Source organism: Embleya sp. AB8, assembly GCF_049739465.1.
Classification (GTDB): domain Bacteria; phylum Actinomycetota; class Actinomycetes; order Streptomycetales; family Streptomycetaceae; genus Embleya.
On record NZ_JBMHHY010000037.1, the window covers coordinates 1 to 57671 of the forward strand.

At 70.2% G+C, this 57671-nt stretch carries 49 protein-coding genes and 1 rRNA gene (1 of these 50 running past the window's edge); 37 read left to right on the plus strand and 13 right to left on the minus strand.

Annotated elements, in window-relative coordinates; translation table 11 throughout:
• Both rrf and ABIA38_RS39350 read left to right on the plus strand, forming a co-directional pair.
• A 5S ribosomal RNA gene (gene rrf, locus ABIA38_RS39345) occupies window positions 1-94 on the plus strand; the annotation flags it as partial.
• Between the two features lie 2070 nt (window positions 95-2164).
• Window positions 2165-3112 carry a hypothetical protein gene (locus ABIA38_RS39350; protein ID WP_424643841.1) on the plus strand — a complete coding sequence of 316 codons (948 nt, stop codon included), beginning with the start codon at window positions 2165-2167 and terminating at the stop codon, window positions 3110-3112.
• 95 nt (window positions 3113-3207) lie between these two features.
• Here the strand turns inward: ABIA38_RS39350 and ABIA38_RS39355 are convergent, their stop codons facing one another.
• Window positions 3208-4464, minus strand: a complete 1257-nt coding sequence (locus ABIA38_RS39355; protein WP_424643772.1) for a DUF1015 family protein — start codon at window positions 4462-4464, stop codon at window positions 3208-3210.
• A 124-nt stretch (window positions 4465-4588) separates the two neighbouring features.
• On the opposite strand from ABIA38_RS39355, the gene ABIA38_RS39360 reads away from it, so the two are divergent.
• Window positions 4589-5134 (plus strand): tetratricopeptide repeat protein, encoded by a 546-nt coding sequence (locus tag ABIA38_RS39360; protein WP_424643773.1) that lies wholly within the window; start codon window positions 4589-4591, stop codon window positions 5132-5134.
• Window positions 5131-6120 (plus strand): HAD-IIA family hydrolase, encoded by a 990-nt coding sequence (locus ABIA38_RS39365; protein WP_424643774.1) that lies wholly within the window; start codon window positions 5131-5133, stop codon window positions 6118-6120. The genes ABIA38_RS39360 and ABIA38_RS39365 overlap by 4 nt, the downstream gene beginning before the upstream one ends.
• Window positions 6121-6156: 36 nt before the next feature.
• On the opposite strand, the gene ABIA38_RS39370 is transcribed toward ABIA38_RS39365, so the two are convergent.
• Complete coding sequence (locus tag ABIA38_RS39370; RefSeq protein WP_424643775.1) at window positions 6157-6498, minus strand: alkyl sulfatase C-terminal domain-containing protein; 342 nt, start codon at window positions 6496-6498, stop codon at window positions 6157-6159.
• A 226-nt stretch (window positions 6499-6724) separates the two neighbouring features.
• On the opposite strand from ABIA38_RS39370, the gene ABIA38_RS39375 reads away from it, so the two are divergent.
• From ABIA38_RS39375 to recN, 5 genes are all read left to right on the plus strand, one after another.
• The gene (locus ABIA38_RS39375) at window positions 6725-7483 is read left to right on the plus strand and encodes a hypothetical protein (RefSeq protein ID WP_424643776.1); all 759 of its coding nucleotides are present in this window, start codon (window positions 6725-6727) and stop codon (window positions 7481-7483) included.
• The gene (locus ABIA38_RS39380) at window positions 7480-7851 is read left to right on the plus strand and encodes a hypothetical protein (protein ID WP_424643777.1); all 372 of its coding nucleotides are present in this window, start codon (window positions 7480-7482) and stop codon (window positions 7849-7851) included. The genes ABIA38_RS39375 and ABIA38_RS39380 overlap by 4 nt, the downstream gene beginning before the upstream one ends.
• 88 nt (window positions 7852-7939) lie before the next feature.
• Window positions 7940-8743: a TlyA family RNA methyltransferase gene (locus tag ABIA38_RS39385; RefSeq protein ID WP_424643778.1), complete on the plus strand. Its 804-nt coding sequence runs from the start codon at window positions 7940-7942 to the stop codon at window positions 8741-8743.
• 79 nt (window positions 8744-8822) lie between these two features.
• Entirely contained in the window at window positions 8823-9710 is an 888-nt protein-coding gene (locus ABIA38_RS39390; protein WP_424643779.1) for an NAD kinase, read from the plus strand.
• 91 nt (window positions 9711-9801) lie between these two features.
• The gene (gene recN / locus ABIA38_RS39395; protein ID WP_424643842.1) at window positions 9802-11532 is read left to right on the plus strand and encodes a DNA repair protein RecN; all 1731 of its coding nucleotides are present in this window, start codon (window positions 9802-9804) and stop codon (window positions 11530-11532) included.
• A 354-nt stretch (window positions 11533-11886) separates the two neighbouring features.
• On the opposite strand, the gene ABIA38_RS39400 is transcribed toward recN, so the two are convergent.
• On the minus strand, window positions 11887-14346 hold the full coding sequence (locus ABIA38_RS39400; RefSeq protein WP_424643780.1) for a hypothetical protein: 2460 nt from the start codon (window positions 14344-14346) through the stop codon (window positions 11887-11889).
• Between the two features lie 207 nt (window positions 14347-14553).
• On the opposite strand from ABIA38_RS39400, the gene ABIA38_RS39405 reads away from it, so the two are divergent.
• From ABIA38_RS39405 to ABIA38_RS39440, 8 genes are all read left to right on the plus strand, one after another.
• Window positions 14554-15981 (plus strand): extracellular solute-binding protein, encoded by a 1428-nt coding sequence (locus ABIA38_RS39405; protein WP_424643781.1) that lies wholly within the window; start codon window positions 14554-14556, stop codon window positions 15979-15981.
• The gene (locus ABIA38_RS39410) at window positions 15978-16232 is read left to right on the plus strand and encodes a hypothetical protein (RefSeq protein WP_424643782.1); all 255 of its coding nucleotides are present in this window, start codon (window positions 15978-15980) and stop codon (window positions 16230-16232) included. Before ABIA38_RS39405 ends, ABIA38_RS39410 begins: the two co-directional genes overlap by 4 nt.
• On the plus strand, window positions 16229-17173 hold the full coding sequence (locus ABIA38_RS39415; protein ID WP_424643783.1) for a carbohydrate ABC transporter permease: 945 nt from the start codon (window positions 16229-16231) through the stop codon (window positions 17171-17173). Before ABIA38_RS39410 ends, ABIA38_RS39415 begins: the two co-directional genes overlap by 4 nt.
• On the plus strand, window positions 17170-18048 hold the full coding sequence (locus tag ABIA38_RS39420; RefSeq protein WP_424643784.1) for a carbohydrate ABC transporter permease: 879 nt from the start codon (window positions 17170-17172) through the stop codon (window positions 18046-18048). The genes ABIA38_RS39415 and ABIA38_RS39420 overlap by 4 nt, the downstream gene beginning before the upstream one ends.
• A complete protein-coding gene (locus ABIA38_RS39425; protein ID WP_424643785.1) occupies window positions 18045-18923 on the plus strand; it encodes an NAD-dependent epimerase/dehydratase family protein in 879 nt (292 codons plus the stop codon). Before ABIA38_RS39420 ends, ABIA38_RS39425 begins: the two co-directional genes overlap by 4 nt.
• Before the next feature lie 82 nt (window positions 18924-19005).
• A complete protein-coding gene (locus ABIA38_RS39430; protein WP_424643786.1) occupies window positions 19006-20271 on the plus strand; it encodes an enolase C-terminal domain-like protein in 1266 nt (421 codons plus the stop codon).
• Between the two features lie 76 nt (window positions 20272-20347).
• On the plus strand, window positions 20348-21436 hold the full coding sequence (locus ABIA38_RS39435; protein WP_424643787.1) for a LacI family DNA-binding transcriptional regulator: 1089 nt from the start codon (window positions 20348-20350) through the stop codon (window positions 21434-21436).
• 225 nt (window positions 21437-21661) lie between these two features.
• A complete protein-coding gene (locus tag ABIA38_RS39440; RefSeq protein WP_424643788.1) occupies window positions 21662-23275 on the plus strand; it encodes an FAD-dependent oxidoreductase in 1614 nt (537 codons plus the stop codon).
• A gap of 314 nt (window positions 23276-23589) precedes the next feature.
• Here ABIA38_RS39440 and ABIA38_RS39445 read toward each other — a convergent pair whose 3' ends face one another.
• Both ABIA38_RS39445 and ABIA38_RS39450 read right to left on the minus strand, forming a co-directional pair.
• Entirely contained in the window at window positions 23590-24132 is a 543-nt protein-coding gene (locus tag ABIA38_RS39445) for an RICIN domain-containing protein (protein ID WP_424643789.1), read from the minus strand.
• A gap of 614 nt (window positions 24133-24746) precedes the next feature.
• Window positions 24747-25406 (minus strand): hypothetical protein, encoded by a 660-nt coding sequence (locus ABIA38_RS39450; protein ID WP_424643790.1) that lies wholly within the window; start codon window positions 25404-25406, stop codon window positions 24747-24749.
• Between the two features lie 353 nt (window positions 25407-25759).
• Here ABIA38_RS39450 and ABIA38_RS39455 point away from each other — a divergent pair, with 353 nt between their 5' ends.
• From ABIA38_RS39455 to ABIA38_RS39475, 5 genes are all read left to right on the plus strand, one after another.
• On the plus strand, window positions 25760-26245 hold the full coding sequence (locus tag ABIA38_RS39455; protein WP_424643791.1) for a hypothetical protein: 486 nt from the start codon (window positions 25760-25762) through the stop codon (window positions 26243-26245).
• A gap of 4 nt (window positions 26246-26249) precedes the next feature.
• Window positions 26250-26603 (plus strand): hypothetical protein, encoded by a 354-nt coding sequence (locus ABIA38_RS39460; protein ID WP_424643792.1) that lies wholly within the window; start codon window positions 26250-26252, stop codon window positions 26601-26603.
• Window positions 26604-27527: 924 nt separating this feature from the next.
• Window positions 27528-30155, plus strand: coding sequence for a polymorphic toxin-type HINT domain-containing protein (locus ABIA38_RS39465; RefSeq protein ID WP_424643793.1), 2628 nt, complete (start codon window positions 27528-27530; stop codon window positions 30153-30155).
• Window positions 30156-30696: 541 nt separating this feature from the next.
• On the plus strand, window positions 30697-31146 hold the full coding sequence (locus tag ABIA38_RS39470) for an SUKH-3 domain-containing protein (protein ID WP_424643794.1): 450 nt from the start codon (window positions 30697-30699) through the stop codon (window positions 31144-31146).
• Entirely contained in the window at window positions 31133-31426 is a 294-nt protein-coding gene (locus ABIA38_RS39475) for a hypothetical protein (protein WP_424643795.1), read from the plus strand. Before ABIA38_RS39470 ends, ABIA38_RS39475 begins: the two co-directional genes overlap by 14 nt.
• Before the next feature lie 157 nt (window positions 31427-31583).
• Here ABIA38_RS39475 and ABIA38_RS39480 read toward each other — a convergent pair whose 3' ends face one another.
• From ABIA38_RS39480 to ABIA38_RS39495, 4 genes are all read right to left on the minus strand, one after another.
• Window positions 31584-32378 carry a metal-dependent hydrolase gene (locus tag ABIA38_RS39480; protein ID WP_424643796.1) on the minus strand — a complete coding sequence of 265 codons (795 nt, stop codon included), beginning with the start codon at window positions 32376-32378 and terminating at the stop codon, window positions 31584-31586.
• Between the two features lie 735 nt (window positions 32379-33113).
• The gene (locus ABIA38_RS39485) at window positions 33114-34097 is read right to left on the minus strand and encodes a hypothetical protein (protein WP_424643797.1); all 984 of its coding nucleotides are present in this window, start codon (window positions 34095-34097) and stop codon (window positions 33114-33116) included.
• Window positions 34098-34448: 351 nt separating this feature from the next.
• Window positions 34449-34643: a DUF397 domain-containing protein gene (locus tag ABIA38_RS39490; protein ID WP_424643798.1), complete on the minus strand. Its 195-nt coding sequence runs from the start codon at window positions 34641-34643 to the stop codon at window positions 34449-34451.
• A 3-nt stretch (window positions 34644-34646) separates the two neighbouring features.
• Window positions 34647-35528, minus strand: coding sequence for a helix-turn-helix domain-containing protein (locus tag ABIA38_RS39495; RefSeq protein WP_424643799.1), 882 nt, complete (start codon window positions 35526-35528; stop codon window positions 34647-34649).
• Between the two features lie 807 nt (window positions 35529-36335).
• Here ABIA38_RS39495 and ABIA38_RS39500 point away from each other — a divergent pair.
• From ABIA38_RS39500 to ABIA38_RS39545, 10 genes are all read left to right on the plus strand, one after another.
• Window positions 36336-36605 carry a hypothetical protein gene (locus ABIA38_RS39500; protein ID WP_424643800.1) on the plus strand — a complete coding sequence of 90 codons (270 nt, stop codon included), beginning with the start codon at window positions 36336-36338 and terminating at the stop codon, window positions 36603-36605.
• Window positions 36606-36891: 286 nt separating this feature from the next.
• On the plus strand, window positions 36892-37272 hold the full coding sequence (locus tag ABIA38_RS39505; RefSeq protein WP_424643801.1) for a YciI family protein: 381 nt from the start codon (window positions 36892-36894) through the stop codon (window positions 37270-37272).
• The gene (locus tag ABIA38_RS39510; RefSeq protein ID WP_424643802.1) at window positions 37269-37601 is read left to right on the plus strand and encodes a YciI family protein; all 333 of its coding nucleotides are present in this window, start codon (window positions 37269-37271) and stop codon (window positions 37599-37601) included. The genes ABIA38_RS39505 and ABIA38_RS39510 overlap by 4 nt, the downstream gene beginning before the upstream one ends.
• Before the next feature lie 2 nt (window positions 37602-37603).
• Complete coding sequence (locus tag ABIA38_RS39515; protein ID WP_424643803.1) at window positions 37604-38854, plus strand: RNA polymerase sigma factor; 1251 nt, start codon at window positions 37604-37606, stop codon at window positions 38852-38854.
• 208 nt (window positions 38855-39062) lie between these two features.
• On the plus strand, window positions 39063-39833 hold the full coding sequence (locus ABIA38_RS39520; RefSeq protein WP_424643804.1) for a Stf0 family sulfotransferase: 771 nt from the start codon (window positions 39063-39065) through the stop codon (window positions 39831-39833).
• A gap of 63 nt (window positions 39834-39896) precedes the next feature.
• Window positions 39897-40064 (plus strand): hypothetical protein, encoded by a 168-nt coding sequence (locus ABIA38_RS39525; RefSeq protein WP_424643805.1) that lies wholly within the window; start codon window positions 39897-39899, stop codon window positions 40062-40064.
• Between the two features lie 24 nt (window positions 40065-40088).
• Entirely contained in the window at window positions 40089-42194 is a 2106-nt protein-coding gene (locus tag ABIA38_RS39530) for a B12-binding domain-containing radical SAM protein (protein ID WP_424643806.1), read from the plus strand.
• On the plus strand, window positions 42191-44077 hold the full coding sequence (locus ABIA38_RS39535; protein WP_424643807.1) for a DUF692 family multinuclear iron-containing protein: 1887 nt from the start codon (window positions 42191-42193) through the stop codon (window positions 44075-44077). Before ABIA38_RS39530 ends, ABIA38_RS39535 begins: the two co-directional genes overlap by 4 nt.
• Window positions 44078-44082: 5 nt before the next feature.
• Window positions 44083-46026, plus strand: coding sequence for a RiPP maturation radical SAM C-methyltransferase (locus ABIA38_RS39540; protein WP_424643808.1), 1944 nt, complete (start codon window positions 44083-44085; stop codon window positions 46024-46026).
• On the plus strand, window positions 46016-46681 hold the full coding sequence (locus tag ABIA38_RS39545; RefSeq protein WP_424643809.1) for a DUF5825 family protein: 666 nt from the start codon (window positions 46016-46018) through the stop codon (window positions 46679-46681). The genes ABIA38_RS39540 and ABIA38_RS39545 overlap by 11 nt, the downstream gene beginning before the upstream one ends.
• A gap of 402 nt (window positions 46682-47083) precedes the next feature.
• Here the strand turns inward: ABIA38_RS39545 and ABIA38_RS39550 are convergent, their stop codons facing one another.
• From ABIA38_RS39550 to ABIA38_RS39560, 3 genes are read right to left on the minus strand one after another with little or no spacing between them, the layout of a single operon-like run.
• Window positions 47084-47812 (minus strand): response regulator, encoded by a 729-nt coding sequence (locus ABIA38_RS39550; protein WP_424643810.1) that lies wholly within the window; start codon window positions 47810-47812, stop codon window positions 47084-47086.
• Window positions 47767-49011: a sensor histidine kinase gene (locus ABIA38_RS39555; protein ID WP_424643811.1), complete on the minus strand. Its 1245-nt coding sequence runs from the start codon at window positions 49009-49011 to the stop codon at window positions 47767-47769. Before ABIA38_RS39555 ends, ABIA38_RS39550 begins: the two co-directional genes overlap by 46 nt.
• The gene (locus ABIA38_RS39560) at window positions 49008-50060 is read right to left on the minus strand and encodes a hypothetical protein (protein WP_424643812.1); all 1053 of its coding nucleotides are present in this window, start codon (window positions 50058-50060) and stop codon (window positions 49008-49010) included. Before ABIA38_RS39560 ends, ABIA38_RS39555 begins: the two co-directional genes overlap by 4 nt.
• A gap of 598 nt (window positions 50061-50658) precedes the next feature.
• On the opposite strand from ABIA38_RS39560, the gene steA reads away from it, so the two are divergent.
• From steA to ABIA38_RS39585, 5 genes are read left to right on the plus strand one after another with little or no spacing between them, the layout of a single operon-like run.
• Window positions 50659-51834: a putative cytokinetic ring protein SteA gene (gene steA, locus ABIA38_RS39565; RefSeq protein WP_424643813.1), complete on the plus strand. Its 1176-nt coding sequence runs from the start codon at window positions 50659-50661 to the stop codon at window positions 51832-51834.
• A complete protein-coding gene (locus ABIA38_RS39570) occupies window positions 51831-52970 on the plus strand; it encodes a copper transporter (protein ID WP_424643814.1) in 1140 nt (379 codons plus the stop codon). Before steA ends, ABIA38_RS39570 begins: the two co-directional genes overlap by 4 nt.
• Complete coding sequence (locus ABIA38_RS39575) at window positions 52970-53899, plus strand: hypothetical protein (RefSeq protein ID WP_424643815.1); 930 nt, start codon at window positions 52970-52972, stop codon at window positions 53897-53899. Before ABIA38_RS39570 ends, ABIA38_RS39575 begins: the two co-directional genes overlap by 1 nt.
• Window positions 53896-55587: a murein biosynthesis integral membrane protein MurJ gene (murJ, locus tag ABIA38_RS39580; protein WP_424643816.1), complete on the plus strand. Its 1692-nt coding sequence runs from the start codon at window positions 53896-53898 to the stop codon at window positions 55585-55587. The genes ABIA38_RS39575 and murJ overlap by 4 nt, the downstream gene beginning before the upstream one ends.
• Window positions 55565-56713 carry a glycosyltransferase family 4 protein gene (locus ABIA38_RS39585; RefSeq protein WP_424643817.1) on the plus strand — a complete coding sequence of 383 codons (1149 nt, stop codon included), beginning with the start codon at window positions 55565-55567 and terminating at the stop codon, window positions 56711-56713. The genes murJ and ABIA38_RS39585 overlap by 23 nt, the downstream gene beginning before the upstream one ends.
• Window positions 56714-56749: 36 nt before the next feature.
• Here ABIA38_RS39585 and ABIA38_RS39590 read toward each other — a convergent pair whose 3' ends face one another.
• Window positions 56750-57671, minus strand: partial view of a DUF2254 domain-containing protein gene (locus ABIA38_RS39590; protein WP_424643818.1) — the 3' portion only. The gene runs 458 nt beyond the window's last position; only the last 922 of its 1380 coding nucleotides appear in the window; its start codon lies off the right edge, out of view; the stop codon is at window positions 56750-56752.

The following is a 57671-nucleotide window of genomic DNA, read 5'->3' on the forward strand; positions in this document are numbered from 1 at the left end:
AACGCCCGGTCTCATTCCGAACCCGGAAGCTAAGCTCTCCAGCGCCGATGGTACTGCACTCGAAGGGGTGTGGGAGAGTAGGACGCCGCCGGAATCAACGTGAGTAAGGGGCCCCACCCCGGTGGGGCCCCTTATTTTTTTATCAACTTCGATTTACCGTGGCGGCCCTTGCCTAAGGGGTCCATGGCCACTGTCGGGTGCGCCGACTTCGTTCGTCATACGGGACAATGGTGGTCGCGCCACAGGCGACTGCGTACCCGTACGACGATCACGAGGAGCAAATCCCATGTCCAATCCCCCCTCCGAGGGACGGCCGAGTCGCCGTCCCAGTGGATCGCAGTACTCGGGGGGCGGTGGCGGCGGTGATCGCCGGCCGTTCAACCGTGATGATCGCGGTGGCCGTCCGGCTTCCGGTGGTCGTGACCAGGGTGGCCGTGACGATCGGGGCGGTTCGCGTCCTCCGTTCAACCGTGATGACCGTGGTGGCAACCGCGGTGCGGGCGCAGGGCGTCCCCAGTCCGGTGGGCGTCCGCAGTCCGGCGGTCGGGACGACCGTGGTGGGGCCTCGCGTCCGCCGTTCAATCGGGATGATCGCTCCGCCGGTGGCGGTTCGCGTCCGCCGTATCGGTCGGATCGGCCCGAGCGTTCGGACCGGCCTGCCCGGGATGACCGTGGTGGGTCACGTCCGGCGTATGGCAATCGTGACGACCGTGGTGGTAGCCGGCCGTCGTACGGCAACCGGGACGACCGTGGTGGTGCGCGTCCGCCGTTCAACCGGGATGACCGTGGCGCCGGGCGCCCGCAGTCCGGTGGGCGGGACGATCGTGGTGGGGCCTCGCGTCCCTCGTTCAATCGTGATGACCGTTCCGGTGGCGGTTCGCGTCCGCCTTATCGGTCGGACCGGCCCGAGCGTTCGGACCGGCCTGCCCGGGACGACCGTTCCGGTGCGCGTCCGGCGTTCCGGGCGGATGGGCCGGAGCGGGATCGTGGGCAGTCGCGTACCTCGTACGGGGCCCGTGGGGATCACGCGATCTCGCGGCCGAGCCGTGAGGACCGCGAGGGTGGCTCGCGTCCCCCGTTCAACCGTGACGACCGTGGTGGTAGCCGGCCGTCGTACGGGAACCGGGACGACCGTGGTGGTTCGTCGCGTCCCTCATTCAACCGGGATGACCGTGGCGGGGATCGGCGTCCTGCGGGTGGGCGGGATGATCGGCCCGGGTTCCGCGAGGAGCGCGGTGGGGATCGGCGTCCTTCGTTCAATCGTGACGATCGTTCCGGTGGCGGTTCGCGTCCGCCGTATCGGTCGGACCGACCCGAGCGTTCGGACCGGCCTGCCCGGGACGACCGTGGTGGCTCGCGTCCGGCGTACGGCAATCGGGACGATCGTGGGGATCGTGGTGGCGCCGGTGGGCGGCTGCCGTTCCGGTCGGATCGGCCGGAGCGTTCGGATCGGCCTGCCCGGGATGACCGTGGTGGTGCGCGTCCGGCGTATGGCAATCGGGACGACCGTGGTGGGGCCTCGCGTCCTTCGTTCAATCGGGATGACCGTTCCGGTGGTGGCGCGCGTCCGCCGTATCGGTCGGATCGGCCCGAGCGTTCGGACCGGCCTGCCCGGGACGAGCGGGAGTTCGGGGATCGTGACTACAAGGACGGCGCCAGCAGCCGGCCGACCTACAACGGTCAGCCCGGCGCGCGGCAGCCGTTCCACGAGCGTCGGCCGGCTCCGCGTCGCGACGATCGGGGTTCGGGGCGTCCGGCGAGTGGCGGTCGGGACGAGCGGGGCGGTTCGCGGCCGTCGTTCGGTAATCGGGACGACCGTGGTGGGTCGGCTCGGCCCGCGTTCAATCGGGATGATCGCTCCGCCGGTGGCGGTTCGCGTCCGCCGTACCGGTCGGACCGGCCCGAGCGTTCGGACCGGCCTGCCCGGGACGACCGTGGTGGGTCGCGTGCGCCGTTCCGGTCGGATCGGCCCGCTCGGGACGAGCGTGGTGGGTCGCGGCCGTCGTTCGGCAATCGGGACGACCGCGGTGCTCGGCCCTCGTTCGGAGACCGGGACCGGGATCGCGGCAACGGGCGTCCTTCGTACGGGAATCGGGACGACCGCCGGGATGCGCGGCCGTCGTTCGACCGTCGGGACGAGCCGGGCTACGTGCCGGTCGAGCGGATGTACATCCCGGAGGACGTGCAGGCCGAGGAGCTCGGTGCGGAGGCGCGCCAGGAACTGCGCGGGTTGCCCAAGACCCTCGCGGACGAGGTCGCGCGCAACCTGGTGATGATCGGCCGGACGGTCGACGAGGACCCCGAACTGGCGTACAAGTACGCCAAGGTCGCACTGCGACTGGCGTCGCGGGTCGCGGCGGTGCGGGAGGCCGCGGGTATCGCGGCGTACATGGCCGGGGCGTACGCCGAGGCGCTGTCCGAGCTGCGGGCGGCGCGGCGGATGACCGGGTCGAGTGAGCACTGGGCCGTGATGGCCGACTGTGAGCGTGGCCTGGGTCGTCCCGAGCGGGCGCTGCAGATGGCCGGTGCGGACGAGGTCAAGGAACTGGACAAGGCCGCGCAGATCGAGCTGCGGATCGTCGCCGCCGGTGCGCGTCGCGACCTGGATCAGCTCGACGCCGCGGTGGTCACGCTGCAGGTACCGGAGCTGAACTCGGCTTCGACCAACCCGTGGGTGGCGCGGCTGCGGTTCGCGTACGCCGACGCGTTGGCGGCCGTGGGGCGCGACGACGAGGCGCGGGACTGGTTCGGTCGGGCCGCCGAGGCGGACGCGACCGGTGAGACCGGTGCGGCCGAGCGGGTCGCGGAGCTGGATGGCCTCGACTTCACGGACGCGCTCGACCCGGATGCCGAGGACGACGAGGACGACTTCGACGATGTTGCGGACGTCGCTGACGCGGATGACGTCGATGACGTCGATGACGCGGAGGACACGGAGGACGCGGAGGCCCTTGAGGGGGACGACGACGTTGCGGACGTCGAGGACGTCGAGGATTCGGCTGCGGTCGAGGACGACGTCGAGGTCGACGTGGTCGATCAGCCGGTTGCCGAGGCCGAGGCGGACGAGCCTGTGGCCGAGGTCAAGGTGAAGAAGCCGCGTAAGAAGGACTGATTCGGCGAGTGGGATTGGGAAGGGCCCGGCACGGTGTGCCGGGCCCTTTTCGTGTTTCGTGTTTCGTGTTCTCCGGCGTACCGCGGGTTGGCGGGTCAGTCGATGTCCAGGCTGCGCAGGACCAGGCCGGTGGCCGGCTTCGGGCCGAAGGAGGTGGACTTTCGGGGCATTCGGATGTCCTGTTCGGCCAGTTCGCGGACCACACGTTCGTCGGTGGGGCGGAGCAGGATCGCGGTGCCGCCGGTGTGGTTGGCCTGGCGGACGGCCGCGGCGGCGTCGTGGACGTAGGTGATGTTGTCCCAGTTGTCCGGTACGTGCCAAACCCGGTCGAGTAGGGCCGCGTGCAGCACGGTGGCGTCCAGGCGGCGCCAGGTGTGCGGGCGGTCGGCCCGGATCGCCAGGTCGAGCAGGTCCGGGTCGGGGCCGGTGAGCAGGTGGAAGCGGCGATCCCCGGCGAGCAGGAAGGCCGGCCCGGTGGCCTGGTCGAGAGCCCACAGGGCGGCCGGCAGCGTGCCGTCGAGCGGCCGGGCCAGGAACGCGCCGGCGCCCGCGTCGCCGTAGGTGGCCAGGGCGTCCAGGGCCTGGGCCGGGCGGAGCTTGGGCAGGACACGATGGATGGCGCCGACCCGCAGCGGATGTCGGACGGTGTCCACGAGCAGGACCAGCCCCCGGTCCCAGGGGCCTTCGCCGCGGCCGTCCGCGTGGGCTCGCTCGCGCATCCGTGCGTAGGCCGCCCAGCGGTGGTGGCCGTCGGCGATCAACGCCTTGCGTTGCGCGAGGTCCTCGCGGATCCCGGCGACCGCGTGCCGATCGGTGACGCCCCACAACCGGTGCCGTATGCCGTCCGGGGTACGCAGGCCGACGAGCGGCGGCTGATGGGTGGTCTGTTCGACTATGTCCGAGGCGCGTCCGCCGCCGGTGTACACCAGCAGGATCGGCTCCGGGTTGGCCGACAACTCGCTCATGATCGCGGCGCGGTCGGTGACCGGGCCCGGCATCACGTCCTCGTGCGGCAGGACCGCGGAGTCGAGGGACAGGGCGCCGATCAGCCCGCGCTGGATCGAGTTGTGGTCGCGCTGTTCGTATACGTACAGCGTGGGCAGCGGGTCGGGGCGCAGCACGCCCTCGGCCAGCCAGGTGCGCAACGTGCTGCCCGCGTGTACCGCGCTGCGCGGGAGGACCAGCCGCACGATGTTGTGCGGATCCGAGTCCTCCAACGCGGGTACGCCGCCGGGCTCGACCACGTCGTACGGTGGCGAGGTCACCGACGCGACGTCCCCGACGCGTTCCGGGTCGTAGCGAAGCCCGCGGAAGGGGGCCAGATCGAGCCCGTTCGGCACTGCGTCGTCCATGGCCGAATGTTACGGGCCCGAGGCCGGGCAAGATCAGGACATCCGAAGTCGGTGGATAGCGGATTTGCCGGCTGGTGGCGGGGCGCGGGGTCGGATGGATGTGGTCGAGGTGCGGGAGGGCATCATGGCGATGGCTCAGGGGGCCGACGGGATGAACGGTGCACCCACGGGAGACGTGTACGACTGGTATCGGCGCGGGGTGCAACTGCTCGCGTCGGGAAACCCGGCCGCCGCCGCGCAGTTGCTGGCGCGGGCGGCGGACGCGGCGCCCGAGTCGCGCAGTGTGCGGGAGGCGCTGGCGCGGGCCTGGTTCGACTCGGGCAGACACGACGAGGCGCTGCGGCACTTTCGCGCGGTGGCCGAGTCGGATCCGGCGGACGACTACGCGCAGTTCGGGTGGGGGCTGTCGGCGTCGCGGCTCGGGGACTTCGAGACGGCGGTGGAGCATCTGGCGCTGGCGGTGGCGATGCGGCCGGAGACCAAGCACTACCGGAACGCGTTGGTGCAGGCGCGGGCGACGTTGCGGGCTCGGGCGGGGGCGTACGGGGCGATCGGTCGGGACGGGGGGAGCGGTGGGGGTGCGGGGAGTGCCGGTGCCGGTGGGGACGGTAGGAATGGTGGGGACGGTCGGAATGGTCGGGACATGGGTGACGGGAGCGACGGCGCGTGAGTGAGCAGACCTCGGCATTGGCGGTGGCGTACGACGTCGCGCTGCTGGATTTGGACGGTGTCGTGTACACCGGCGCTCGGGCCGTGCCGTACGCGGTGGAGGTGTTGGCCGAGGCGCGGCGGCGGGGGATGGGGTTGGCGTATGTCACGAACAACGCCTCGCGTACGCCCAAGGTGGTGGCGGAGCATCTGGTCGAGCTGGGTGTCCCGGCCCAGCCGGAGGATGTGGTGACGTCGGCGCAGGCGGCGGCGCGGGTGGTCGCGGAGCGGGTGCCCGAGGGGGCGCCGGTGCTGGTGGTGGGCGGTGAGGGCCTCGAGGTCGCGTTGCGGGAGCGGGGGTTGCGGCCGGTGCGGTCGGCGGACGAGGAACCGGCGGCGGTGGTCCAGGGGTTCGCGGCCGACGTGGGGTGGCGGGAGCTGACGGAGGCGTGCTACGCGGTGCGGCGCGGGGTGTTCTGGGTGGCCTCGAACACGGATGTGACGATCCCGACGGAGCGTGGGATCGCGCCGGGCAACGGGGCGCTGGTGGGGGTGGTGCGGGCGGCGACGGGGGTCGAGCCGGTGATCGCCGGCAAGCCCGAACTGCCGCTGCATCGCGAGACGATCCTGCGTACGGGGGCGCGGCGGCCGTTGGTGGTGGGCGACCGGTTGGACACGGACATCGAGGGCGCGCACAACGGGGGCGTGGACAGCCTGTTGGTCCTGACGGGGGTCACCGGACCGGACGGGGTGTTGGCGGCGGGCGCGGGGCAACGGCCGACGTTCGTGGCCGAGGACCTGCGGGCGCTGCTGGCGCCGCCGGTGACGGCGCGGCGGGACGGCGACGGGTGGGTGTGCGGCGGCTGGTCGGCGCGGGTCGTGGCGGGGGTGCTCACGGTGACGGGTGAGGGGGCCCGGATCGACGGGCTGCGCGCGGCGTGCGCGGCGGCTTGGGCGGCGGAGGGTGCGGTGGACACGGCGGGGGTGGTGGCGAGGTTGGGCTGGTAGTGGGGTGGGCTGGTGGTGGGGTGGGCGCGGGGCGGGTCAGAGGAGTTTGCGCAGGACGAGCAGGTCCTTGAAGGACGCCTCCAGCTTGATCCGGCCCCTGGCCCAGGCCGCGGCGAAGTCGAGGTTGCCGGCCACCAGGGCCACCAGGTCGTCGGAGGACGTGGTCAGCCGGATCTGGGCGCGCTCGGGGCTCGGGTCGGTGGTGATGTCGTGCAGGGCGCCGTCGCGGAGTCGGCCGCTGAAGGTGACGTCGAGGTCGGTGATCCGGCAGCCGAGGCTGCGGTCCAGTTGGGTGGCCTTGCGGGTGTCGCCCTCCGCTCGGCCCATCTTGGCGGACAGTTCTTCGAGAGCCTCGCGGCACTCTTCGACGGTGGCCATGCGGGGGCGTTCCTTTCCATTGCCGGTCCGGGGGATCCGGTTGGCGACCGTATCCCACCCGGCCCGCGCCGGTCGGCCGGGTGATGGGGCGTGTCGCCGGGAGGTCGTTGCTTCCGGTTCCGCGCCGGTCGAGAGGGTAGCGTCGGGGCAGACCGATCATCGCCGCTCGTAGCGCCGCGCAGGCAGGAGTGCGGGCGGCCGGAGACAGGAAGGCGGGCGCCGGTTCATGCGAGACGTCGTGCGCAGTTACCTTCAGATCGCCAGTGGCTTGACCGAGATGACCAGGCAGCGGGTCACCGAGGTGGCCAAGGTCCTCGTCGAGCGCAGCGGCCTCGATCTGGAGCAGATGCCGGATCAGGCCCAGGCGTTGCCGCACTTCGTGCAGCAGGTGGCCGAGGAGTTGTACGAGACCGGCAAGGCGAACCGGGACCTGTTGGTCGGCATCGTGCGCGGTGAGGTGGACAAGGCGCTGTCCCGCTCGAAGCCGTGGACCAAGGATCTGATCAAGGCCGAGGAGGAGATCGCGCGGCTGAATCGCCGGGTGACGGATCTGGAGCACCGGTTGGCGCGCGCCTCCACGCCGCGGGCGTCTCGGCCGGCGGGCTCCCCGGGCGCGGGGCCTGCGGCGGCGGGCGCGCGGGCGGGTTCGGCGGGGGCCGCGAACGGGACTGCGACTGCTGCGTCTGCTTCGGCTGGGACTGCTTCGGCCGGGACTGCTTCGGCGGCGACGCCGGTGGCGACTCCGCCTGTGGCGCGTAGTGCCGCTGCGGCCAAGCCGGTTGCCAAGAAGGCCGCCGCGAAGAAGACCTCGGCGGCCAAGTCCGCGCCGGCCGGCGGCTCCGCGGCCGGTTCGGCCGCGGTGGCCGGGCCGCGCAAGCCCGCGCGGAAGGCGAACGGTACGGCTGCCGCGAAGAAGGCGACGCCCGCCAAGAAGGCGATCCGCAAGCCCGCCACGCCGACGGCCGACGCGGACGAGCAGTCGTGAGCGAGGACCCGGAGGGGAACGCGGGACCGGGCGACGGCGCGGACGCGGACGCGGGCGGGGGTTTGGAGGCGGGCGGGGGCTCGGGCACGGATCCGGCGGCGGCCGGCGCGGGGTCCGGTGGTGAGGTCGCGTCCGGCCCCTCGGCTGCCGCCGAGGCATCCGCATCGCCGGCCGGTGCGTCGGGCGACCCCGCCGCCCCCGTTGCCCCCCTCGATGTCGAGCCGCCCGGGCTTACCGGGGTGCTTCGGGTGGATGGGGTGTTGGTCGGGCTCGGGCGGGTGGGTGACCTGCCGACGGAGGTGCATGGGTCGGTGTACGAGGATGTGCATCGAGGGTTGCGGGAGGCCCTGGCGGAATTGGATCGGTAGGGCCGGTCCACGACTTCGGGCGAGGGGCGCGGGAGTGGCGGCCCTCGTCGACCACTTCGGTACAACCAAGGAACGGCAGGCACGACCGGTGGCACGACGCAGGCTCGACGCCGAGCTGGTGCGCAGGGGACTGGCTCGCTCCCGGGACCACGCGAGCGAACTGATCGCGGCCGGGCGGGTGACGGTGGGTGGTCAGGCCGCGACCAAGGCGGCCACCCAGGTCGACGCGGGCGCGGCGGTGGTGGTCGCGGCCGATGCGGGCGATCCGGACTATGTATCGCGCGGCGGGCACAAACTCGCGGGCGCGCTGGCCGCGTTCACCCCGCTCGGCCTCACCGTCGAGGGGCGGCGCTGCATCGACGCGGGCGCCTCGACCGGCGGCTTTACCGATGTGTTGTTGCGCGCGGGCGCGGCGCATGTGGTCGCGGTGGACGTCGGGTACGGGCAGTTGGCGTGGGCGCTGCGCAGCGACGACCGGGTGACCGTACGGGATCGCACCAACGTCCGGGAGTTGACGCCCGATCAGGTGGGGCCGGCGGCCGATCTTGTGGTGGGCGACCTCTCCTTCATCTCGCTCGGCCTGGTGTTGCCCGCGCTGGTGCGCTGTGCCGCGCCGGACGCCGACCTGGTGATGATGGTCAAGCCGCAGTTCGAGGTGGGGCGCGAGCGGCTCGGCGCGGGCGGGGTCGTGCGCGATCCGGCGTTGCGGGCCGAGGCGGTGCGGATGGTGGCGGAGCAGGCGGCGAAGGTCGGCCTCGGTGTACTCGGGGTGACCGCGTCGCCGCTGCCGGGACCGTCGGGCAACGTCGAGTACTTCCTGTGGATGCGGGCCGGTGCGCCGGAGTTGGACCCGGCGGACGTGGATCGGGCGGTCGCCGAGGGGCCTCGGTGAGCGGCGCGCGCGATAGCGTCTCGCCCTACGGGTACGGATACGGCTGCGGTCGATTCGATGCGGACGAGGGGATACGGGCATGAGCGATCGCACGGTACTGGTGGTCACGCACACCGGCCGACCTGCGGCATTGCGCAGTGCACGGCTGGTGGTGGAGCGGCTGATCGCGGCCGGCCTGAGTGTGCGGGTGCTCGAACACGAGGCGGACGAGCTGGCCCTGCCCGGCGCGGTCGTGGTGTCCGTGGAGCCGGACGCGGCCAAGGGCTGCGAGTTGGCGGTCGTGCTCGGCGGTGACGGGACGTTGTTGCGCGGCGCGGAGTTGGTGCGGGAGGCGTCCGTACCGATGCTCGGGGTCAACCTGGGCCGGGTCGGCTTCCTGGCCGAGGCCGAGCGTGAGGACCTCAACGACGTGGTGGAGCGGGTCGTCTCGCGCGATTACGACGTCGAGGAGCGGATGACGCTCGACGTGGTGGTTCGGGTCAACGGCGAGATCGTGCACACCAACTGGGCGCTGAACGAGGCCGCGATCGAGAAGGCCTCGCGTGAGCGGATGTTGGAACTGGTGGCCGAGGTGGACGGCCGGCCGCTGTCCCGCTGGGGCTGCGACGGGGTGGTGTGTGCGACGCCGACCGGGTCGACCGCGTATGCCTTCTCCGGCGGCGGGCCGATCGTGTGGCCCGAGGTGGAGGCGTTGATCATGGTGCCGATCAGCGCGCATGCGCTCTTCGCGCGTCCGGTGGTGGTCTCGCCGAACTCGGTGCTCGCGTTGGAGCTGGCGCCGGAGACGCCGCCGGGCGCGTTGTGGTGCGACGGGCGGCGGACCGTACAGCTGCCCGCGGGCGCGCGGGTGGAGGTGCGGCGCGGGACCCAGCCGGTGCGGCTCGCGCGGCTGCATCGGGCGCCGTTCACCGACCGGCTGGTGGCCAAGTTCGCGTTGCCGGTCAAGGGGTGGCGCGGCCGTAAGTGAGGCCGTGCGGGGTGTTCGGTACACGCCGTTTGAACTGCGTTCTTCGCGTGGAGTCCCCGCGACCTCGTAGTGTCGTCCCGTGCTCGAAGAGATGCGGATACAGGGTCTGGGTGTCATCGAAGACGCCGTAGTCGAGCTCGCGCCGGGCTTCACCGTGGTCACGGGCGAGACCGGCGCCGGCAAGACGATGGTGGTGACCGGGCTCGGCTTGCTGTTCGGCGGGCGGGCCGATGCCGGGCTGGTGCGCAACGGGACGGGGAAGGCCCTGGTCGAGGGGCGGCTCAGCGTCCCGGCGGATTCACCCGCCGGGCGGCGGGCGGCCGAGGCGGGGGCCGAGGTGGACGACGGCGAGCTGTTGTTGGCGCGTACGCTCTCCGCCGAGGGCCGCTCGCGGGCGCATGTGGGCGGGCGGGCCGCGCCGATCGGGCTGCTGACCGATCTGGCCGACGACCTGATCGCGGTGCACGGGCAGACCGACCAGCAGCGGTTGTTGCGCCCGGCCCGGCAGCGCGGTGCGCTGGATCGGTACGCCGGGGAGGCCGTGTCGGTGCCGTTGAAGGCGTACGGCGGGGTGTATCGGCGACTGCGCGAGGTGAGCGCCGAGCTGGCCGAGATCACCACTCGGGCGCGCGAACGGGCGCAGGAGGCCGACCTGTTGCGGTTCGGCCTGGCCGAGATCGACCAGGTGGTGCCGCAGCCGGGCGAGGACGCGGAGTTGGCGGCGGAGACCTCGCGGCTCGGCCATGCGGACGCGTTGCGGACCGCGGCGACCACGGCGCACGAGGCGCTGTTGGGTGATCCGGAGACCGGTACGGACGCGGTGGACGCCTCGACGCTGCTCGGTGCGGCGCAGCGGGCGGTGGAGGCGGTACGCGGGCACGATGCCGCGCTTGCGGCGCTGGCCGATCGGCTGGGCGAGGTCGGGTATCTGGTGTCCGACGTGGCGACGGAACTGGCGTCGTACGCGGCCGGGGTGGACGCGGATCCGGTGCGGCTCGCGGCGGCGGAGGAGCGGCGGGCCGCGCTGACGGGGTTGACCCGCAAGTATGGCGAGTCGATCGACGAGGTGTTGGCCTGGGCCGAGCGTTCGGCCGCGCGGTTGGCCGAGTTGGACGGGGACGAGGACCGTACCGAGGAGCTGACCGGCGAGCGGGACGCGCTGCGCCTTGAACTGGCCGCGCTGGCGGGCGAGGTCTCGGCGGCGCGGCATGCCGCGGCGGAGCGGTTCGCGGCGGCGGTCACCGGTGAGCTGAGCGCGTTGGCGATGCCGTACGCGCGCGTCGGCGTGGCGATCTCGGGCGTGGACGATCCGGCGGGACTGCCGGTGGGCGATCGGGTGTTGGCCTATGGCCCGACGGGCGTGGACGAGGTCGAGCTGCAACTGTCCCCACACCCGGGCGCGCCGCCTCGGCCGTTGGCCAAGGGGGCCTCGGGCGGCGAGCTCTCGCGGGTGATGCTCGCGGTCGAGGTGGTCTTCGCCGGTGCCGACCCGGTGCCGACTTTTGTCTTCGACGAGGTGGACCAGGGCGTCGGCGGCAAGGCGGCGGTCGAGGTGGGGCGGCGGCTGGCGCGGCTGGCCCGGGTCGCGCAGGTGATCGTGGTGACGCACCTGCCCCAGGTGGCGGCCTTCGCCGACCGGCATCTGGTGGTGGAAAAGTCCAGCGACGGCACGGTGACCCGCTCCGGCGTGGTCACCCTGGACGACGCGGCCCGGGTCCGGGAGCTGTCGCGGATGCTGGCGGGGCTGGAGAACTCCGAACTGGGCCGGGCACATGCGGAGGAGCTGTTGGCCACGGCGGCGGACTCGAAGGTGCGGGACTGAGCTCGTGGTCGCATGGCTCGTGGCCGCATGGCCCTGATGGGTTTCGGGGACTTGGGTGGGCGGGTTGCGGGGGCTGGTTGGTCGGGTCGGGTTGGTGTGCCCACCCGCTCCACCCGTTGCGTTTGGTGCGGAGGCTGGGGTTTAGGGGCAGCGGGGCGGGCTGATCCGGCCCTGTGGCCCTGTGGCCCTGTGGCCCTGTGGCCCTGTGGCCCTGTGGCCCTGTGGCGCGACTGGGCTTTGCGGGTGCTCTTTTTGGGGTGGCCCGGGTGTTGTTGAGTTCGACGTCGTGCTATGGCTGGGCGGAACAGGTAGAGGCGGCGGTGGGGCTTGTGCCCTGCCGCCGCCCCTGGTTGCTCAGGTTGCGTCCGGGGTGTTGGTCAGGCCGTAGTAGATGCGGGGGGCGCCGTCCAGGTGTAGTTCGACGCAGCCGTCGGTCGGGGTCAGTAGGCGTTCTCGGCCGATGCAGTCGATTTCTCGGACCGTGCCGGCGACGTTGTTCCGGTGGTCTCGGTGGTCTCGGCCTCGGTGTTCGGCTTCTTGCGGGTCGGCTATGGATACCGCGGGTGCCGCGGCGACCTTGAGCACCGTCTTGGTTCGCCAGTCGTCGACCCACGGTTCGGGGGCGGCGAACCAGCCCGAGTCGGTGGGGTGGTTCGGGTTGAGGATGTAGCCGTCCTTGCGGCTCCACAGGATGGAGATCGGGCCCTGGGGGGACGTGAACAGCAGGCCCTTGAGGTCCGGGTCGGGCAGGGTCAGCCGGCGGACGAAGGTGGCGCGGTCGAGTACGCGGGCGGCCGTGGCGTAGGCCAGCATGGACGGCTTGGCGCCGAGGTCGCGGTGCATCAGGCCGTAGTGGTACTCGGAGTTCACCGGGTCGGCCAGTTGCGGCTTGCCGAGGATGCTGTCGTGGAGCTGGTACCAGTTCACGCAGCGCACCCCGGCGGCCTTGGCCAGGGCGAGGGTGAGCAGTACGTTCTCGGCGGCGTGCCGGTAGGTGTCGTGCCACCAGCTGTTGGGCTTGGTGCAGGCGTATGCCTCGGTCATCCACAGTTCCTTCGGCCCGTACTCGGCGATCACCTCCTGGGCCTTGTTCAGGCTGCCGAGGAAGTTCCAGTACGTGCCGTTGCTGTCCGTGGTCCAGTCGGCCGGTGCCGGGGCGTAGTCGGGGGTGAAGTTGCCGCGGCCGGGGTGGAAGGAGAAGCCGTCGATCAGGTCCCAGCCGCCCGCGTCGCGGAAGGCCTTGGTCCAGATGTAGTCCATGCCGGACAGGCCGGCGTTGAGCACCTTGGTGCGTGCTCCGGCGGCCTTGAGTCGGTCGCGTACCGGGTGGAGGCCGTCGCGGACGTACGAGGCCGCCGTGGTCGTGGTCATCCACGGGCGGTTGATCTCGTTGGCGACCTCGAAGTATTCGGCGTTGGCGTTGATCGCCAGTGTGGTGTTGGTGTCCGCCCATGCGGCGACCTGGGCGGTGGTGCCGTCCAGCGGGATGCCGTGCAGTTCGATGTTGTGCGCGATGCCGGCCGCGTCGAGTGCGGCGGGGGCCAGGCCGGGGCCGCCGTCGTAGGCGATCCGTACCCGCTTGATGCCGATCCGCTGCATCAGGCCCACCACGGCCGGGGTGTCCGGCTTGAGCAGCCACGGGTAGTTGGCGATGCCGAACATGCTGTCCGCGCCCGCCTGGTAGGTGAAGGGGGGCAACACGGTGAGGTTGGTGCGGGCGAACGCCTCGTCGGTGCCGGACTTCGCGCTCACCTCGGTGAATACGATGCCCTGCGGTGGTGCGGTGACGGTGAAGGTCTGTGCCCACGTGGAGCCGGCTGCCACGGTGCCGGCGACCGTACCGCTGCCGAGGATCACGCCGTCGAAGTCCCGTGCCCACCAGGACAGTTGCACATTCCGGTCGGCGGTGCCGCCGTTGGCCACCGCGGCGTGCAGCGGCATCGGTACGCCGCCCTGGTCCCAGATCGAGAACGGCTGGTCGGTCCACACCTCGACGCCCAGGGGTTGCAACGAGCCGGCGGTACCGGCCGCCGCGGGCCGCATCGTGCCGAGGACGAGGTCGGCCTCGACCACCGCGCCGTTGGTGGTCGCGGTGCCGGGGGAGTGCATCCAGGAGGCGTTGGTCCAGGCCGGGGTGGAGTTGGCGAGCCGGAAGTAGGCGAAGGTGTCGGCCCAGGTCTCCTGGTAGACCACACCCGCGTTGGTCTCGTACGGGATGCCGCCGCCCGCGTCCCGGTTCCAGGTGGTCAGCGCCGCGAAGCTCTCCGGCGCGGTGGGGGCGGTCACGGTGCGCCCGAACAGGACGCCGGCCGGGAGCAGGGTGGTCGAGCCGCCCAGTTCCCAGCGCAGGTGCGCCCGGTTCGGGGTGACGTCGAAGATGCCCCGGACGGTGAGCCCGTTCGCGGCGGCGGGCAGCTTGTAGTCGACCTGGATCGCCGACCGGCCGTCCGGGAGGGTGATCAGGGACGGGGTCCCGCCGCTGGTCGGTTGCAGGCCGACGACCGAGTCCTTGGTCATGAACCTGGTCAGCCGGACCCGTTCGGTGCCGCCGCCGTCGCGGGCCGAGACGACCCCGTCGAGGCCGGCGATCAGCGTGATGCCGGGCGCGGAGATGGTCACGGGGGCGGCGGCCTGCCCGGCCGCGAAGGCCTGCCCGGGCAGCGCCGCGCCGGCCACGCCGACGGCGACGGCTCCGGCGACGGCACCGGCTCCGGTGAGGAAGCCGCGCCGGTGTAGGCCGGGCTCGGCGCCCGGATGCTCCGGTGGCGTGCCTTCGGGGCTCTGGCGGTCGTCGGGCGTGTGGCCAGTGGACATGGGGATCCCTTTCCCGGGCGACAGGCATTCACCTAATGCGGATTAGGTCGAAGGTGTACTCCGATCGTCGGAGTGAGTCAAGACCCCCGTATGTCTGGTTCGCCGCCCCCCGCCACCTGCCGGCAATGCCCTTGACACCTCCTCCTAATGCGAATTAGATACGACCTCATCGCATCCAGCAGCTATCCGGAACCCAGGGAGGTACCCGTGGCCGAGTCAGTCCCGGGCAACACGCTCCGGCGCAGTCGACGCCGCCGGGCGGTGGTGGTGGCAGGGGCCGGGGCGCTCGCGCTCACCCTCGTCGGCACCACGGCCGGCTGTTCGTCGGGTTCGTCCGGCTCGTCCGGATCCGGTTCCGGAGGTACGACCACGATCACCGTGGCCGGCATGCCGGCGACCACGTCCCCCAAGACGCGGCAACAATTCCTGGACGCGGTCGCGGCGTTCGAGAAGGCCAACCCGAAGATCAAGCTCAAGCCGACCGACACCCAGTGGGACCCGCGCACGTTCGCCGCCCGACTGGCCGGCGGCAGTGCCGAAACGGTGCTCACCGTTCCGCTGACCGAACCGCCCGGTCTGATCGCGCGCAAGCAGATCATCGACCTGAGCGCCGAGATCAAGGGCCTGCCGCACGCGTCCGACCTGGACCCGCGCGCGCTGGCCCCGGCCACCGCCGCCGACGGCAAGGTCTTCGGGCTTCCGGTCACCGAGTACGCCCTGGGCCTGGTCTACAACCGGGACCTGTTCACCAAGGCCGGCCTCGACCCGGACAAGCCGCCCACCACGTGGGACGAAGTCCGCACCGCCGCCAAGAAGCTCTCCGACACCGGCGTCGCCGGCTACAGCCAGATGACGGTCAAGAACACCGGCGGTTGGATTCTGACCGCGATGACCTACGCCTACGGCGGCACGATGGAGAAGAAGGTCGGCGACAAGTACGTGCCGTCGCTGCTCGACGGCCCGGTGGAAAGTGCCCTCAAGCAACTGGCCGCGATGCGCTGGCAGGACGACTCGATGGGCAACAACCAGTTGCGCAGCCGGCAGGACTCCGAACGCGACTTCGCCGCGGGCAAGATCGGCATGATGGTCAGCGCGGTCAACAGCTACGACCGCTACATCGCCCAGTATTCCGGCAAGCCTGCCGACTTCGGGATGACTGCGCTACCGCAGCAGAACGGCGGCAGGTCCACCCTGCTCGGCGGCCTGATGGCGGTGGTCAGCGCGAAGGCGACACCGGCCCAGCGGGCGGCGGCGGTGAAGTGGATCGACTACTTCTACCTCAAGCCCGCCTACGACCCGGCCGCGGCCGAGGAACTGGCGGTCGCCCAGGCCGCGGACAAGCTCCCGGTCGGTCAGCCCACGTTGCCGTTCTACGCGAAGGCCGTGTCCGATCCGGTCGACGCCGCGATCAACAAGCATGCCAACATCCTGGCGGGCAACTTCGCGCCCTACGTCACCGGCGTGGCCAAGCTGGACTACCAGGTGGAGCCGCCGGTCGCCGCGCAGGACCTCTACGGCGCGCTGGACACCGTCGTCCAGGCGGTGCTGACCCGCAAGGACGCCGACCCGCACGAGGAGTTGGTCAAGGCGACCGAGCGACTCGGGCCGGTCTTCGAGAAGGCTCAGTCGCAGTGAACGGCTCGGTCGCAGTGAACGGCTCGGTCGCAGTGAACGGCTCGGCCGCATTGGAAGGTTGGGTCGCAGTGAACGGCTCGGCTGCAAGGGAAGGTTGGGTCGCAGTGAACGGCTCGGTCGGAGTCAAAGGCTCGGCCGCGATGGAAGGTTCGGCCGCAGTGAACGGCTCGGTCGGAGTGAACGGCTCGACCGCAGTGGAAGGCTCGGCCGCAACGGCAGGCCGCTCCGACCGGCCCGAGGTCGCGCCGTGAGTGCCCCGACCATCGCCCGGGAGAGCACGCCCGCGCTTGCCCGACCGCCGGTCGCCCGCGCCACGAACCGACGCCGCGTCGGGACCAGGCACCTCACCCCCGTGTTGTTCCTGCTCCCCACCGTGCTGATCTTCGGCGTGTTCTCGTGGTGGCCGATCATCCGCAGCCTGGTGCTGAGCTTCCAGCAGACCAACCTGGTCGAGCCGGCGAGTTGGGTCGGCTTCCAGAACTACCAAACCCTGCTGGACGATCCGCTGCTGGGCAAGGCGGTGACGAACACCCTGGTGTTCACCGGCCTGGCGCTGCTGATCGGCTTCCCGCTGCCGCTGTTCCTGGCCGTGGTGATGTCCGAACTGCGGCGCGGCGCCGGGCTGATGCGGGTCCTGGTCTACCTGCCGGTGGCGGTGCCGCCGGTGGTGGCGGTGCTGATGTGGAAGTGGTTCTACGACCCCGACTCGGGCCTGTTCAACGAGATGCTCGGCAAGGTCGGCCTGGGCCCCTACCCGTGGTTGCAGTCGGCGGACACCGCGATGGCCAGCCTGGTGGTCGAGGCCACCTGGGCGGGCGCCGGCGGCGCGGTGCTGATCTATCTGGCCGCGCTGGCGAGCGTGCCGACCGAGCTGTACGAGGCGGCCGAACTCGACGGCGCTTCGGTGTGGCGCCGGATGTGGCACGTCACGTTGCCGCACATGCGCTCGATTCTGCTGATCATGATGTTGCTCCAGGTGATCAACACCTTCCAGGTGTTCACCGAGCCGTTCGTGCTCACCGACGGCGGCCCGGAGGACTCCACGGTCACCGTGTTGCTCCTCATCTACCGCTACGCGTTCGTCAGCGGCGACTACGGCAGCGCCGCCGCGCTGAGCGTGAGCCTGGCCGCGGTGCTCGCGGTCCTGTCGGCGATCTATCTGCGGCTCACCCGTACCTGGGGGACGAAATGAGTACCGGCACCAGGGGCGTGCTGTCCGAGGCGGAACGCCGCCGCCCGCTGACCCGGATCAGCCTGGGTACGACGCAGCTGTTGCTGCTCGCGGCGCTGATCATCGAGGGCGCCGGGCCGATCTACTGGGTGTTCAAGGGCTCGGTCTCCTCGACCCAGGAATCGTTGCGGCACCCGCTGGCGTTGTGGCCGGCGGAGGCGCACTGGTCGAACATCTCCACCGCGTGGACCAGCCTGGACCTCGGCCGCTATCTGATGAACACCGTGGTGCTGGTGGGCGGTTCGTGGTTCGTGCAGTTGTTCGTCGCGGTCACCGGGGCCTATGCGCTGTCCATCCTGCGGCCGTACTACGGGAAGTACGTCTACGCCGCCGTGCTGGCCACGCTGTTCCTGCCGGGCACGGTGTCGATGGTCTCGCTCTATCTGACCATCCAGGACCTGCCGTTGACGGGCGGGTCGATCGCGAACACGCCGATGGCGGTATGGCTCCCGGCCGGCGCGCATGCCTTCAATGTGCTGCTGATCAAGCAGTTCTTCGACGGCATCCCGAAGGAACTCCTCGAGGCGGCCCGCCTGGACGGCGCCGGTCCGTGGCGGATCCTGACCCGCATCGTGCTGCCGATGTCCCGGCCGATCCTGGCCGTGGTGTCGCTGATCGCGGTGATGAACGCCTGGAAGGACTTCCTGTGGCCGATGATCGCGATCACCGATACGGACAAGCAACCATTGGCCGTGGCACTGCCGCGACTTGCCGACACGTCGGATCAGAGCCTGTTGATCGCGGGGATGTTGATCGCGATCATTCCGCCGGTGTTGGTGTTCCTGGTGTTCCAGCGGCAGATCGTGCGCGGCATCGCGTTCACGGGGCTCAAGTGAGTACGGGTCGGGGGAGCGTGGCCGGGTCCGCTCGTGTTCTGGTCACCGGCGCCGCCGGGCGACTCGGTACGGCCGTGCTGGCCGAACTCGCCGGGCAGGGCCTGGCGGTGACCGCATTGGTCGCCGAGGACCCCGGACCGTTGCGGGCCGATCGGGTCGTGGTCGGGGATGCTCGGGACCCGGTCGCCGTTGCGGATGCGCTCGACGAAGTCACCGCCGTGGTACACCTCGCCGCGTTGGCCTCACCCGAAGTGGCCGCGCCCGACGTGGTGTTCGCGACCAATACGCAGGCCACCTTCGTGGTGTTGAACGAGGCCGGCCGGGCGGGGGTGCGTCGCGCGGTGCTGGCGAGCAGTCTGTCCGTCACCGGGCTGCCGTTCGCCAGGTCCACGCCGCGACCTCGGCCGGCGTACCTGCCGTTGGATGTTGCGCTGCCCTTGCAGATCGAGGATCCGTACGCGCTGTCCAAGCAGGTGGACGAGGCCACCGCCGCGATGATGCATCGGCGGTACGGGATGACCGCCGTGGCGCTGCGCTTCCCGTTCCTCGGCGACCCGGACCGGCTCGCCGGGCATGCCGCGCGGTTGGCCCGGGATCCGGCCGTGGGCGCGTCGGAGGTGTGGAGCTACCTGGATCTGCGGGACGCGGCGCGGGCCTGCCTGCTCGGGTTGACCGCCGAACTGACGGGTGCTCCGGTGCTGTTCGTGGCGGCGCCGGAGACGTTGGTGTCCATCCCCACGCGCGAATTGCTTGCCGCGCACCTCCCGGACGTGCCCTGCCGCGCCGAATTGTTCGGTTGTGAGGTCGCGATCGACCTTGCTCCGGCCCGGACGCTGCTCGGTTTCTCGGCGCGGCATCCGTATCCGCCTTCGTAGTCCGCCTTCGTAGTCCATCTTCGTAGTCCGCCTTCGAAACCCGCCTTCGAAACCCGCCTTCGAATCTCCAGGAGCAACAGCCATGACACCGGCCGCCATGCCCGAGACCCAGGCCCCCTGGGCCGCTCGGGACGCCCTCCGGATCACCTCGGTTCGCACGATCGTCACCGCCCCCGGCGGCGTACCGCTCGTCGTGGTCCGGATCGACACCTCCGAGCCGGGTCTGTACGGCCTCGGCTGTGCCACCTTCACCCAGCGCTTCCACGCCGTGGTCGCGGCGGTCGAGGAGCACCTGGCGCCGATGGTGATCGGTCGGCATCCGGGCGATATCGAGGACATCTTTCGGCTGTTGCACTTCTCGCCGTACTGGCGCGGCGGACCGGTGCACAACAACGCGCTCTCCGGGATCGACCAGGCCCTGTGGGACATCGCGGGCAAGCGGTTCGGGGTGCCGGTGTACGAACTGCTCGGCGGGCGGGTGCGCGGCGCGGCGGCGGTGTACACCGGCGCGCAGGGCGGAAGTGTCGAGGAGACGATCGAGCGGGCGGCGGCGTTGGCCGAACGGGGCTACCGGCACGTGCGGTTGCAGGGTGGCGGGCCGGGATATGGGACGTACGGCGCGGACGGTACGCCGGGCGGCTACCCGGACGCTCCGTACCCGGATGGCTGGGACGTCGGCCACTACCTGCGCACCACGCCGCGCCTGTTCGAGCGGGCCCGGGAGGTGCTCGGCGACGAACTGAACCTGCTGCACGACGCGCACAACCGGCTGACCGCCAAGCAGGCGGTGGGACTGGCTCGTTCGTTGGAGCCGTACCGGCTGTTCTTCCTGGAGGATCCGCTGGCGCCGGAGTACTTCGACCGACTGCCCGAGGTGCGCTCCGCCGCGCCGATGCCGATTGCCTCCGGGGAGCTGCTCAGCTCGATGACGGACGCGACGCGGTTGGTCACCTCCGGCGGCGTCGACTTCCTGCGGGTGCATGTCTCGGCGGTGGGCGGGCTGACGCCGGCCCGGAAGCTGGCCACGCTGTGCGAGTTGTCCGGTGTACAGACCGCGTGGCACGGGCCGCCGGACGTGTCGCCGGTGGGCGCGGCAGTCAACGTCACGCTGGATGTGACCAGTTCGGCGTTCGGCATCCAGGAGCAGCACATCTACCCCGAGCCGGTGGACGAGGTCTTTCCCGGCACGCTGCGCACGGTGAACGGCTACATCACGCCGAACGACGCGCCGGGGTGGGGGATCGACCTGGACGAGGCGGCGGCGGCGAAGTATCCGCCGCAGACCCATCTGCACGAGCGCTGGGCCGCCCTGGTGCGCCGTCCGGATGGCGGGCTGGAAGCTCCGTGAGTCGCGGACCGTTTCCCGGAATGTTACCGGATATACTTGATCTGATACGCATTAGGCAGCCGTTGATGGTGGGCATTTGGAGGAGCAGATGAAGCCGAACGGCGGGCCCGGGCGGCCGGCCGGCTCGCGTCCGAACCGGCCTCGGCAGGCGGACATCGCCCGGCTGGCCGGCGTTTCGCAGCCGACGGTGTCCCTGATCCTCAGCGGCGGCTCGGCGGCGGTCGGCATCGCCGACGAGACCCGGCGCAAGGTGATGGCCGCCGCCGAGCAACTCGGCTACATGCCCGACCCGATAGCGAAGCGGCTGGCCGCGGGCCAGAACAACCTGCTCGGCCTGTACACGTTCACCGCGACGTTCCCCACCGAAATGTCGCACGCCTACCACCCGTTCCTGGTCGGCATCGAACAGGAGTCCGCGGTCCAGGGCTACGACCTGCTGATGTTCATCGCGTCGAGTGTCACCGGCGAACGGCCGCACGCGGAGGTGCTGAACCGGGTCCGGCTGGCCGATGGTTGCCTGTTCATGGGCCGACACCTGCCGATCCGGGAGATGGACCGGCTGTTGGCCACCGAGCTGCCGGTGGTCTATCTCGGCCGGCATGACGATTTCGGCGAGCGACTGCCCTACGTCGGTGCGGACTACGTGACCGCGTCGGCCGAAGTGGTGCGGCATCTGGCCGAGTTGGGGCACCGGGACATCCTGTACGTCCGCGAGCTCGACGACGCGATCAGTGCCGTCGACCGCGAGGCGGGCTTTCGGCGGGGGATGGCCGAGTGTGGGCTGGCGGTGGACCGGAACACGGTGGTGCGGACCGATGGTTCGGATCTGACCACGGATCGGCTGCGTGGCTGGTACGAGCGGGGCGTGACGGCGATCGTCACCGAGGCGACCGACACGGACGCCGCGCATCGGGCGCTGTTGGCCGCGGCTTCGGCGGCGGGGTATGGGTTCCCGGAGGATCTGTCGCTGGCCACGCTGGGTGCCCCCGAACACGCCGAGCAGGGGCCGGCCGGGCTGACCGGATTCGTGGTGCCGCGCCGGGAGATGGGGGCGGCGGCGGTGCGGTTGCTCACCGGGCTGATTGCCGGCGATCGTGCCTCGGCCAGGCATCAGTTGATGGATTGTGCACTGGAGGTCGGGCGAACGGCCGGGCCGGTGCGCTGAGTTCGGGCTGATCGCGGGCTGAGCTCGGGCTGAGCTCGGTTGAGCTCGGTTGAGCTCGGGCTGAGTTCCGGCCGACTGTTGGCCGAGTGCCAGCCGAGTGTGGCCATTGATCGGCCGAATGGCCGGACCCGCGTGCCCTGTTGTGGCTTCGGGACGCCCGGTCGATTCGTCATGCCCGATGGCCGGCGTTGTAGAACCCTTTTCTTGCCTACGGAAGGCTGCGTCATGTCCGAAATCAGTACCGAGGTTCTTGTCGTCGGCGGTGGGCTCGGTGGAGTCGCCGCCGCGCTGGCCGCGTGCCGCGCGGGTCGTACGGTCGTGCTCACCGAGGAAACCGACTGGATCGGCGGCCAGCTCACCGCTCAGGCCGTGCCGCCGGACGAACATCCCTGGATCGAGAGCTACGGCGCCACCGCGAGCTATCGCGAGCTGCGTACCGCGATCCGCGACTACTACCGGACCTGGTATCCGCTCACCGGCGCGGCCCGGGCCCGACGCGAACTCAACCCGGGGGCGGGCTTCGTCAGCAAGTTGTGCCACGAACCCCGGGTGTCGTTGGCCGTGTTGCAGGGCCTGCTCGCGCCGTATGCGGCGTCCGGGCGGCTACGCATACTCCTGGAGCACGTACCCGCCGAGGTGTTCGCGGACGGCGACCGGGTTCGGGCGGTGACGCTGTGGGGCGTGCGTACCGAGGAATCGCACACGATCACGGCGGACTTCGTGCTGGACGCGACGGAGACCGGCGAGTTGTTGCCGCTGGCGAAGGCGGAGTACGTCACCGGGGCCGAGGCCCGGGAGGAGTACGACGAGCCGAGCGCGGCGGCCGAGTATCAGCCGCTGAACATGCAGGGCATCACGTACTGCTTCGCGGTGTCGTATCACGAGGGTGAGAACCATGTGATCGACCGGCCGGCGGACTACGACTTCTGGCGGTCGTATCGGCCGGACTTCTGGCCGGGGCCGCTGGTGGGGTTCCTGGCGCCGGATCCGAGGTCGCTGGAGCCGGAGACGCGGACGTTCGACCCGCGGCCGAGCGCCGATCCGCTCGCGGTGAACGCGGATCAGAGCGCCAACGCCGGTGGCGACGACCTGTGGTTGTTCCGGCGGATCCTGGCGAAGGGGCTGTTCGAGCCGGGGGCGATCGACTCGGACATCACGCTGGTGAACTGGCCGCTCAACGACTATTGGTTGCGGCCGATCATCGAGGTCGGCGCGGACGAGGCCGCGGCGGCGCACCGGGAGGCCAAGCAACTTTCGTTGTCGGTGCTGTACTGGCTGCAAACCGAGGCGCCTCGGCCGGACGGGGGGAGCGGCTATCCGGGCCTGCGGCTGCGGCACGATGTGGTGGGCACGGCCGACGGATTGGCCAAGTCGGCGTATGTGCGCGAGTCGCGGCGGATCCGGGCGGTGACCACGGTGACCGAGCAGCACGTCTCGCGGGACATCCTGGGCACGCATGGGATCCACCACTTCCCGGACTCGGTGGGGGTCGGCGCGTATCGGATCGACCTGCATCCGTCGACGGGCGGGGACAACTACATCGACGTGGCCAGCGTGCCGTTCGAGATCCCGTTGGGCGCGTTGTTGCCGATTCGGATGCGGAATCTGCTGCCGGCGGCGAAGAACATCGGTACGACGCACATCTCGAACGGCTGCTTCCGGCTGCATCCGGTGGAGTGGAACATCGGCGAGGTGGTCGGGCACCTGGCGGCGTATTGCCTGCGGCGGGGGGTGGAGCCGCACGCGGTACGCGAAGACGCGGCGCTGTTCAAGGAGTTCGCGGCGGAGCTGGATGCGATCGGCGTGGAGCGGCGGTGGCCGGCGCCGGCGGGGTATTGACGCGGGGTTGCCGAGTGGGGTGATGGGCGGGGTGATGGGCGAGCCCGCCTCGGCAATTGCCGCTCAGGCTGGGGTGGTTGGCGGGACATGGATGCGCCGCGCTCGGCCTGGGCGCGGGGCGCGTCGGGCCGTCCCTCGTTCGGGGGGCGGGGTTGAGCGCCGTGAACCGGCCCGCCTCGGGAAGTTGTCCTCGAGGCGGGCCGGTTCACGTGTTTGTTGCCCGGTGTCGGTCGAGTTGCGCCGGGGTGGGCCGGACATACCACTCCCGCTTGGTACGTCCGGCCGGATGGCGCGTCAGGGTCGGGGGGCTCGGCTCAGACGGGGAGGAGGAACCACTGCTGGTTGTCGGAGCCGTCGCCACCCGGGTACCACTGGATGAGCTGGGTGCCCAGCGCGTCGGTCCCGCCCGGCATGTCCGCCACGAGCTGGTTGTAGTTGCTCATCAGCACGCTGCCGTAGCGCGCGTTGCGGGTGAACCATTTCTGGTTGGCCCCGCCGTTGCACTGCCACTGGACCAGGCCGACGCCGGCGTTCCTGGAGCCGCCGGGTATGTCGAGGCACAGGCCGCTGTTGACGTTGACGAGCTCCAGGCGACCCGACTCCCAGCGCTGGTACCACCGCTGGTCCGAGTTGTTGTTGCAGTTCCACTGGATGACGGGCGCGCCGTAGTTGACGCTGCCGCCCTGGATACCCAGGCACAGGTCCGGGTGCTCCCCGTCGGCGTAGGTCCGGTGGATCTCGAAGATCCTGCCCACGGCGGGTGCGTCGGCCGAGGCGGTCGGGGCGCCCATGGTCACCGCGCCGAGGGTGACGACGAGCGCCCCCAGGGTCGTGGCGATCTTTTTGAGCATGCTCATGTGCGGTGTTTCCGTTCTTTGGAATGGTTGTCGTCCGGAATTGTTGTCATGGTCGATTCCGCTCATGCAAATTTCCCGAACTGCCAATGCAGAGAGGGGAGTTGCCGGTCTCGACCTTGATCAAGTCTTGGCGGTTCCGGACCGATGATCAACTTCCGGGGCGTGAACGCGAGTTGGATGTGTGGTTGCCGGGTGATGCCCGATCGGGGCGGATGTTCACCGGCGGGTTCTTGATCATCGGGCTGCGCGGCGGGCTCGCCAAGGTGGCTCGAAACGGCTCGACCTCGAACCGACACCGGCCGGCCGGCCGGCTCGTTCCGGGGAATCGCTTCCCGGGACGAGCCGGCCGGCTTTGGCATGGCGGTCGGGCGGATCAGCGGCAGCGCGGGCCGTGATCGACCGGGCGACACGGGCGCCGGGCTCGGCGCCGGGTCGGCCCAGGTAGCCCAGTGCGCTGACCGGGCCCAGGCCGCCGGCGCCCATGAAGATCTGCTCCCGACCGGGCAGGCCGTCCCGAATTAGCCATGTGTGCACGGCCGTTCGGCGGTTCGGGTCGCCGACCGGTCCCGCCCCACGCGCAGTGAGGGGTGGGGCGGGCGGCGTGGTCGGGTGGGTCAGAGGTTGGTGCCTCGGGGGGTGGGGTCGAGGGTGTGGTCGGGGACGATGCGGATGGCGGTCCATTGGTAGCCGAGGGCGTTGAACCGGGCTTCGCTGGTGAAGGCGTGGCGGATGCCGCCGCGGACGAGGTAGACGTTGGGGTCGTTCTCCTCGCGGAGGAGGGTGCCGTCGCGCGGGAAGCGGGTGATGGCGTCGATGGTGGTCGGGGACAGGGTCTTGATGCGGTCCCAGGCGTAGCCGAGGCGGTTGAAGGTGGCCTCGTCGGGAATGGGGAAGCGCGCACCGCCCTGGACGACGGACACCTGGGCTGCGCCGGTGGCCTGGACGAGGGTGCCGTCGCTGAGATCGGTGAAGGAGGCCGGAGGCGTGGGGGCGAGGGCGAGGAGGATTGGTGGCGCGAACGCGCCACCGTTGGCGGGGTCTTGGCCGGGGTGGACCAGGATGCTTCCGTCGGAGGTTCGGGTCCACAGGTCGGGGCGGGTGTCGCCGGTGATGTTGCCGTCGGTGGACAGCAGGGGGTATGCGGCGGGCGTGTAGCCGGTGGCGATGGTGGTGGCGGTGGTGGTGTCGCCGAGTGCGGTGACGTCGACGGTTCCGTCGGGTTTGATTCGGCCGGCGAACTGCTTGATGGTTCCGTCGGGGTAGCGGGCCCACATGTCGGGGATGCCGTCGCCGGTGACGTCGCCGGGGGCGGCGAGGGTGACGCCGTCCCAGCCGGTGGCACCGATCTTGCGGGCCTCGCGGAAGTCTCCCGCGGCCCTGCGGTGGAAGAACCACAGGGCGGAGTTGCCGCCGGAGTCGGTTTCGATGGTGATCAGGTCGCCGAGGCGGTTGCCGTTCTCGTCGACGGCGCCGTCGGCGTTGCCGACGGCGAGGATCTGTTTGACGTTGCCCCAGTCCTGGCTGTTGTAGCCGGTGCACTCGCCGGCGCAGATGGGTCGGGGTCCCCGGCCTCAAGCAGTGGATCAACGCCGGCGACCTCAAACCCGGCCAATGGCTACAAACTTCGGTGGGTACACGGGTTCAAATCAGTGCGACGCGAATTCTCGCCCGCAAGCAGCGCACTCACGACCTGACGGTCGACGTTGACCATACGTACTATGTACTGGCCAGTGCTACGCCAGTACTTGTTCACAACAGCAGCTGTGAGAATATTGCGCTCGGTCTGTCAAGCACCGATGAGGATCCTGACGCTCTTTTCAACTTCGCAGACACCCTCGGGGCCAAGATGTACACCCACTGGCCTCAGGACAAGAGCTGGGAAACCTATGTCAGAGGGATTCTTCATCCGGATAGCGACGCAAAGATCCACTTCAATCTCGATGGGATCAGGGATCCCAAGACTTGGGCAAAGGAAACGGGTACTGCCAGTCCTAGCGGTGATTTCACGGGTTGGGAGCTTGCGATGATAGAGGCTGCTCCGGCGTCGGTGCAGGCCAGGGTTACTTGGTACCTTGATGGGAAGGTAGACAAGAGCCCATTTTCTGGAGGTTGAGACAGTGGCAGGCGAAGAAATGTCATACAGTCCGGTCGGCCTCCCTCTGCACTTCGATTTCATCTTTCGGCCCTGGCATTACTCGGTCTCGATGCGCAGGCTAATTCTACGTGGTCAGGCTGACGGGGATCCCGGCGCGGTGGTGGACGTCATGTTCTTGGATGTCGCAGGAATGAAGGTGCGGCGTGAGTATGCTGCCCTAACGATCACCGAAGCGGGTGAGGTTGCGGAGATCGAGAATTTCGTGGATATCTCCGATCGAAATGCGCGTCGCTTCATGAGGCTCCTTGTCTCTGATGGTACGCATGAAGGTTTTGTGGTGTGCGGGGCGATTCGTATGCGCGCTGGGAAGGCGTGAGGGTATGGCCGGTCGTTGGTTGTGGGTTTTGGAGGGGCATGTGGGCTGGGGTTTCGCTGTTGCGTCGGGCGCTTTTCGAGGTCGTGTGGTGGCGGGTCCAGGTCCACAGGAGGTCGTCGGGTGCGGTCGCCAAGTGCCCGAGTCTGAGTAGGCGACGTGTTCGAGGAACGCGATCCTGGTCGGGTTGAGGTTGCTTCGCTTTGACGGACACCGTCGCGGACCGAGTACGACGGCCAGGGCCGCACCACTGCCCGGATCTTCGCCTCCAAAGGCAAGGATCAATGGCGCAGCACCACCACCTACGCGGGCGCGGATCAGACCAGCGTCACTCCGCCGCCGGGCGGCACCGCGACCCTGTCGATCAGTGACGCCCGCGGCAAGCCGCAGGAACTGCGCGAGTACAACGGCGGAACCCCGACCGGCACCGACTTCTCGAAGATCACCTACGCGTACACCCCGCGCGAGGAACTGAAGTCGGTCACCGACGCGGGCGGCAACACCTGGACGTACACGTATGACTTCCTGGGCCGCAAGACCCACGTCGAGGACCCGGACAAGGGCCCGTCCGATACGCGCTACGACCTGGTCGGCCGGGTCGTCGGCACCACCGACGCGCAGGGCCGGAAGCTCGCGTACACCTACGACGCACTCGGCCGGAAGACGGCGTCGTACAAGGACACGGTCGCGGATTCGAACCTCCTCGCCGAGTGGACGTACGACCGCTACGCGAAGGGCCAGGCGGACGGCTCCTCCCGCTATGTCGGCGGCAAGTCCGGCGCGAAGTACACCACCGAGATCACCGGCTTCGAACCGGGCACCTACCGCCCCACCGGCTCCCGGGTCACGATCCCCGCGGTCGAGGGAAAGCTCGCCGGGATCTACCAGACCGGCGTCACCTACGAACCTCGCACCGGACAGCCGATCGTGACCAACCTGCCGGCCCAGGGCGGCCTTCCCGCCGAGACCCTCTCCTACCTCTACACGGCCGGCGGTCAGCTGGGTGCGTTGGGCAACGACACGCGCTCCTATCTCAACTACGCCGACTACGACGCCTTCGGCCGCAACACCCAGGTCATCCTCGGGGCCACGCCCAAGCAGGTCGCACTCACCAGCAAGTACGACGACGCCACCGGACGCCTGCTCAGCACCAACTGGGACAAGCAGAGCGGCACCGCGTCGGCCGGCGTCGACGCGACTTCGTACACGTACAAGCCCAGCGGCGATGTCACCTCGGTCAGCACCGTCCGCGACGGCGTCACCACCGACACCCAGTGCTTCGCCTACGACGGTCGGCGTCGCCTGAAGGAAGCCTGGACCGACAGCGGCGGTACCACCACCTTCCCGGCCTCGAGCGTCCCGGGCATCGGCGGTTGCGTCACGCAGGCCCCGTCGAAGAATACGGTCGGCGGCCCGGATCCGTATTGGCAGTCGTTCGACTACGACGTCGTCGGCAACCGCACCAGGCTGGTCGAGCACGACGTCACCGACGACCCGGCGAAGAACGTCACGACGCAGTACGGCTACCGCGCGGGCGTAGCCTCCACGGATCGCACCCACCGCCTGGACACGGTCACCGTCAAGACCGGCATCCGCGAGGCGGTCACCACCGGGCTGACCTACGACCAGGCGGGGAACACCAAGACCCGCCCGGGCGCCGACGCCAACCTCCAGACGCTCACCTGGAACGAAGAGGACAAGCTCACGTCGGTCGCCTCCGCGACCGGCAGCAGCGACTACCTCTACGACGCCGACGGCGGGCGGATCATCCGGCGCGAGGCCGGCAAGACCACCCTCTACGTCGGTGGCGACGAACTCACCACCAGCACCGACGGATCCGGCCCGGTAGTCGGCACCCGCTACTACCCCACGGCTGGGGGAGCCACCGTCGTTCGTAGTGGCGACGGCACGGTCACCTACATGGCGGCTGACCACCACGGCACCCCCACCAGCGCTCTCGACGCCGCGGCCCTGACCGCGACGCGGCGCCAATCCAAGCCCTTCGGCGAGCCCCGCGGCGCACAGCCGACCCAGGCCAACGGCCAATGGCCCGACGACAAGGGCTTCCTCGGCAAGCCCATGGACTCAACCGGGTTGACTCACGTCGGCGCCCGCGAATACGACCCGAGTCTCGGCCGGTTCATCAGCGTCGACCCGGTGATGGACCTGTCCGACGCAGGCCAGATGCACGGCTACACCTACAGCAACAACAACCCGTTGACGCAGTCCGACCCGTCCGGCATGAAGTACTGCGGCAACGTCATGGCCTGCGGCGACTCCGGCACGGACCAGACCACCACGTCGCCTACGGCCCCGGGTGGCACGGCGCACTGCGAGAACTACTGCATGGACAAGCCCAAACCCAGGGCGAAAAGGCAGGACAGCGGCGGCGGAAACCCCTTCAAGAAAGCCTGGGGCTGGACCAAGAAGAAGACCAGCCAAGCCGTCACCTACGCGAAGGACCACTGGCGCGAGGGCGTGGCCATCGTGGGCGGCGTCCTCGCCGAGGGAGGCTGCCTCTTCGCTGCCGGCACCGCGACCGCTGCCACCGGGGGCATCGCGGCGGGATCGGTCCTGATCTGCGCCGGCATCGGCGGCGCGACGACCGGATACCTCAACAACGCCCTCGATCCCAACGCCGACCACAGCCTCCTCGGCGCCACCAAGGACACGGTCACCGGCGGAGCCTGGGGCGTGACGGGCGGAGCGGCCGGCATCGTCGGCGGCAAGGTCGTTCAGCGCGTCTGCGGCGGCACCCACAGCTTCGTACCGGGAACCGGCGTCCTGATGGCCGACGGCACCCGCAAGGCTATCGAGGACATCACCTCCGGCGACGCCGTCCTCGCCACCGACCCCGAAACCGGCGAAAGCAAGCCGCGTACCGTCCTTGCCGCCATCACCACCGAAGACGACAAGGACTTCGTCGACCTCACCGTCAAGACCGACCTAGGCGACGCGTCCATCATCGCCACGACCAATCACCCCTTCTGGGTCCCGGACCTGAAGCAGTGGATCAACGCGGGCGACTTGAAGCAGGGGCAGTGGCTACAGACCTCTGCTGGTACCCGAGCCCAGATCGGCGCGACGCGAACCCATGCGCGTGAACAACGTACTCACGACCTGACTGTCGACGGCGACCACACGTACTATGTGCTGGCAGGAACCGCTCCGATATTGGTCCATAATTCTTGCGGAGATGCCCGGTTCATGGTGAGTCCGAACGGGGTCGTGGACGATCTACTTAATCCATTGCCAGCGCGCGGCGGTTACGTAAGGGTACCCAAACTCGACGGAGGAACAGTTCCCGGAGTTGGCAACAAGATCTGGGGAAACAGCGATCCAGAAGCCCTTATCGGCACACGTTCTGACGTTGAACTCCGTGGGCTTGCCAGCGTGGGAGATGCGCGGAAGCTCCAGGACTTCTATGCCGGGGCTGTGAATGCAGGAAGGGGTGGGGCGGCCGGACGTGGACCGCAGAACTCGAGGTCGCCAGTCAACTCGGCAGCCAACCGGGTGACACTGTTGCAGGAGATCATAGACGCCTGGGGAGGTTGAGGTGGTGGCTGTGCATTCGACCATTGATATCAAGCTGGCGGCTGCTGGTGGGCCTGCTCGAATTACATTCGAGCCCATTGGCACTGTTTTCGAGCTTGTCGATGGCGAGTACATCTCGCTGCGACTAGAATCCAATAGGGTCTCGTCAGTCGAGATCTATACCTGGCCGAATGGGCTATCTGTTTGGCTTCCCTACCCCGGAGACTCTGATTACATCATCCTTGACTCTGAAGGTCGTGAGTTGGAGCGACTATGGTGAATTTGATGGATGCAATTTGGACGCAGGCTTTGGGTCCTCCAGCGCTTGGGGCTTGCCGCCATGAGTGCCGGACACATGCGCCGTACGGACTGTACCTTGTGAGCCTTGGTGGCTCCGGGCTGTCGAGGACTGACGTGCCGTCGGCGCCTTGATCTGGTTGCGCGAGCGTCGCATTACGGCCAGCGTAGCCGCCGCGAGATTTCCATACTCCGAAGTCGTCATGCCGGCGGGACCGAATGATTTTCACTGGTAACGGTTGGGCTAGCTCATAGAGTGGCTGAGATGTCAGCGGAAGTAGAGGATTCCTGGTTGGCTTCGGTCTTGTCGGAATCCGGGTGGTCTCCGTCGCGCAAGGTTGACGTATCAGGGGCCATCGCGGCTTGGTCCAGCGACGGACATGTGCTATCCGAGGCGGCTATCGACCTCGTATCGAGGCTTGACGGAACTGGTTTCGAATATCCTCGTCTGATCCGTGTCAATGGGTTCGACAGCTGCTCGTTCGACGCCAAGGACGCGTCGCGGTCGATTTATCCGGAAGTCGTTCGGGATTATGAGCGATTCGTGGAGTTTCCCCTGTGTCCGATAGGCGTTTCTGCTTCGCGTCATATTGTTCTGCTGGTCTCCGGAGGCGGTGCGATCTATGGAGGTTATGATCGATTTCTAGCCTGTTGTGGAGAGGGCTGGAAGCAGGCGGTATGGAATATTTACCACCGGATCGGTGCCCGACTGTGAAGATGTACTCCCCCCGAACCTGGGCGAAACGTACACCGAGCATCAATCGATCGGAGTCGTTTCGTCGGGCGCGAGACTTCTGGATATTTGGATGCCTCTCACGGGTAGGATAATCAACATCAACCTGGAAATAGTGTCGAATCCGGGGCTCATAAACTCTGATCCATGCGCAGCGGGGCGGGTTGCGGAAATTAAGCCGCTTGATCCGCCGAAACCGCAGAATCTGATGACTGGCGCCGAGTATCGAGAGTATCTCCTGACCGATCCCCGAGTACCATGAGTGTGATCGGGTGGTGCGCCGGGCGGCGTTGTTTTCGCAATGTGGCTCCTGCGGCGGGCACTTCGATATCGCCGAGACGTACGAGGCCCAGTATTAGGACTACTTGGTCGCGCCAGCCCTGCGGTAGTGGTGTGACGAGGCCGCGTTGGGAGCAGGGTCAGCCCAGGTAGCCCAGGGCGCTGACTGCGCCCAGGCCGCCGGCGCCCATGAACATCGGCATCAGGACGCGGACTTCGACCTTGGCGCCGGCTCGGAAGCGCATGGACTTCGGGGGGCCGAGGGGGTACCAGCGCTTTCGGCCTATCGGGATCGGCCACAGGATCGGGCAGCCGGACACCGTGAGGGCGTCGCCGATGCAGTGGGTCAGGGCGCCCAGGGCTATGGGTAGGCCGACCCACCAGTACTCCTGGCCGGGGTCGGTGAAGAACCAATTCGAGCCGTTGCCGGGGCGGTTGAGGATTTCGACCAGCATCCAGGTGCTGGTGGCGCCGAGTAGCCAGACCAGGATGTCGCTGTGGATGCGGGCCTGGCGCCACAGCAGGCCCTCGATGGCCAGGACCATGTGTACGAACAGGACGCCCAGTACGCCCCATCGGCCGCCGAACGCGCAGATCGCGGACGCGGATACGCCCACGAGGGCGGCCCAGACCCAGGTGTGGGTGAGGGTGCGGTGGCCGCCGTGGCGGCGGGGGTCGCCCTTCATGCGGGTGGCGTTGTAGACGGCGGTGGCGATGGCGTCGACCAGGCCGCAGAGGAGGGCGGATATCGGGCCGAAGGAGCGGGATACGGTCGCGGCCTTGTGGTCCAGGTCCGGGCCGAGCGCGGCGCCGGCGCAGATCAGGCCACCGACTACCAGGACGGGCCAGGGCATTGGTTGGCCGTACGCCTCGGCGGCGGCGCCGGCGGCCATCCAGGCGCAGGCTCCGGAGAGGGAATGGGCCGGTCCCATCATGCTGTCGGTGCTCCTTCGGTACCCGGGCGAACCCCGAGCCCGCACACAGTGGAGGCAGCTTATCGGTGGTGATCTTGGCGGGTTGGGTGGGTTGGGTGGGTTGAGCGGGCTGAGCGGGATGGGCGGGCCGAGTGGGGAACATCCCCGGCCGGCCTCGGGTTTGCCTGCGCTGGTTGAGTCCGGTGCCTTGTGTGGGGGGATCTCCTGAACACGGCCCACGTGAAGGCTACCGGCTTTCGGTGCTTGTGGCCGTGTTGGTGAGGTTTGGCTTGATCACCATCGGCTTCTACGTATGTACCGTATCGGGGCCGGGGATTCGTCGTCGGCGGCGAACGTCACGGCCGTGGTGAAGGGCGCGGCCGTGGCCCGCATGCTCGGCCGCGCATCGGGCGCCGAGTAGGCGACGGGCGCCGCGGGTTTCTTGGCTGACGCGGTGTGGTGACGCCGGACGCGTTGGCGAACTCCCTTGCCGAGGGCGGATGGAGTGGGAGATGGAGTGGGGAGGCGGTTGCCGGGCATCCGTCCCCGTCCTTCGGGAACTCGACCGTGTCGAGCCGGTTCGCTCCGCGATATCGCGGATTCCCGTGCTTGCCCCCCGACTTGACCCGGCGGAAGAAGGCGGCGAACGCTCCACTCAATCGGCGAAGCGTCGCCTGCGTCGCGGTGAAGGGCCCGGCGCCGGTTTGGTGGCGTCGGGCCCTTCGGCCGGCGGCTCGACCCAGCCGGGTGGGTGGGTCAGGTGGACTTGGTGCGTTGGTCGCGTTGGTGGCGCCAGGTGGCCATGCCGTCGTAGATGCGCATGCGGGCCCGGGCCACCGCGCCGATGGCTCGGTGTTCCTTGAGGGTGTGCGTGAGGCTGAAGGCCAGTTCCTCGGCGAGTGTGTTGCGGTCCGCGGTGCGGAAGTCCTGCATGGGGATGGTCAGGGTGGCGACCTTGACCAGGGGTGCGGCGTCCTCCTTCCATTCCACGGCGATGTCTTCGACGGGCATGGTGTCCGGGTCGGTGCGTAGTTGGACCATGAAGTCGAAGGTGGCATCGGTTTGGGAGAGGTGTTCCTGGAGGTGGGTGCCGAGGTAGTCGTCGTCGTGCTTCTCGGGTTTGGGACTGGTGTACGTCGAGGTCGGTACCAGGACGTACTTGACGACCTGGTCGGGGCCCAGGAGGTAGGCGACGTTGCTCCAGTAGCGGATGTCGGCCGGTGAGGTGGGCGTGATGACCGCCTTGGCCAGACCGGCGACCACGTGCGGGTGGGTCGTGAGCATCTTCGCGGCGAACTTCGCCGGGCTGAGCGTGATGACCTCGTGGAAGAGTTTGACCGTGCCCAGCGGGATCGCCGGGGTGGCGAGGAGGATGAAGTCCTGCGTGGTCGGCTCGTCGCTCTCGGGAATGCGTTCGCCGGGGACGTCGTGCAGTTTGATGGCCGCCCCGCGCAGGTCCTTGACGTCGTCGGACTGCGGTGATCCGTTTCCGTTGGAGAAGCGCAGCCAGCCGTCGTAGGTGTGCGGCCGGGCGAAGACGCCGATGGCCAACTCCGGTGGCAGGTCGGGCTCGACGGCGAATTTGATGGCGAGCAGGGCGGTGTGTTTCGCGTGCGCGGCGCGGCGGGTGGCGCCGGGCGGGTAGTCCTTCTCTTGCTGTCGGTGCATCGCCTCGATCATCTCGGCGACGAGTTTGTCCTCGTTCGGTTCGGGTGTCTCGAACCTGGTCAGGGCGTCCATGGGGGTCCTCGGGGTCGGATTGCGGCGATTGCGCGACCCGGTCGGGACCTGCTGCGGCGGGCGCCGCGCGGATCGAGCCGCGCCATACACCTATATCAGGCGAAAAGGTGCAATCCATGCATCGTCGTCGCGGTGTCGGACAGCTGTGCCCGGTCGGCCCACGGCTCACGGCCCGCGCCCACGCGCGTCGGACGCGCCGTACCGACCTGGCCCCGGGCGCCCCCACCACCTGCACCGGGACCTGCCTCACGCCGCGCCGTCGACGCCCTCCTGGGGTGAGGGCTCGGAGGTTGCCGAGCGCCCCGGGCCCGCCTCGTCTTTCGAGGCGGGCCAACGCGGCGATTGGGCCGGTCAGGCTTGGTGCTTCATGGTGTCGAGGAAGGCTTCCCATGGGCGGGTCGAGAAGAGGAAGGCGCCTCGGGCGGGGTCTTTGGAGTCGCGTATGGCGATCGCGTTGCCCTCGAAGTAGGTGCCCTCGACGCATTGTCCGCCGCTGTTGTTGCTGTAGCTCGACTTGAACCAGGCGGTAGCGGGCGTTGCGGTCATCGATCAAAGCTCCTTGATTGCCGTGTGGATCAGGCTCAGAGACTCCTGAGGGCCCGGGGCGAGGGCCTGGAGATCGCTGAACGCCTCTTCGTACTTGTCGACATCGGTCTCCCGACGGGTGACCCATGCGTCGGCGAGATTCTCCAGGTAGACGATCGGCTTCAGCGCGGCACCCTTGGGGAACTTGAGGATGACGAACGGGCCCGCCATCCCCGGATGAACGCCCAGACGGTAGGGGACCACCTGCACTCGTACGCTGGGAAGCGTCGAGATCTCGGCGATGTGACTCAACTGGCCACGCATCACAGCCGCGTTGCCCACCTGGCGACGGAGCACAGCTTCGTTGATGATGGCGATCAACTTGAGCGGCGTCTGGGGCCGGAGAAGCACCTCTTGGCGAGTCATCCGGATCGAAACGAGCCGATCGACGTCGTCGGGAGGAAGCGCAGCATGTGAGATCTGGTGAATCGCTCGTACGTACGCCTCGGTTTGCAACAGCCCCGGAACGAACTCGGACTCGTAGTTGTGCAGGGCGCTTGCTGTCGCCTCAAGCCCGAGAAATGCCTTGAGACCCGGACGGATGATCGGCCGGTAGTTTTGTGATTGCCACCAGTCGCGCTTGGTCTTGGTTACTGCGGCGTAGTCGTCCAAGAGCGCACGCGTTTCCGGATCCGCGCCGTAGATCTCGCAGAGAGCCATGACATCGGACGGCTCGACGACGTAGTTCTCGCCTGCCTCCAGGCGCGTGAGCTTGGATGGGCTCCACAGCAACCGCTTGACGACCTGGGCAGACTTCATGCCTGCCTTCAGTCGTAGGCGTCGCAACTCGCCGCCAAGTTGCAGGCGGCACAAGGCCGGTGATGCAGACTCGCTGTCGCCGATCATCTGCGGTCCTTTCCATGCGCGAATCCAGTGTGTCGGCCAACCTTCCGCCGGAGCAAGAAACGTTCTGCGCCACAGCGGGAGCCTTCGTGACGACGTGAGTCAGGTTCACGACCCGCAAAAGCTCTCGCGGAATTTGAACAGCGGAATTCTGCCTTGCCCATACTTTTTGTCGGGCTCATGCCGGCATGCTAGTCACAGTTGCTCACACAGTGCAGCCGCTTCCGCGCAATCCGTGACGCTTGGCCTGGGTCCGTGTGCGGGCTGTACGAGCGGCAACTGTTCCCACGGGATCGAAGGCAGGGACCCGCGATGTCTCCAACTCCGTATAGGTCAACGACAAATGACCCGCTTTGGTACGTCCAGGCGGCCCGCTACGGACCTGACCCGTACCCCGAACCCCCGGGCAGTTGCATGACGTTGGCCGTCTACCGCGTGGGGCCGACCGGCGTGCAGGTCCTCGTACCGCCCGCCCGGCACCGGCTGTTCGGCAAGGAACCGTGGTGGCAGCAGAACGAACCGCCGTGCGCCTGCCCGCTCTTGGGTTGCCCGTTGAAGAGGCGCAGCGCCTGATACTCCTCCTCGCGTTCCGGTGGTCCCACCCGGACCGGCCCAGCGAGGAGCGCCCCGCGACCGACTCCTCCGTGGCGGTCGCGGCGGGGGAAGGGGCACCGGGCCGCACCCGTCGTCGGCGGCCCGGTGCTCGCCTCCCAACCATGAACTGCCCTGGCGTCGGTTCCCGTTCACGTCGCCCCGGCGCCAGGGCGCCCTTCCTCGTTGCCTGCGGATTGCTACGAAAGGAATGTGCGCATGAACCGAGACCACACCATCCGATTCACGTCGCCCTCGGATCAGCCCGCCCAGTTGACGCCCGCGGTTGTGTCGCCGCAACTCGGGAGAGTGGAGACCGACTTCGCGGTTGGCGATACGGTGCGGCGGACCGGTACACGGTGGCGGGACAGTGGGGAGATCGTCGGCATCCGGTGCACGGATGCGGGGGACGTGCTCCACACCGTTCGGCGCTGGTCGGACCGGGGCATGTACGACGCCATGGCCGATGAGCTGATCCACGATCCGTGAGCAGACCCCCTGTCCCGGACCCCTCAGCAGCGGCCTGCGCTACCTGCGTGATCGCGTGGGGACCTGCGGATGAGCCTGGCCGAGCCGTGGCTGGGCGGGCCGATGCCGAGGTGGGGAATGCCCATCTCGACCCTCCAGGTCACGTGTGTGCTCACCGGGTAGTCGGCGCCGGCCGGCGATTCGTGCGCGGAATTTGTCCGCTCGGCACGTCAAGATCGAAACGGCGGCTCCGACTCATGGGTGAGCGGCGCCGTCCGGGCGTCCGCACGACGAGGAGAGCAAGACGATGAAGTTCCTGCTGATCATGCATACCAACCCGCAGATCTGGGACGCGCTGACCGACGACGAGCGCAACGAGGTGATGCGCGGTCACGGTGCGTTCATGGAGACGGTCCGCAAGTCCGGGGAAATGCTCGACACGGCGGCGCTGGCCCACCCGTCGGAGAGTGTCGTGGTCGGGGTCCGGGACGGCGCGCCGGCGGTGACGGACGGGCCCTACCTGGAGGCCAAGGAGTTCCTCGGCGGCTACTACCTGATCGAGTGCGAGAGCCGCGAGCGTGCCGTGGAGCTGGCCGGGATGATCCCGGACGCCAAGGTGCCCGGGCTCGGCATCGAGGTACGCGAGGTGATCTTCTCGCTGGATCGGGCCGAGCCGGCCACGCCGTGAAGTTTCTCCTGAACGTGTATCTCGACCCCGCCGCCGGCGGCGTGGCCGACGAGGCGGCGTTCACCGGCCTGATCCGGCAGTCCGGCGAACTGGTCGACGGTCACCTGTTCGCGGACCCGGCCACCAGTGCGGTGGTCCGGGTCCGGGACGGCGTGGCGCAGGTCTCCGACGGGCCGTACCTCGACTCGGGGCCGTACGCGCGGGGCTACTACCTACTGGACTGCGAGAGCCTGGAGCGCGCCGTCGAGCTGGCCGCGCTGCATCCGGCCGCCCGGATCGACGCCGTGGAGGTACGCCCGCTGATGACCTCCGCCGGCTTGGAGATGTGACCATGGCCGCCGAGGACCTGGGGAACCTGCTGCGCGAGCTGGCGCCGCAGGTCCTCGGCGCGCTGCTGCGCCGCTACGACGGGTTCGACGCGTGCGAGGACGCGGTACAGGAGGCGTTGCTCGCGGCGGCGACGCAGTGGCCGGTCGAGGGCGTGCCGGACCACCCGCGCGCCTGGCTGATCACCGTGGCCTCGCGCCGGGTGGTCGACCAGGTACGCAGCGAACTGGCGCGCCGCCGCCGGGAGGAGGCGGTCGCGCTCCGGGAGGGCGCAGCCGAGGCGCAGCCGGGTCCGCAGCCCGGTGAGCCGGCGCCCGGGGACCGGGACGACACCCTCACCCTCCTCTTCATGTGTTGCCATCCGGCGCTCACCCCGGCCTCGCAGATCGCCCTGACGCTGCGCACGGTGGGCGGGCTGAGTACGGCCGAGGTGGCCCGGGCCTTCCTGGTGCCGGAGGCCACGATGGGGCCGCGCATCAGTCGGGCCAAGCAGCGGATCCGGGCGGCGGGGGCGACGTTCCGGATGCCGGTGGGGAAGGAGTACACCGAGCGGCTGGGCGCGGTACTCCATGTGTTGTACCTGGTCTTCAACGAGGGGTACACCGCCAGCTCCGGCCCGGAGCTGCACCGCCACGAACTGACCTCCGAGGCGATCCGGCTCACCCGCGCCGTGCACCGATCGCTCCCGGACGACGGCGAGGTGGCCGGGCTGCTGGCGCTGATGTTGCTGACGGACGCCCGGCGGCCGGCGCGGATCGACGCCGACGGGGGGTTGGTACCGCTGGCCGAGCAGGACCGGACCCGGTGGGACGGTGCGGCGATCGCGGAGGGCGTGGCCCTGGTCACCGACGCGATGTCGCGATCACCGCTCGGCCCGTACCAACTCCAGGCCGCCATCGCGTCGTTGCACGTTCAGGCACCCCGGGCCGAGGACACCGACTGGCCGCAGATCCGCACCCTGTATCGCATCCTCGACCGCATCGCACCCAACCCGATGGCCACCCTCAACCACGCCGTGGCCGTCGCGATGACCGACGGCCCACGCGCGGGCCTGGAGTTGCTGGCCGGCCTCGACGCCGACGACCGGATGGCCCGACACCACCGCCTGTACGCGGTCCGCGCCCACCTGTTGGAACTGGCCGGCGACCGGGCCGGGGCGCAGGAGGCCTACCGGCAGGCCGCCCAACGCACCACGAGCCTGCCGGAGCAGCGCTACCTGCTGGACCGGGCGGACCGGTTGTCCACGGACCGCTGACCGCGCCGCCCGTGCGAACCCTCCGCACGGGCACCGGACGCGCCGCTGCTCCACGCGATCTTGTTGCCGCTGCGCTGACAGGTTGGGTGGTGTTCGGCCGGGGAAGCCTCGGCTTTGAACGCAGCATCCAGTGCAGTGCAGTCCGGTCCGGTCCGGTCCGGTCCGGTCCGGTCGAGCCGAGTCGCCAGTCGCCGTGGGGGCATCCGTCATGTCGCTTCAATATTCGACGAACGGCGAGCGGTTCGACTTTCCGCGGTTTGCCGGGCTGCCGCCGGTTCGCTACGTGCTGGCGTCGAGTCCGCGATGCGGCAGTAACATGCTCGCCCGGGCGTTGTGGCATACCGGGGTGGCCGGGTTCGCCGAGGACTATTTGGCCGATACCCATGTGCTCGACTACTTCGAGCGCTGGGGGTTCGACGCGGATGATCCGGACGGACTGCCGGTCGGCTATGTCCGTGCGCTGATGCGGGTCCGGACCAGTCCCAACGGCGTATTCGGTATGAAGGTGCACGCGGGCCATCTGGCAGGTCTGGAAGTCGATCTGCACGAACTGCTGGCGCGCCCGTACTACATCCACATTCGGCGCAGGGACCGCCTGCGGCAGGCGATTTCGTACACCCTGGCGGAGCAGACCGGCGTTTGGATTGTCGACGGGACCTTCCTGCCGACCGGGCGGGTGCGGTCGACGCCTCGGTACAGCCGTGCCGAGATTCGGCGTCATCTGTGCATGCTCGATCACGACGAGGCGACCTGGGCCGGGTACTTCGACCGCCATGGCGTCACGCCGCATGTCGTCGTGTACGAGGATCTGGTCGCGGACTACGAGGACGGCATTCGGGACTGTCTGGGGTTTCTGGGTGTCGAGGCTCCTGGCCGGATTCCGGCGCCGGGCATTGCCCGCCAGGCCGACGAGCTGACCGAACAGTGGGTCGAGCGGTTCCGCTCGAACGCCAACTCCCCTTTGCCTGAAGGCTGTTGACACACGCCCGCACCCCGCTACGGTGAAATGCGTCAGCCACCATCGCGCTCCAGGGGAGGGACCATGAGTGTTGCATCGCCCGAGGTGACGGTAGAGACCGCCGCGGAAGAGGATGCGTTCGCCGAGCTCGACGAACTCGAGGTGATCGAGTCCAGCGAGTTGAAGATCGGTGGGGCGTACCACTCGTACACCTACATCGCGGCAACCAACGAGGACGACCTCGCTCTCTGAGACCCCGGACTGCCGAGGTGGAATGTGCCGTCCGAATGGGCCGGCGGCGGTGATCCGGTCGACGTCCTGCTGGTCTTTCCGCCACAGACCGAGGCCAGGTTCTTTCCGTACCTGAGCCTGCCCTACCTGACCGGCCACCTACGGCGCCGGGGTCGACGTGTGCACCAGGCCGATCTGAACATCGGCCTGGTGCATGACGTGTTGCGACATCCGGAGGTGCTCGTCGACGCGGTCCAGGCGCGGGACGGTGGCACCGGCACCGGCACCGGCACCGGTGTGGACGGCTGGTATCAGCGGGCCATGGCCGAGGTCGTGGTCCGGCATGCCGGCGACGTGCGCGCCCGTGTCATGCACAGGGCGCCGGAAGTATCGGGAGCACCGGAAGTAGCGGAAGTAGCGGACCCGTCAGGAGAGTTGGACGCGCTCCGGCTCGCCCGGAACGCGGTCGAGCTGCTTGTCCGGGACACTTTGCTCGCCCGGACCTGGCCTGATCTCGGGCAACTCGACGACGCGGTGCGTACGGCCGCCGCGGCGCCCCCCGGTGCATCCGGGGTCGCGGTCGAGCGGCTGTACCGCCTGGTCGTGGATCAGCTGACCCGGCATCACCCCCGCGTGGTCGGGCTGTCCGTGGCGTTCTTCAGCCAGTTGGGCCCGGCGCTGCTGATTGCCGCCTGGGTGCGGCGGCTGCGGCCGGAGGTCCGGATCTGCCTTGGCGGGCAACAGGTGATGCTCCGTCATGAGGCGCTGGTGGGGCTCGGATCCGTTTGCGACGTGGTCGACGCACTGTGTCATACGGCGGGTGAGGAGCCGCTGGAACGCTGGCTCGACGCACTGGACGGGACCGCGCCGCAGGCCGACGTACCCGGCATGATCTGGCTATCGCGCGACGGCGACGGCGACGGCGAGGGCAAAGGCGACGGCAAAGGCGACGTCGAAGGCGCAGGTGCCGTGCATCGGTCGATGGCCCCGGTGCGACTGCGATTTCGCGATCTCGGCCCACCGGACTTCGCCGGCCTGCCCATTCACGCCTACCTCTCGGAGACCACGCAGGTGGCCATCGTGTCCTGCGTCGGCTGCTACTGGGGTCGGTGTGCCTTCTGTTCCTACGGCAACCGCTCCCTCACCCCCGGTGCCTACCAACAGGGCACCGCCACGCAACTCGCCGACGCCGTCGAGTCCGTGGTGCGGGCCACCGGAGCCGAACTCCTCGCGATCGCCGACGAGAACACCAACCTCCGGCTGATCGCGCGCGCGATGCGGCTGGCCCGCGCTCGCGGCGTGCGGGTGCGCTTCGATGTGCGTGCGCGGTTGGAACACAGCCTGGTCGACCCGCAGTTCTGCCATGAGCTGGCCGAACTCGGCTGTGCGCAGCTCTCCATCGGCTACGAAGGCACCGCGCAGCGCCTGCTCGACCTACTGGACCGGGGCGTACGGGCGGCCGACTACCAACGCATCGTCGACAACCTCGCCGACGCGGGCATCACCATGCGGCTGTCGGTGATGGGGCATGTGCTCGACGAGACGCCGGCCGAGTTCGAGGCGTCGTTACGGTTCCTGACGGACAATCAGGCCAAGCTCGGGATCGACGCGCTGGAACTTCTGGTGGCCGAGCCCGGCAGCCGGCTCGCGCAACACCCGGAGCGGTTCGGGCTCGCGCTGGACACCTCGGGGCCGCTCACCGGCAATCCGGAACTCAACTACCTTGCCGGCCGAGTCGGTTACCCGATGGCGATCGATGGCGGCCCCGCGCGAGCCGAGGCGCTGGACCGACTGGAACGGGTCTTCCGTACCGTCACGCCGGGCCGGGCCGGGCGGCTTTCGCCCACGCGTGCCGAGCCGGGAGCCGGGCCGCGCGAGGCCGGGTCGGTCCGGCCGCACTCGTGGGTGCGGATCGTCCCCACCCACATCGACGACGGGCCCGAGCACCGGATCACGGTCGCCGATCTTGTTCAGGAGCGGCTGTACGCACTGCCGCGCCGCGACATCGAACACTGCGCCGACGGCCTGCTCGCGGCGCGCACCACACGCGGCCGGCTGCTGCTCGGCCGCCTGGTCGGCGCGCTTGCCGGCCGACCCGAACGGGGAACAGTCACCGAGACGGACATCGAGTACGCCGGGAGGCCGTTGTGACCGCAGCGTCCGCCACCGTGACCAGGCTGGGCCTCGGCCTGGTCATGGACATGCCGTGGAGTGGAGGCACCCTGGGCAACCGGGGCATCGGGTTCGTCGAGACGCCCGACGGGGGTGACATCTCACCGCGCGTACGTGCGTTCCTGCGGCGCCACGGCGACGAATTCGCCTACGCCTGCCCATCGTTCCAACCACGCTCACGGGCCGCCGTACGCCTGGCCGACTACGCGCACGCCTACGACCGCTTCTATGGCGAACTGCCCGCCGGGACCCTTCGGGCGCTGCACCAGACCGAGTTGAACATGGGCTCGCCCGAGCGCTACGACCGCGGCCCGGCAATCGAGTTCACCAACGAGCTGGCCGCCCGGCACGACCTCGCCTGGGTCGTCGAGGACCTCGGGATCTGGAGCCTGCGCGGCTGCCCGCTGCCGTATCCGCTGCCGCCGCCGCTGACCGAACGTGGCCTGGAGATCGCCACCCGGAATACCGCGGACACGGCCCGCCGCCTGGTCCCCCCGCTGCACGTCGAGTTCCCCGGGTTCACCGAGGGCGGGTCCTTCTACCTCGGCGGGGTCGACGCGTTCGAGTACTTCGCCAGGCTGGCCGAGGACGCCGATGTGTGGGTGACCCTCGATGTCGGCCACCTGCTCAGCTACCAGTGGTTGCGGGGCCGTACCGGGCGCAACATGCTCGACGGGATCGACGCGCTACCCCTGGAGCGTTGCCGCGAACTGCACCTGTCCGGCTGCCAGATCGTCGGTGGCAAGTTCCGCGACCTGCATCACGGCGTGCTTCTGGACGAGCAACTGGAGCTCACCGAGTATCTGTTGGCGCGTTGCCCGAATCTGCTCGGGGTCAGCTACGAGGACCCGATGTACCGGGAGGACGGCCGGCTGGTCGAACGGTCCCGGCGCAACTACGAGCGGCTGCGCGATGTGGCGGGCGGATGGCGGCGGGGGGAGGTGGACCTCGTCGGTACGACGGCAACCGCCGCGTCCGGGGAGTCGGCGCGCGAGGCGCCGTCCGGCTGGGCCGCACGCCGGGAAGTCCTGGGCGGCCGGGCCGCGCGCCATGAAGCGCCGGACGGCCGGGCCGCGCGCCGCGAAGCCCTGGACGGCCGGGTCGCACCCCGCGAAGCGCTGGACGGCGAGCAACTCGCCGACCTGCTCATGCGACTCCTGCTCGAACCCGACCTGCGGGCCCGGCTCGCCACCGAGGGCGCCGCCGAAGTGGCCACGAACGCGGGCGAGGCGGAGTGTCTGGAGACCGTCGCGCTCGACGAACTGGACGCTGCCGCACGGCGGTTCCGGTCGCGAATCTGGCGGCTCGGTCATGAGGGCGGGCTCACCGGCACGTTCCCGCGCAGCCTGCGCACACTCGGCGAGGCGGGCCATGCCGACGCCGGCCTGCTGAACGGGTTCCTGGCCTCCCCACACTTCGCCGAGTTTCGGCTGATCCCCTATCACGGGCCCGGCCTGTCGGTGGAGGAGGCGTTCGCCCGGTTCCTGCTCGACCTGCCGGACGTGGCGGCCCGCGCCGCCCTGCGCGAAACCGTGGGCCACGAACTGATGTTGTCCCTGTTCACCGCGCTGTGCCACGAGCAGCCGCTCTCGTTTGTGATCGGGGCCGAGGGCGTGATCCGGACCGACCACGGCCACGCGGCGCTGCGCCGGTACGCGCCGACATCCATCGTGGGATGGGACGCGGGCGCGGCCGTCCCGGCGGTGGACGCGGGGGAGGCCGTGCCGTACGCGTACTTCGCCACGCCCGCCGGGCTCGCGCACGGTGCGATCTCCGCGCGGGTGGCGGCGGCGTTCGAGGCCACCTCGACACCTGCGGGCGAGGCCGCCCGGGCCGCGCTGAGCCAGCGCGGGATGTGGTGACCGGCGTGCGGGTCGTGCTGGTGGACATGCCGTGGTCGTCGATCGACATGCCGTCGTTGGCGCTCGGCATCCTGCGGCGCCGGGTGCTCGACGTTTTCCCCGACGCGGACGTCCGGGTCGTGCACGCCAACCTGGACTATGTCGACTGGTTGGTGGACCGTACCGGCTTCACCTCCGAGGAGTACGAGTTCTGCGCCAACTCCTACTTCTCCGGGCTCAGCGAATGGATCTTCTCGGCCGCGTTGAACGACCGCCCGCGCTGGCAGGTTCCGGAGTTCACCGCGCGCCTGGCCGGCCGGGTGCCCGCCGGCATGACCGACCGGGCGCGCGAACTGCACGAACTGGCCCCGCTGTTCGTGCGCGAGACGGCGGAGCGGATCGTTGCCGCGGCGCCGGACGTGGTCGGCTTCACCACGACGTTCGCGCAGAACGCCGCGACGCTGGCCGCGGCGCGGGTGGTCAAGGAACTGGACCCGCGTGTGCTCACCGTGTTCGGCGGTGCCAACTGCGACGGGCCGCAGGGCGCGGCGCTGCACCGGAACTTCCCGTACGTGGACGTCGTCGTGCGCGGCGAAGGGGAGGCCGCCTTCCCGCAGTTGCTCGCGGCCACCCTGGGCGGTATCCGGGACGAGGCCGCGTTGGCCGGCATCGCGGGGCTGTGCTGGCGTACGTCGCACGGGGAGTGTGTGGTGAACCCGATGGACGCCGCGCCATTGCCGCCGGGGGCGCTGGTGCCGCCCGACTTCGGCGACTACTTCGAACGGCACGCGCGGTCCGCCGCGGGCTCCTGGGTCGAGCCGCGGCTGGTCCTGGAGAGTTCGCGCGGATGCTGGTGGGGAGCAAAGCACCACTGCACGTTCTGTGGGCTCAACGGCTCGTTCATGGAGTTCCGCAGCAAGGAAGCAGGGCGATTCGTCGAGGAGTTGCTGGCCCTGGTCGAACGGCATCGCATCCTCGACATCTGGATCACCGACAACATCATGGACATGGCCTACCTCGGCTCGGTGGCGCCGCGCCTCGCGGAGTCCGGGTACGACCTGCGGATCGGCTACGAGATCAAGTCGAACCTGCGTCGAGATCAGCTGGAAGTCCTGCACGCGGCCGGGATCACCCATGTACAGCCCGGGATCGAGAACCTGAGCAGTCGGGTGTTGCGGCTGATGGACAAGGGCGTGACGGCCTGTCAGAACGTCCGACTGCTGCGCGACGCGGAGGCGATCGGAACCGAAGTGAGCTGGAACTATCTCTATGGTTTTCCCGGCGAGCTCGACGACGACTACCACGACGTTGTCAACCAACTTCCCGCGCTGCACCACCTGATGCCACCGGCCGGGGCCACCCGGGTGAAGGTCGAACGGTTCAGCCCGTACTTCGATCGGCCGGAACTCGGGTTCGGCGAACCCCGACCGGCCGCGCACTATCGATACATCTACGACCTGCCCGAGGCGGAACTGGCCGACCTGGTCTACATCTTCGACTCCCCTCGGCGCGGCATCACGGACGCCTGCCTGGACCGGCTGCGGCCGGCAATCGCGAACTGGGCGGACGACTATCCGCGTTGTCGGCTCACCCACTGGGACCTGGGCGAGCACATCGTGCTGGTCGACACCCGTCCCGGCTTCGACTGGCACCTGCTCGACGTCGTCGACCCGATCGAGGTGAGCGTGTTCCGGCTGCTGGATACGCCGCACAGCCCGGCGGCGCTGCTGCGCAAGGTCGCGGCCCGGCACGACGGGGTCACCGAGGCGTGGATCGGCGAACTGCTGGCGCGGTGGCGGGCGTTGGGGGTGGTCTTCGCCGAGGGGGGTCAGGTGGTGCAGGTCGCGCCGACCGGGGCCGACCGGGAGGTGGCGCGGCGGGGCGAGCCGCTGGTGGGTGCGCCGATGGTGGTTCCGGCGGTGGTGCCGGTGGCGACGTCGGTGGTCGCGGAGCGTGCCGATGAGCGGTGAGCCGTCGGTGCGGTTGGGCCTGTGGCGCGACGGTGATCCGGCGGCGATGCGGGTCCCGGGGATGTACGTCGGCGAGGTCGACGTGGTCGGCGATCCGCTCGATGCGGTGGCGCGGGTTGCGGCGGATGGTGTGCGGTTCGTGCGGGTGGATGGTGTGGTCGACCTGGCCGAGGTCGGGGACGATGGCCGGGCGGCGGTGGCGGGTCTTGTGGTCGTGCGGGAGCTGACGAGCCACGGGATTGGCGTCGACTGGACGCTTCGGGCGCCTGCGGGGGGCTGGGACTGGCGAGCACTCGGCCACCTGTATCCACCGACGGCCGTGGTCGGGGACGGCGGGGACGGCCATGACGGCCGGGGCGACGGCGGTGCCGCGAGTGCGTGGCGGGCCGGGTTTCTGCCCGCGAAGTGTGGCTACCGGCATGGTCCCGGATTCATCGAGGTGCGGGACCAGCGCGGGGGCTCGTTGCGGCGGCTGGTGATCCGGAACCCCCGGTACGACCAGGTCATTTCGCCGCTGTTGCGGGGGGTCGCGGTGACGGACCTGGCCGAGGCGGTGACGGAACGCTACCGGGCGGCGGGGCTGTTGCACCGGGTGGGCTCGTTCGTGTGGTGGACGCCGTATCGGGTCCGAGGTGGGCTCCCGAGGGGGGCGTAGGCGGCCGTTGCACTTGGCTTGGGAGGGTGTACCCGCCCGCTCCACCCGTTGCCTTCGCCTCGATGGCTGGGGTTTGGCGGCAGCGGGGTGGCCCGGTCTGGCCTTGTGTCCTTTGTGGTAGCGGCGGTTCGGCCGAGGCCCGACCGTTCGAGGTGATCAAGCGGCCGGACGGCGGAATCCTGTTCAAGATCGCCGAGTTCCGCGACCCGAAGGCCCTGGAACAACGATTTCGGGACCTGGGGTTGCGGGCGGTGGTCGACTACGTGCCGTATGGCAAGAAGTGCGCACCGGGGCGGTTCACCGAGTCCCCGATCCCGCAGGACGACCTGAACGCGATCTATCACTCGCTCCCTGGGCCGACGGATCGGTTGTTGACGGACGAGGAGGTTGTGACGCCGCAGGTCATCCCCGCCCCGCTCCGCCCGCCGTGGCGAAGCCACTCTCGTAGGCGGCGATCACCGCCTGGGTGCGGTCGCGTACGCCCAACTTGCCCAGTACGCGTGCCACATGCGTCTTGACCGTCTCCAGGCCCAGGCCGGTTCGGGCCGCGATTTCGGGGTTGGACAGGCCGAACGTGATCAGGCGGAGGACTTCTCGCTCGCGGTCGGTGAGGCGGGCCAGTCGGGTTTCCAACTCGGTGTTCGCGGCTCGGGCCGACGAGCGGCTCAGGGCCAGGTCGCGGATGGCGGACGGGTAGAGGAGCGAGTCGCCGCGCGCCACGGTACGGATCGCGTGCAGCATTTCGTCGGTCCTCGCCCGCTTCAGGAGGAATCCGTGGGCGCCGGCGCGTAGCGCGTCGTAGATGTATTCGTCGTTTTCGAAGGTGGTTGCGACGAGGATTCGCGGCGGCGGGTTCGGGGCCTCGCGGAGGATTCGGGCGGTGGCTTCGATGCCGTTCAGGTCGGGCATGCGGACGTCCATCAGGATCAGGTCGGGGCGCAGTTCGAGGGCGCCGGCCACCGCCTCCGTGCCGGTGGCGGCCTCGCCGATCACCGTCAGGTCGGGTTCGGCGGCGACGATCGCGTGCAGGCCGGCGCGGACCAGGCTTTCGTCGTCGGCGATCAGGACGCGTACAGGGTCGGCGTTCACGAGTGTCCTTCCAGGGGGATGCGTGCGCTCAGCTGCCACCATCCGTCGCGTGGGCCGGCGGTGAAGGTGCCGCGCAGTACGGCGATTCGTTCGGCGGCGCCGCGCAGGCCGCGTCCGCCATCGGGTCGGGTGGGTCGTGCCGCGGGCGCGGGGTTGGCCAGGTCGATGGCCAACTCGTGGTCGACCACCGAGACTTGCAGGCGGATCGGGACCTCGCCGGCGTGCCGGAGGGCGTTGCTCAGGCCCTCTTGGATGATTCGGTACGCCTCGCGGGAGACGAGGAGGGGCAGGGCGGACATCCCGCCCGACAGGTCGAGTTCGACGTCCGCGCCGGCGGCTCGGGTACGCGCGACCAGGTCGGTCAGGTCGGCCAGGGAGGGGGTCGGGGCGGCACTGTCGGGGTCCGACTCCTCGCGCAACAGGCCGAGTACGTGGTCGAGTTCGGCGACGGCGTTGCGGGCGGTGTCCTCGATGGCGGCCAACGCCTGTGCGGCGAACGCCGGATCACGTTCGAGGAGGCGGCCGGCGGCGGCTGCCTGGATGCCCACCGCGCTGAGCGCGTGGCCGACCGAATCGTGCAGGTCGCGGGCTATTCGGGCGCGTTCGGCCAGGCGTTCGGCGCGTTGTTCGGCGAGGGCGAGGCGGTCGACGGGAGTTGGGCCGAGGAGGGTCGGGGCGAGCCGGGCCAACCAGGCGCCGGCCGCGGCGGATACCGGCGGCGGGAGCAGGATCAGGGCCAGGCCGAGGGGCAGCCAGGCGAGCGGGGCGGATTGGGCGGGCGCGGACCACGGGAGGCCGGCGGCGAGTGTCCGGGTCAGCGGCATGGCGATCAGCACCAGGCCGGCGGGCGGTGCGGCCAGGGAGATGCCGGCGACGATACCGCCGAGGAACGCATGCAGGGTGAACCACGCGGAGGCTCGGCGGCGGGCGGCCGGGCTGGTCGCGGGGGCGCTGAGCACCTCGCCGTCGGCGGCGCACAGGACGCGTGCGGCGCTGCCCTCGAGGGTGCGGACGAGGGGGACCAGGCCGGCCAGGGCGACGAACGGCAGGGCGACGATCAGGGCGAGGACCTGGATCGTGTACGCGGAGCCCGGCGTATCGCGCAGCGGCCCGATGGTGGCGAGTACGGTGACCGCGGTGAGCTGGAAGGGCATCAACAGGGCGCCCCCGAGGACCAGATGCACCCAGCGCAGGCGCGCCCGCCGACCGAGCAGCGGGCGCGCGAGGCGACGGACGGTCATCCGACGGGGTGGGGTGCGTGGCCGTGGGCCACGTGCTCGGCGTGCTCGGCGTGCTTGGCGTGTGTGGTGTGGCGGGAGTATTCGGTCAGGAAGAACCAACCGATGGTCAATACCAGGACGCCGGTGATCATTTCGGCAGTGTAGACAGTGTGGAGCAGCGGGGATGTGCGCTTCGCCGCCGCACTGCCGGACGGCGCCGCGGCGGTCGCCAGGGCCAGCCAGCCGCCCCAGCCGAAGGAGCTGCCGGCGCCGAACCAGACCATCGCGAGCGGGCCGCGCACCCGGGCGCCGCCGAGTCGGTGGACGAGGATGATCAGGCCCGCCGCGCCGATCAGGGCGAGGCTGCCCTGAACACCGTCCAACCAACGGCCGGACGCGTTGCGGTCGCCGATCCAACGGTCGCTCATGCCGAGGTCGGCGCCCAGGCCCCAGGCGAGCCGCAGTACGCCCGAGAAGGCGAGCAGCACGGCGGCGGCCGTACCGAGGAAGCGCTGGGCGTCGCGGGTGCCGGCGGGGTCGGGGAGAGTCCGGACGCGGGTGTGCAGGAGGGTCGGCCAGCGGTCGTTGGCGTACAGGACGAAGGCGCCGAGCAGTACCGCGCCCTCGACGATGAAGCCGCCGTAGACGATGGCGTAAACCCACGGCTGTAGGAAGTCGTCGCCCGTGAAGGGGTTGGTGGTCGCGCCGACCACCGCGCTGAGCAGGTTGAGCGGGACGGCGGTCATGATCACCGCGAGCAGCCCGGACGCGACCCACAGCGGGAGCAGGATCAGCCACGCGCGGACCCGGGCCCCGCCGGGGCGGGCCAGGGTGTACGCGATCAGCGCGGCGATGCCGTCCATCCCGAAGGTGAGGGCGTTGGCGGCGATCCATTTCCCGCGACTGAGGTCGTCGGGGTGGACGACGCCGACGTTCACGCCGAACACCCAGAGCAGCTTGAGCGTCAGGTAGGGAGAGCAGGCCACGATCGCGATCCAGGCGAGGCGGCGACGGAGGGCGAGTCGGGTCGGGGCCGGCGGGGTCGGGTCTGCGTTCTCCGTGGTTTCCATGGCCACAACCTTCGCGGGGCGAGGGTGGCGTGCGCGTCGTCGTGGACGCTGATGTGGGTCCCTCGGATGGGGGATGGGCGGGTCACCCGGCGTGCGTGTGCGTTGCACTTGGCTCGGCAGGGTGTACCCGCCCGCTCCACCCGTTGCGTTCACCTCGATGGCTGCGGGTTCACGGGCTCGTGGGTGGCCTGGTCAGGCCCGCCGGCACCCGGCGTGGCCGCGCGCTTTGTTTGCGATCGGGGTCCGTGGATCGGATGCGCCGCCGACTCGGCCGACCCGCTTCGCCTGTGGCCTACGCCCTGCGGCACGGTTGCGGGTCCGGCCCCCGCCGACTCGCTTTGCTCGCGGCCCGGCCCTGGGCTCTGTCTCTGTGTAACAGCCCCGCTGCGGTTTTGGGTCCGGCTCGCGGCGTGAAATGGGCCGGGTCGGCCGGCCCGCCTTCCGACTCGGCCCCGCCGCACTCCTTGAGGCTGCTGCGAATTCGGCTGTTTCCCGGCGTGTCAGCGTCCACGACTTCATCGATGACCGGAGATCGACGAGCGCGGCGAGGAGAGCGGCGGAGCCGCCTTCCGAAATCTCGCATGGCAGGATTGCGCCGGTGAGGATTTCCGCGCTTCGTCGTCGACGGCATACCGAGGACACCGGTTCGTTTGCCCGGGTCGATCGGCGTACCAAGGACCTCACCAAGCGGCTTCGCCCCGGGGACATCGCGATCATCAACCACGGCGATCTCGACCGGGTCGCCGCCGAGGCGCTGGTCAAGTGTCGGCCCGCCGCCGTGGTCAACGCCGCGCCCAGCATCAGCGGGCGCTACCCCAATATCGGGCCGCAGCTGCTCGTGGAGGCCGGCGTACCGCTCCTGGACGACGTCGGGGGCAGCGTGCTCGACCGGATCCGCGAGGGGGAAATGGTCCGGATCGAGGACAACATCCTCTATCGCGGCAACGATCCGATCGCCGTCGGCACCCTCCTCGACGCGGAGTCGGTCGCGGCCTCGATGGAGGAGGCCCGGGCCGGGCTGTCCGAGCAGATCGAGGCGTTCGCCGAGAACACCCTCAAGTACATCCGCGAGGAGCGCGAACTGCTCCTCGACGGCGTCGGCGTACCCGAGATCCGGACCCGGATCGACGGCCGCCAGGTGCTCATCGTGGTGCGCGGCTACCACTACCGCGAGGACATCGCCGCGTTGCGGCCGTATATCCGCGAGTATCGCCCGGTGATGATCGGCGTCGACGGCGGCGCCGACGCGCTGCTCCAGGCCGGCTACAAGCCGGACATGATCGTCGGCGACATGGACTCGGTGTCCGACCAGGCGCTGCGCTGCGGTGCGGAGATCATCGTGCACGCGTACCGGGACGGGCGCGCCCCCGGGATGGAGCGCCTGGTCGAACTGGGCGTGGACGGGATCGCCTTCCCGGCCACCGGGACCAGCGAGGACATCGCGATGTTGCTCGCCGACGACGGCGGCGCCAGCCTGATCGTCGCGGTCGGTACACATCTCACGCTCGTCGAGTTCCTGGACAAGGGCCGGGCCGGCATGGCGAGTACCTTTCTCACCCGGCTTCGGGTCGGCGGCAAGCTCGTGGACGCCAAGGGTGTCAGCCGTCTGTACCGCAGCCGCATCTCCACGACTTCGCTGCTCATGTTGTGCCTCGCCGCGCTGGTCACCATCGCGGTCACCGTGCGGGTCACCCCGCTCGGGCGCGCGTACTTCCACGTGTTCGGGGCACAGTGGGACGCCTTCGTCTACTGGCTCCAGGGACTGTTCAGTTGATCGACTTCAGATACCACGTCGTCTCCATCATCGCGGTCTTCCTGGCCCTTTCGGTCGGGCTCGTCCTCGGCGCGTCCTTCCTCAAGGAGGCGGCCGTGTCCGGGCTCGACACCTCGGTTCAGGACCTGGCCCGGAACAACGAAGGGCTGCGGCGCGAACTCGACCGGGCCAACGCCGGCCAGAAGTACCTGAACGGCATCATGAACACCGTCGGCCCCGAACTGACCAAGGGCCGGCTCGCCGGGCACAAGGCGGTCGTGGTCGCGCTGCCCGGCTCGGACACCAAGCTCACGGACAGCATGACCAAGCTGCTCGACGGCGCCTCCGCGACGGTCACCGGCCAGGTGGCGATCAAGGGCGCGTGGGCCGACCCCAAGCGCGACGCCGACCTGGTCACCGCGCTGGGCGCGAACGCGACGACGTACCCGACCGGGTCGACCACCGAGCGGGCGGCGAAGGCGCTGGCGGGGGCGATCACCGAGAAGTTGCCGCCGCCGCAGACGGGTACCTCGGGCACACCGGGTACGCCGGGGACCACACCGCCGGCCACGGGGGCCGCGACGAACCCGCCCGCCACGGGTGCACCGCCCGCCACGACGGGCACCCCCACCGGCACCGGCAACAGCTCCCCGCCCCCCGGCAGCCAGGCACCGGGCCAGACCCCCGGCTCGAACAACGGCACCCCCCCCACCCCCCCCACGCACAACACCCAGGCCGCTACCGAGACGCTGACCAAGCTCAAGGAAGCCGGCTTCGTCGACGTCAAGGACAATCCGGCCATCGGCGCCGACCTGGTCGTGATCGTCGCGCCGTCGGGGGCCACCGGGGGCGAGGACCCGGGGCGGACGAACGGTGTACATCTGGCGCTGGCCCGGGCCCTGGACACCGGCGATGACGGTACGGTCGTGGCCGGCACCTCGTCCGCCGCGCAGGAGAACGGCGTGATCTGGGCGCTGCGCCGTAACGAGCAGACCGCCAAGGTCGTTTCCACCGTGGACACCGCCGACACACCCGTGGGGCAGGTCGCGGTGGTCTGGGCCCTGGTGATCGAGGCCAAGCAGGGCAGTTCGGGTCAATACGGTACGACGGGCAATGCCGACGGTCCGTTGCCGGAGCTGCCGAAGAAGGAGACGTAGTGACGAAGGCCGCCGCATCCTCCGTACCTCCCGCTCCCGCTCGCGCCGGATCGCGTCGCGGCCGATCGGGCCGGCTGATCACCGCGCTGGCCGCGACCGGCGCGGCGCGCGCCGCGTACGCCGCGCTGACCCGCCGCCCCCCGGGCGAGGCCGCGATGTGGGAGCGGCGCAACCACCGGGGCGAGGTATTGACCCTGCTCGAAGGCCCGGCGACGGCGGTCGGCGCGGCGCTGGCCACCGCGTGCGCGCCGGGCGTACCGGGCCGGTGGCGGGCGGCCGGTGTGCTGGCGGCGGTGGCCGGGGCCGGGCTCGGGACCTACGACGACCTGGCCGGGTCCAGTGATCGACGCGGCTTCAAGGGCCACCTCGGCGCGCTCGCGAAGGGCGAACTGACCACGGGCGGCGCCAAGATCGTCGGGCTCGGCGCGGCGGGCCTGGCGGCCGGCGCGCTCGTGCAGCGGCGGCCGGTGGACAAGCTGCTCGCGGGGGTGGTCGTGGCCGGTACGGCCAACCTGATCAACCTGTTCGACCTGCGTCCGGGCCGGGCGGCCAAGGCGGTGCTGCTCGCGGGGGCGCCCACGCTGCTGCGCGGCGGTCCGGCGGCATCGCTGGCGGCGGCGCCGGTGGGCGCGGCGGCGGCGCTGCTCCCGGAGGACCTCGGCGAGCGGGCGATGCTCGGCGACGCCGGCGCGAACGCGCTCGGCGCGGCGCTGGGCGTGGCGTTGGCGGCCGGCTCGTCCCGGACGAGCCTCCTGGCCAAGGCGCTGGTGGTCGGCGCGCTCACCGCGGCCAGCGAAAAGGTCAGCTTCACCAAGGTGATCGCCGGCAACCCGACCCTGAACGCCATCGACATGCTCGGCCGCCGGGCCCCGGCTCCCGCCGCGGTCCCGAGGCAGCTGTCCGCCGAGGACCCCGTCGCATCGGCATGACGGGCAGCGCCCCCCCACCTCCGAGCAGCCTCGCCCCCACCACCCCCCGCCGCGCCGTCCGCGGCCTCGTCGGTGCCGCGGCCCTGATGGGCATCGTCACCGTGTTCGCCCGACTCGCCGGATTCGGGCGGCAGTTGGTGTTCTCCGGGACCGTCGGGGACACCGTCCTCGGCACCGCGTACAGCACCGTCAACTCCGTCCCCAACATCGTCTTCGAGATCGTCGCCGGCGGAGCCCTCGCCAGTGTCGTGGTCCCGGTACTCGCCGGCCCGGTCGCCAACCACGCCTGGGCCGACGCCGGACGGATCGCGTCCGCGCTGCTCACCTGGGTCGTCCTGGTGCTGACCCCGATCGTGCTGCTCGGGGCCCTGCTCGCGCGCCCGATCGCCGAACTGCTCCTGGCCGGCAAGGCCGACGGCCCCGGTGTGGCCGGCGTGGCCACCCGGATGTTGCTGGTGTTCCTGCCGCAGGTGTTGCTGTACGGGATCGCCGTGGTCGCCGGCGGCATCCTCCAGGCGCATCACCGCTTCCTGGCCGGCACCCTCGCGCCGCTCGTGTCCAGCCTGGTCGTGGCCGGGAGCTATCTGCTCTTCGCCAACCGGTACGACGTCGACCTCGACGACCTCGCCCACCTGCCGCGTGGCGCCGAGCTCACCCTCTCGCTCGGCACCACGGCGGGCGTCCTTGCCCTCGCGCTGGTCACCGTCGTCCCGCTGCGCTCCACCGGCCTGCGGCTGCGCCCCACGCTGCGCTTCCCGGCCGGCGTGGCCCGGCGGGTCCGTACCCTCGCCCTGGCCGGCGTCGCCACGCTGCTCGCCCAGCAGGCCGCGACGATCGCGGTGATCCTGCTCGCCAACGGGCGCGGAACGCACGGATCCCTGGTCGTCTACCAGACCACGTGGATGGTCTACCTGCTCCCGTACGCCGTGCTCGCCGTACCGATCGCCACCGCCGCCTTCCCGCGCCTGAGCGCGCACGCGCACGACGGCGACCGGGCGGCATTCGCCGCGGCGGTGGCCGCGACCACCCGTACCGTGCTGCTCGCGGGCGCCGCCGGGACCGCATTGTTGCTGGCCGCCGCCGCGCCGCTCGGGCGGTTCTTCGCGTTGTTCATGACCGGCTCCACCGAACCGGAGCAAATGGCCTGGGCGCTGGCCGCGTTCGCCCCCGGCCTGATCGGCTACGCGCTGATCGCGCACCTGGGCCGGGTGCTGAACGCCTCCGGCCACGGGCGCGCCGCCGCCGGCTGCGTGGTGGTCGGGTGGGTCGTGGTCGTGGTCGCGGACGTGATCCTGGCGTACGCGCTGCCCGCGCGTTGGACGGTGGCCGCGCTCGGCCTGGGCAACTCGATCGGCATGACGGTGGCCGGCCTGCTGCTGACGTATCCCGTCACCAGGACGGCCGGCCCCGAGGCGTTGGCCGGCCGGAGCACGGTCCGGGTCGCGCTCGGCGCGACGGTGGCCGCGGGCGCCGCCGGCGCGGTCGGGTTCGGGGTGTCCCGGACATTCGGTACCGGCGGCATCGTCTGCACGTTGATCATCGCGGCGGTTGCCGCCATCGTGGGCACTCTGGTGTTCGCGGGAGTCGTACTCGCGACCGCGGGCGAGGCCGGCAAGGCCGCGTTGCGCGGGCGGCGGACGGCCGAATCGGAAGGGGAGCAGCGACGTGGACACGACGACTTCGACTGAGTCGACCGAATCGCGAGGGCGCGCCGAGCCGGCCCGGCTGCGCGCCGTCCTGGTGCTGGCCGGCTCCACCGGCGGGATCGGCGCGCATGTGCGCTCGCTCGCGGCGGGGCTGGTCGGGCGCGGGGTCGCGGTGACGGTATGCGGCCCGGCCGCGACCGAGGAGCACTTCGACTTCTCGGCCACCGGCGCGCGGTTTCGACCGGTCGAGATCGCGGCCGGGCCGCGCCCCTCGGACCGGGCCGCGGCCCGTGAGTTGCGCGCGGCCTGCACCCACGCGCATGTCGTACACGCGCACGGGCTGCGCGCCGGGTTGGTGGCGGGCAACGCGCTGGGGCGGCATCGGGTGCGGCGTACGCCGTTGGTGCTGACCCTGCACAACGCGGTCCTGGTCGGCGGTGCGAAGGGCGCGCTGACCCGGGTGTTGGAGGGCCGGGCGGTCCGGGCGGCCGACGTCGTCCTGGGCGCCTCCGCCGACCTGGTCGACCGGGCCCGCGGGCTCGGCGCGCGCGATGCCCGGCTCGGCCCGGTGTCGGCGCCGGCGCTGGCGCCGGCCGGGCGGGATCGGGCGGCGGTCCGGGCCGAGTTCGGCGCGGCGGATCGGCCGCTGTTGCTCGCGGTGGGGCGGCTGGCCCCGCAGAAGGCCTACCCGGTGCTTCTGGACGCCGCGCGGCGCTGGACCGAGGACCGGCCCACCCCGCTGCTGGTGATCGCCGGAGACGGCCCGTTGCGCGAGTCGCTGCAGGAACGCATCGACGCCGAGTCGCTGCCGGTGCGGCTGCTGGGCCACCGCGCCGATGTGGCCGACCTGTTGGGCGCGGCCGACGTCGCGGTGTTGTCGAGCCGCTGGGAGGCCCGGGCCCTGGTCGCCCAGGAGGCGCTGCGCACCGGCGTGCCGCTGGTCGCGACGGCGGTCGGTGGGGTGCCCGAACTGGTCGGCGACGCGGCGGTATTGGTCCCCCACGACGACGCCGACGCGCTCGCCGACGCGGTCACCGCGCTGCTCGCCGACCCGGCCCGACGCAGCGAACTCGCCGCCGCGGGCCGGGTCCAGGCCGGCACGTGGCCCGACGCACGCGAGACGATCGCCCAGGTGCTGAGCATCTACGAGGAGCTGGGTCCGGTATAGCCACCGGGCCCGGTACAGCCACGCTCCGGACGCCGCTCACCCGATCCCCTGCCGGTCCGGCTCGAGCGCGAACTGCCGCCCGGGCGCGTCCGGATGCGCCCGCTCGACCGCCTCGCGCAGCAGCGTGCGCTGGCGGAGCAGGTCCGGGCAGCGGGCGGGCGGGGTGATCTCGAGCAGGTCGGCCAGCACCGCGCTGAGGCGCCGGGTCACCTGCGGCGCGCCGGCGCCGTACAGGCGGATCTCGGTCAGGCTCAGATCGACCACGTCCGACCACAGGGCGACCGGTTCGATCAGGCGCAGTGCGTCACGTCGGTCGAAGTGGGCCCGGTCGCCGAGGTCGATGCCGCTCATCAGGGTGAGCAGGGCGTGGATCCGGTCCAGGGCCTGTACGGCGGTGGTCGGGTCGTTGACCGCGGGGGAGAGCGCCTTGCTCGCGATGTCGACCAGTTGCCGCAGCCCGAAGGTCAGGTCCTGGTGCATCGTGCGTTCGACGCCGATGGTCAGGCACGGCCACAACGTGCTCGGCGCCGGGAGGCCCCGCCGGTTGGGGGTGCCGTGGATCTCGGCGAGCGGCATGCCGTGCGTGAGGTAGTCGCCCACCCGGGGGATCAGCGCGATCACCACGTCGTGCCGCCGGGCCCGGTGGACCAACCGCGCGATGTCGACGTCCTGGAGCACCCCGGGCGGGCCCCGATACGGGATCGGCGTCGCCGGCGCCGCCGGGAGCGCGGGTACGGGCCGGGCGTGGGCCTGGGCGACCAGCAGGTCGATCGACTCCTGGGTGACGTAGCCGATCACGTGGGTGACCCGCATCAGCCGGATCGTCGAGTGCACGTAGACCACGAACACCACCAGGCTGGTCACCACGAGCCCCATCGCCAGGGACGCGGCCAGCGCAGGCGGGTGGTCGCCCGAGGTACCGAACTCCTTCTGCACCCGCAGGGCGTAGAGGAAGGTC

Coding starts and splice junctions, on each gene's coding strand:
- ABIA38_RS39495 (WP_424643799.1), bottom strand. CDS start 35,528: ATGATCGGCGACAGCGAGTCTGCATCACCGGCCTTGTGCCGCCTGCAA.
- ABIA38_RS39515 (WP_424643803.1), top strand. CDS start 37,604: ATGGCCGCCGAGGACCTGGGGAACCTGCTGCGCGAGCTGGCGCCGCAG.
- ABIA38_RS39490 (WP_424643798.1), bottom strand. CDS start 34,643: ATGACCGCAACGCCCGCTACCGCCTGGTTCAAGTCGAGCTACAGCAAC.
- ABIA38_RS39525 (WP_424643805.1), top strand. CDS start 39,897: ATGAGTGTTGCATCGCCCGAGGTGACGGTAGAGACCGCCGCGGAAGAG.
- recN (WP_424643842.1), top strand. CDS start 9,802: ATGCGGATACAGGGTCTGGGTGTCATCGAAGACGCCGTAGTCGAGCTC.
- ABIA38_RS39470 (WP_424643794.1), top strand. CDS start 30,697: ATGTCAGCGGAAGTAGAGGATTCCTGGTTGGCTTCGGTCTTGTCGGAA.
- ABIA38_RS39370 (WP_424643775.1), bottom strand. CDS start 6,498: ATGGCCACCGTCGAAGAGTGCCGCGAGGCTCTCGAAGAACTGTCCGCC.
- ABIA38_RS39445 (WP_424643789.1), bottom strand. CDS start 24,132: ATGAGCATGCTCAAAAAGATCGCCACGACCCTGGGGGCGCTCGTCGTC.
- ABIA38_RS39450 (WP_424643790.1), bottom strand. CDS start 25,406: ATGTGGGCCCGCTACCCCGACGGAACCATCAAGCAGTTCGCCGGCCGA.
- ABIA38_RS39360 (WP_424643773.1), top strand. CDS start 4,589: ATGGCGATGGCTCAGGGGGCCGACGGGATGAACGGTGCACCCACGGGA.
- ABIA38_RS39485 (WP_424643797.1), bottom strand. CDS start 34,097: ATGGACGCCCTGACCAGGTTCGAGACACCCGAACCGAACGAGGACAAA.
- ABIA38_RS39350 (WP_424643841.1), top strand. CDS start 2,165: ATGTACATCCCGGAGGACGTGCAGGCCGAGGAGCTCGGTGCGGAGGCG.
- ABIA38_RS39500 (WP_424643800.1), top strand. CDS start 36,336: ATGAACCGAGACCACACCATCCGATTCACGTCGCCCTCGGATCAGCCC.
- ABIA38_RS39550 (WP_424643810.1), bottom strand. CDS start 47,812: ATGGTGGCAGCTGAGCGCACGCATCCCCCTGGAAGGACACTCGTGAAC.
- ABIA38_RS39440 (WP_424643788.1), top strand. CDS start 21,662: ATGTCCGAAATCAGTACCGAGGTTCTTGTCGTCGGCGGTGGGCTCGGT.
- ABIA38_RS39520 (WP_424643804.1), top strand. CDS start 39,063: ATGTCGCTTCAATATTCGACGAACGGCGAGCGGTTCGACTTTCCGCGG.
- murJ (WP_424643816.1), top strand. CDS start 53,896: ATGACGGGCAGCGCCCCCCCACCTCCGAGCAGCCTCGCCCCCACCACC.
- ABIA38_RS39555 (WP_424643811.1), bottom strand. CDS start 49,011: ATGACCGTCCGTCGCCTCGCGCGCCCGCTGCTCGGTCGGCGGGCGCGC.
- ABIA38_RS39375 (WP_424643776.1), top strand. CDS start 6,725: ATGCGAGACGTCGTGCGCAGTTACCTTCAGATCGCCAGTGGCTTGACC.
- ABIA38_RS39505 (WP_424643801.1), top strand. CDS start 36,892: ATGAAGTTCCTGCTGATCATGCATACCAACCCGCAGATCTGGGACGCG.
- ABIA38_RS39390 (WP_424643779.1), top strand. CDS start 8,823: ATGAGCGATCGCACGGTACTGGTGGTCACGCACACCGGCCGACCTGCG.
- ABIA38_RS39420 (WP_424643784.1), top strand. CDS start 17,170: ATGAGTACCGGCACCAGGGGCGTGCTGTCCGAGGCGGAACGCCGCCGC.
- ABIA38_RS39400 (WP_424643780.1), bottom strand. CDS start 14,346: ATGTCCACTGGCCACACGCCCGACGACCGCCAGAGCCCCGAAGGCACG.
- ABIA38_RS39430 (WP_424643786.1), top strand. CDS start 19,006: ATGACACCGGCCGCCATGCCCGAGACCCAGGCCCCCTGGGCCGCTCGG.
- ABIA38_RS39480 (WP_424643796.1), bottom strand. CDS start 32,378: ATGATGGGACCGGCCCATTCCCTCTCCGGAGCCTGCGCCTGGATGGCC.
- ABIA38_RS39560 (WP_424643812.1), bottom strand. CDS start 50,060: ATGGAAACCACGGAGAACGCAGACCCGACCCCGCCGGCCCCGACCCGA.
- ABIA38_RS39545 (WP_424643809.1), top strand. CDS start 46,016: ATGAGCGGTGAGCCGTCGGTGCGGTTGGGCCTGTGGCGCGACGGTGAT.
- ABIA38_RS39355 (WP_424643772.1), bottom strand. CDS start 4,464: ATGGACGACGCAGTGCCGAACGGGCTCGATCTGGCCCCCTTCCGCGGG.